The following is a 57671-nucleotide window of genomic DNA, read 5'->3' as shown; positions in this document are numbered from 1 at the left end:
TCGAATATGACGAAATTCTTTACAGTGAAAAGTACCTCTATTTTCACATTAAAAATAAAGTTACAATAAAACAATGTGTTATGTGAAAATGCAAACAATTTGCTAATCTAGTCAATTTTCTATTATAGGATAAAAAAAAGCGATATCTCATGAGATATCGCCTAAATATAGGAAGGTCGATTAGGTATTTAAATTAACGATTGGAATTCCCTTTCTTAGGAAGCCACCTAATTTGCGTTGATAAAAAGGTGATACGTGATGGATCATAAAATGACTCACCCCTTTTTCCTCTTTATTTACAAAACAAAAATCAAGAGATTGACCTTCTTCTAGATATTCAAAAGTAGCGCCTGCAGCTTGTGGGAGTATCTGCGCAATGACGTCTTCTTCTCCAGTTATCTCTAACCCAATAAGATAAAACGATTCTTCATTATCTTGCTCCTGAGCATTAACAATAAAAGCTCGGCGAATAGGTTTATGTTCACCAAAAAATTCGCTTAATGCCATTGTCAGTTTTTCAGGCTGTGGCTCTAGTATACTTAATGTTAGAGAAGAACCTTCAACAGAAACAATTTCTTGTGTCTCAAATTGTTCAGATACACCCATTACGAACTCCAAATCCAATAACGTTTATTATTTTGCTTTTGCTAATAACAGATTTGCGATAGAACGCACACCATAACCTGTCGCACCTGCTGCCCATTGTTCGACAGAAGATTTTCTGTAAGTTGCTGAACAATCGATATGTACCCAACCTTTTTTATAGTCAGTGACAAAGTGCGATAAGAAAGCGGCGGCTGTACTTGCTCCCGCAGTATGCGAAGGTGCGGCAATATTATTCAGATCAGCAAAACTTGAAGGCAATTGGCTACGGTGAAAATCAGCTAATGGTAAACGCCAGAATAATTCATTTTCTTGTTCAGCACTTGCCAATAATTCATTCGCTAATTGGTCATCGAAACTTAATACTGAATGATAGTCATTACCCACAGCGACTTTAGCTGCACCTGTTAATGTTGCAGCATCAATAATCAATTCTGGTGCAATATTGCTTGCATCAATTAAGCCATCCGCTAATACTAAACGGCCTTCCGCATCCGTATTCATAATTTCAACTGATTTACCATTACGGTAACGAATAATATCACCTAATTTAAAGGCATTACCACTGACCATGTTATCTGCAATACACAGCAACAATTTCACGCGTTTATTCAAACCACGAGTAATCGCTAATGCTAAAGCGCCCGCTAACGTTGCAGCTCCCCCCATATCGGCTTTCATTGAATTCATTGATGATGAAGGTTTGATGCTATAACCACCAGAGTCAAAAGTAATACCTTTACCGACTAAACAAGCAAATACAGGAGCATCGCTATCTTTGGTTGGGTTAAAATCTAATGCTAAATAGACAGGATCACGAGAAGAGCCACGGCCTACAGTATAAATACCAGCATAGTTTTGTTCGCGCAGATCTGCGCCTTTAGTGATCTTATAGCTGATATCGTCTTTATCCAGACCACAGAAAAGATCCACCGTACGTTGTGCCAGTTGCTCTGGGCCTAATTCTTCAGCTGGTGTATTAATCGTGTCTCTAACCCAATCAACGATACGAATACGTGATTCTAATTCGTGTTTATCCGCTTCGCTCAATTGTGGCCATTCGATAGAACGGGCGCCTTTAGGTGCTCTAAAGCCTAACCAAAAAGCCCAGCTACGCTCTATATCCCAACCTTCGCCAACAAGAGCAACATTACGAATACCTTGGCTATCAACTTTACGTCCACCACGCTGAATAGCGCCTAAACGGTTTTCTTCCGTTAAATGGATTGTCATGCCTGTTTCGCTAGTGCTAATTAGTGCTTTTTCTCCCCAACATGCTGCTGCAGGTTCATTTGACAGCATGATAGGCATAATTTGTTTATTCATTTATTATCTCACTTATTATTACTGGTGGCAGTTAACCTATTCAGACTACCAGATATTTATCGTTTAGCGTGATCAATTTACTGCAAAAACCAAGAGGTCACCATTCCCCCTCAGTGTTCTTCTACATTTACATGATATTCCTCGAAGAAGATCTCACAATAAAATATCTGAACTTCCCTCTTTATGGTTATTTTTAAATCACTGACAACGTAAAAGGTGAAAGTTCATAATGCAAAAAGACCGGCAATAAGCCAGTCTTTTCAATTTACAATGTCATCATTTATTCAAATTCATCAAGCCAAACAAGCAAAATAGCTTCAAGAATTTTTTCATTTGATTTTTGTGGATCGTCATCAAAACCGTCTAAATCACAGATCCACTGATGCATATCAGTAAAGCGTACCGTTTTAGGATCGGTGTCAGGGTAAAGATCATATAATGCTTCCCCTATTTCACGCGTATCACTCCATTTCATACTTGGCTCCTAAAATTAGTGCTCTCTTGCATGGTTAATCGAATATTTAGGGATCTCAACGACTAAATCTTCGTCAGTCACTTTAGCTTGGCAACTTAAACGACTTTCCGGCTCTAAACCCCATGCTTTATCTAGCATATCGTCTTCAAGCTCTGAGCTCTCTTCTAGTGAATCAAAACCTTCACGTACCACACAGTGGCAAGTTGTACATGCACAAGACATTTCACAAGCATGCTCGATTTCAATACCATTGCGTAATGCAACATCAAGAATTGACTCACCTTCTGTTGCATCAACAACAGCACCTTCAGGGCACAGTGTGCTATGGGGTAAAAATACAATTTTAGGCATAGTTATATCTCGTCCACAGAATGACCTGCCAACGCTTGACGAATAGAGGAATCCATTCGACGCGCTGCAAAATCCTGAGTTTGCTTATCCAGTAGTTTAATCGCGTTTTCAATGGCAACAGGATCTGTCCCTTCAACGCTCTCTATTAAGGTATCTACAACTTTGTCGATAGCGATTTTCTCATCTTCATTTAACAGATGAGCATCTTCTTCTAATGCTGCGGTTAAACTTTCTAACACACGCGCTGCTTCGACTTTTTGCTCGGCTAGACGACGAGCTTGTAAATCTTCTTGGGCATTTTCCATCGAAGATTGGATCATCTTAGCGATGTCAGTATCACTAAGACCATAAGAGGGTTTGACTTGTACTGAGGCTTCAACACCCGTTGATTTTTCCATAGCACTGACACTCAATAAGCCATCAGCATCAACTTGGAATGTCACACGAATATGAGCACCACCCGCCGCCATCGGTGGAATACCACGTAATGTAAAACGAGCTAGAGAACGACAATCGCTAACCAATTCACGCTCACCTTGAACAACATGAACACTCATGGCTGTTTGGCCATCTTTAAATGTTGTAAATTCTTGTGCTCTAGCAACAGGAATGGTGGTATTGCGAGGAATAACCTTCTCAACTAATCCGCCCATCGTTTCAAGGCCAAGAGAAAGCGGAATAACATCCAGCAACAACATTTCACTATCAGGTTTATTACCCACCAAAATGTCAGCTTGGATGGAAGCACCTATGGCAACCACTTTATCTGGATCGATAGAGGTTAAAGGTTCACGTTTAAAATAATCACCCACCATTTGGCGAACTAATGGCACACGCGTCGAACCACCAACCATAACCACTTCGAGGATCTCATCTATTTCAACACCGGCATCTTTTAATGCGCGACGAACAGATAAAAGAGTACGTTTTACTAAAGATTGAATTAATGACTCAAACTCTGCACGAGTAATTTCACCTTTCCAACCATTAATACTGATATCAGCAACATCACTATTACTTAATGCAATTTTAGTTTCTGATGCAACATCAAGCAATTGACGTTGTAATACAGCATCTTTTTGATGGCCAAAACCTGCGCGTTCTCTTATCCAATCCGCCAGCATCGTATCAAAATCATCGCCACCTAAAGCGGTATCACCACCGGTTGCCAAAACTTCAAAAACACCTTTAGTTAAACGTAAAACAGAAATATCAAAAGTCCCACCACCTAAGTCATAAACAACAATGGTGCCCTCTTTTCCTGAATCTAAACCATAAGCGATAGCCGCTGCTGTTGGTTCGTTTAATAAACGTAAAACATGCAACCCCGCACGACGAGCCGCTTCTTTTGTACCTTGGCGTTGAGCATCATCAAAATACGCAGGTACTGTGACCACAACACCATCAAGCTCACCACCTAATGATTGTGTTGCACGATCTGCCAATGCTTTTAAGATGTCAGCAGAGACTTGGATTGGATCGACAATGCCCGCCACTGTTTTAATTAACGGTAATCCATTGTCATTTTCATGAAAATGATAAGGAAGATTTGGATAACGGCTTGTCACATCACTTAGTGAGCGACCCACCATTCTTTTAATTGAACTTATCGTGTTAGCAGGATCTTTTTCTGCTTCTTTTTTAGCATTCCAACCAACGTTAATATTATCAACTTGATACTGCACAACAGATGGCAATAAATAGCGACCTTCGTTGTCTGAAAGCGCTTCGGCTTGCCCACTACGTACAGTGGCAACTAATGAGTGTGTCGTTCCTAAATCAATACCTGCTGCAAGTCTGCGCTGATGCGGTGCAGGCGTTTGACCTGGTTCACTAATTTGTAATAATGACATAACAGTTTCCCTTAAAAACCATCAAACAAGCGTTCTTCAAGTTGCTCTACTTGCTCTTTTAATTTTGCGAGAAAACGTAATTTTCTCACATTATCAGCAGCAATATCCCAAGTTTGGCTATCTAGCGTTTTGACCATTTCGTCATAGCGTACTGTGTACATTTTTTCTAAACGCATAGAAAAATCAGCTAACAAACTTTCGGCATCAGCACTGTGCTCAATGTTATCCAGCTCTTCGCGTAATGAGAGTTGCTCCATTAAAAATGCAGTATCGTGCATTGTTTGTTGCTCATTGGCAATATCGATACCGTGTAATGAGAGTATGTATTCAGCTCTAGAGAGTGGATTTTTTAAGGTTTGATAAGCCTGATTGATAGTTGAAGCAAACGAGATAGCTTGAACCTGCTCTTTATCAGATTTACCCGCAAAACGGTCTGGATGATACTGACGTTGCATATCTTGATAACGTGTAACAAGTTGCTGTTTATCAATATCAAAACAATTAGGCATGCCTAATAGTGTGAAATAGTCCATACATCTACTCTTGGATTAATTAACGTTAATACCGTGTTTTAACATAAATTACACGGTGAAGCTTTCACCACAACCACACTCATTTGATACATTGGGGTTGTTAAATTTAAAGCCTTCGTTTAATCCTTCTTTGACGAAATCAAGCTCAGTTCCATCTAAATAGACCATGCTTTTACCATCAATGATAACTTTCACACCTTTGTCTTCAAAAACAGTATCTTCGTCATTGATGACATCAGCAAATTCAAGAACATAAGCCATTCCAGAACAACCGGATGTTCTTACGCCTAAACGCAAACCTTCACCTTTACCACGATTAGACAGGAAAGAGCGAACACGATTAGCGGCGGATTCTGTAAGGGAAATTGACATGGCACACCTCACTCATAAAGAACGAAAGCGGATACTGAAAAAAAGCTTCAGCATCCGCCAATATTTTATTTTTTTATTATAAAAGACAATTACTTGCCTTGGCGTTTGCTTTTATAGTCTGCAATCGCTGCTTTTATTGCATCTTCAGCAAGAATTGAACAGTGAATTTTCACGGGTGGCAATTCTAACTCTTCGGCAATGGCGGTATTCTTGATGGATTCGGCTTCATCTAGTGTTTTGCCTTTCATCCATTCTGTCACCAATGAACTTGATGCAATCGCTGAACCACAACCATAAGTTTTAAAACGTGCATCTTCAATTACACCGTTATCATCAACTTTGATTTGTAATTTCATGACGTCACCACAAGCGGGTGCACCTACCATACCACTTCCTACAGAAGGGTCGTTGTTATCAAATGAGCCCACGTTACGAGGGTTTTCATAATGATCAATTACTTTATCGCTATAAGCCATGATTTAACTCCTGAAAACGTCTGATTAATGGTGAGACCATTCGATACTGTTGATATCAACACCTTGTTTATGCATATCCCAAAGTGGCGAAAGATCACGTAGGCGACCGATAGCACTGTGGATTTGTTTAATTGCATAATCTATTTCTTCTTCTGTGGTGAAACGCCCCAGAGAGAAGCGAATAGAACTGTGTGCAAGTTCATCAGTTAACCCTAAAGCACGCAGTACATAAGAAGGTTCTAAACTTGCTGAAGTACAGGCTGAACCTGAAGAAACAGCAAGATCTTTCAGTGCCATCATTAATGATTCACCTTCAACATAGTTGAAACTTACATTAAGAATATTTGGCGCAGTGTGTTCTAAAGAACCGTTGATATAAACTTCTTCAATATCTTTAATGCCATTCCACAAACGCAAACGTAATTCGTTTAAACGTTTAGTTTCATCAGCCATTTCTTCTTTCAAAATACGGTAAGCTTCGCCCATACCCACAATTTGGTGAACAGCTAATGTACCTGAACGCATACCACGCTCATGTCCGCCACCATGCATTTGTGCTTCTAAACGAATGCGAGGTTTACGACGAACATAAAGCGCACCAATTCCCATAGGGCCGTAAACTTTATGCGCAGAAAGAGAAAGTAAATCAACTTTTAACTTAGAAAGATCAATAGGTAGTTTACCAACGCTTTGTGTTGCATCTACGTGGTAAATAATTCCTTTGCTACGGCATAATTCACCGATAGCAGCAATATCTTGAACAACACCAATTTCGTTGTTTACATGCATGATAGAAACTAAAATTGTATCTTCACGCATCGCGTCTTCAAGTTCTTTAAGGTCTATCAGACCATCACTTTTTGGTGCTAAATAAGTGACTTCAAAACCTTCACGCTCAAGTTGGCGACAAGTATCTAAAATCGCTTTATGTTCAGTTTTTGAAGTGATGATGTGCTTACCTTTTTTCTGGTAAAAGTTAGCAACACCTTTTAGTGCAAGATTGTCAGCTTCAGTTGCACCTGATGTGAATACAATTTCACGAGGATCAGCACCGATTAAATCAGCAATCTGATTACGTGCGATATCAATAGCTTCTTCTGCTTGCCAACCAAAACGGTGTGAACGAGAGGCTGGGTTACCAAAAATGCCATCAATAGTTAGGCATTGCATCATTTTTTCAGCAACTCGTGGATCAACAGGAGTGGTTGCCGAATAGTCTAGATAAATGGGTAATTTCATTGCTCACTAACTCCAAAGACGACGGATCTTCTTTAATAATTTTGTTTTTGCCTACCTAGAGATCGCCGTTAAACTCGCATATTAACAATGGTTTCTTGTAAACGACCATTGATAGCATGGCGTTTTTCATTGTCTTGACGATCGGCGACATCCATAACCTCTTCGTTATTCACTAACTCTTCAAGGCTGATACTGCTTAGGAAACTGGTTATACGATCACTTAAATCACGCCACAAAGTATGAGTCAGGCAACGATCGCCACCTTGACAACCTTCTTTGTTACCCTGACAACGGGTAGCATCGACAGATTCATCAACCGCAGAAATAACTTGAGCAACAAAAATTTGCCCAGCATCACGGCCTAATAAATAGCCACCACCAGGACCACGAACACTTGCGACTAATTCATTTTTACGCAAACGCGAGAAAAGCTGCTCAAGATAAGAAAGGGAAATCCCTTGACGCTCTGAAATATCAGCGAGGGGGACAGGACCTTGCTGTGAATGCAATGCAACATCAAGCATTGCAGTAACTGCGTAACGCCCTTTTGATGTCAGTCTCATAACAAATACTCCGTGGTGAACAATAATCAAATTGTGTCATTCCCGAGTAATTTAGTCAACTATTTATCCGAGTGTTTTAGTCAAGTATTATACTCAGACAAACGTTGACTTAAGTTAATCAACTTTGCCCTCTATTTCTTAGCCCATTTCTCAACTGATGTTAGAATACCACGTAAGATATGAAGCTCTTGTGTTTCTGGACGTGCACGCGTAAATAGACGGCGTAAACGGCTCATCACTTGCCCTGGATGTTTAGGGCGAATAAAGCCAGACTCATTAAGTACCTGCTCTAGGTGAACATAAAAACGTTCAATATCCTCTGCGGGTGGATAATCAATCTCTGATAGGTTATTTTCCTCTTGTTTTTCTTCTTGAGCAAGTGCTGCCATTCGAATTTCATAACAAACAAGCTGAACAGCCATCGCTAAATTTAAAGAGCCATATTCTGGATTAGTCGGAACATACAGATGAAAATCACATTTTTGTAATTCTTCATTAGTTAACCCCGTACGTTCACGACCAAAAATTACTGCAACGGGTTTATTTTGAGCTTCCATAACACAGCGTTCACCACATTCACGTGGTGCAAGCATTGGCCAAGAAAGTGTACGGCTACGGGCACTTGTTCCTATGACTAAACCACAGCCTTCAATCGCTTCATCGATACTATTAACAATATGTGCATTGCCAATAACATCACTTGCACCTGCTGATAGGGCAATAGAATGTGAATCTGGTTTTTCTTTTGGATTAACAAAATAAAGATTAGTTAATCCCATAGTTTTCATAGCTCGAGCTGTGGAGCCCATATTGCCTGTATGCGAGGTTTCTACAAGGATGATGCGAATATTTTCTAACATTGATTTCTTGTTAATTGCTTTGTGATCCATCTATTTTATCACAATTGTAGCCAGAAACACGAATGCCTGTTATACTCTCGCACGTTTTTTTATCCCCGTTCTTTAACATCTTGTGGAAGATAACCATGCATCCGATGCTGAATATTGCCATACGTGCCGCACGTAAGGCTGGTAATTTAATCGCCAAAAATTACGAAAATCCTGAATCTGTAGAAACTAATCAGAAAGGTACCAATGATTTTGTCACTAATGTTGACCGTGACGCAGAACAAGCAATCATTGAAATCATCCGTAAATCTTATCCAAAACACACCATTATTACGGAAGAAAGTGGCGAGTTACTCGGTGAAGATCACGACATACAATGGGTTATTGATCCACTTGATGGCACGACTAACTTCATTAAACGTCTTCCACACTTCTCTGTTTCTATCGCTGTACGCATTAAAGGCCGTACTGAAGTGGCTGTTGTTTATGATCCTATGCGCAATGAATTATTCTCAGCCGTTCGTGGTCAAGGCGCTCAATTAAATGGTTATCGTCTACGTGGCTCTAATGCTCGTGATTTAGATGGTGCTGTTCTTGCAACTGGTTTCCCATTCAAAAGTAAACAACATTCAGCTGCTTATATGAACATGTTAGGTAAACTGTTTGTTCCTTGTGCTGATTTCCGTCGTACAGGTTCAGCAGCTTTAGATTTAGCTTATGTTGCCGCTGGCCGTGTTGATGGTTTTTTTGAGATTGGCTTAAAACCTTGGGATTTCTTAGGCGGTGAGTTAATTGCTCGTGAAGCAGGTGCTATCGTTTCTGACTTTACTGGTAACCACGGCTACCTACAAACAGGTAATATTGTTGCTGGTAACCCACGTGTCGTTAGAGCATTATTAGCTGAAATTCGTAGCGAATTAACAGATGCGTTAAAACGTTAATTTGTCGGTAAAAATAACGATAAAAACATAAAGAAAAAGGCCATTACAGTAAAATGTAATGGCCTTTTTTCTTACCTATTTATTCGCTTCTCATTATATTAATAGCTCACTCACTGACAATCTGCTGATGTCTAGTGCTATTTTGTCCAATAATGGTGATGTCATTTCTTGCTTATCAATAAATAGAAAAACTTTTCGGATTATCACAACCTCTAGTATTTGCCTAATAACCACATGAGTTCGAATAATAGAGGAATTAGGTATTTTGAGGCTGTACTTTGGGTCTGATCAACATCGCAGGGATCGTTAGAGCTGCCATTAACCAGAAAATTAATGATTCTTGATTTGGGAGTTTTTCATATAGCCAACCCGATATAATCGTCATAATGGCAATACTGCCGCCCATTGCTAAAGCGGAATATACAGCTTGCAGACGAATAATTTCGTGTTCTTGGCGGGCGCTAATAAAACGCATTGCAGCTAAATGGCATACTGTAAACGTACCACTATGTAAGATTTGAACGACAATAAGTGCGGGTAATGCGGTAAAACTTCCCATTAATCCCCAACGTAAAAGCCCTGCAAAAGCAGAAAGTAGCAGTAAATCCCTTGCACTCCACCGGCGGAATAAACGGTGACTGAGCATAAAAACGATAACTTCAGATACCACACCTAATGACCAAAGATAACCAATTGTTGCAGTGTCGTACCCTGCCTTTTCCCAATAAAGCGCGCTAAAGCCATAATAGGCGGCATGCGCCCCTTGCAGTAGAGAAACACATAACAAAAAGCGCCAAACAGGCCCATCAGAAATGAGTTTCATAAAAGACACATTACTGTGTTTTGCTTTTTTCACCTTACCTTGAGGCATGACTTTAGGGCGAAGCATCGATGTAAGAAATAATGCAAGGGTACTGGCAATCAATCCATAAAGAATGATGGGATGCCCAAAAGCGTCAATTAAGATCCCCAACAATGATGAGCTAATAATAAAAGCAATTGAGCCCCAAACGCGGATTTTTCCATAATCAAAGGGGAATTGTTTTTGCCAAGTACCAGCCAGAGAGTCTCCTAAAGGCACCATAGGTGAAAAGAATACGTTAAACCCAGTCATCACAAAGAATAACCATGCCCAATGGTTGCCCATCATAAATGCAACAGTAAAGAGTAATGAGAGAAAGGCGAATAATCGTAATGCGGTGATAAGTTTTGATGGATCTTTTACCGCGGGCGTTAAAATTAGGCTACCGACAAAACGTGCAGTTAAACCTACACCTAATAACAGACCTATCATTGCAGGATCGACACCTTCTCCTTTTAACCATATTGACCAAAATGGTAAAAAGATACCGTATGAGAAGAAATACGTAAAATAATCTAAGGCAAGCCACAATGTTGATGGAATAACCATCCAATCCCCCATTTTTAAGATGCAAAAAAACCCGCCAAGAACAAGTTCTCGAAGCGGGCTTGTACAACGGGTTTTATTATATCGTTACAAACTTATGCGTAAACTGGAAATTTAGCGCAGATATCCAAGACTTTTTGTTTCACTTTCTCAATGTTCGCTTCATCATTGATATTATCAAGGACATCACACATCCAACCGGCTAATTCACGAGCTTCCGCTTCTTTAAAACCACGACGTGTAATTGCTGGAGAACCGATACGAACACCTGAAGTCACAAATGGGCTACGTGGATCATTGGGTACACTGTTTTTGTTAACAGTGATGTTTGCACGACCGAGCGCCGCATCTGCATCTTTACCTGTAATATCTTTATCGACTAAGTCTAATAAAAATAGGTGGTTTTCAGTTCCGCCAGACACTACTTTATAACCGCGTTCTAAGAAAACGTCTACCATTGCTTTCGCGTTTTTAGCAACTTGTTGCTGATAAACTTTAAATTCTGGTTCCATCGCTTCTTTTAATGCAACCGCTTTACCTGCAATAACGTGCATTAAAGGCCCGCCTTGAGAGCCTGGGAACACCGCTGAGTTCAGTTTTTTATAGAACTCTTCATCGCCACCTTTAGCAAGGATCAGACCACCACGTGGTCCAGCTAATGTTTTATGCGTTGTTGTAGTAACAACGTGAGCATGAGGAACTGGGTTAGGATAAACACCCGCAGCAATCATACCCGCAACGTGTGCCATATCAACAAACAGATAAGCACCAATGCTATCTGCGATTTCACGCATCTTAGCCCAATCAACCAAACCAGAATAAGCAGAGAATCCACCAATGATCATTTTTGGTTGATGTTTTTTAGCTTGGACCGCGATATCGTCGTAATCAATTTTACCTGATTCATCAATACCATAAGGTACGATGTTATATAGTTTACCAGAGAAGTTAACTGGTGAACCATGAGTTAAGTGACCGCCTTGTGCTAAATTCATACCTAATACAGTATCACCCGGTTTTAACAATGCCATGTAAACAGCCGCATTCGCTTGTGAACCGGAGTGAGGTTGTACGTTAGCATAGTCAGCACCAAATAATGCTTTTGCACGATCGATTGCCAGTTGCTCTACAACATCCACATACTCACAACCACCGTAGTAACGTTTACCCGGATAGCCTTCAGCATATTTATTTGTCAGCTGAGATCCCTGCGCCTGCATAACACGAGGACTAGTATAGTTTTCAGAAGCAATAAGTTCGATGTGCTCTTCTTGACGAGTCACTTCACCTTCCATTGCATTCCATAATTCTGGATCGTAATCAGCAATATTCATTTCACGTTTTAACATTCAGATCTCCTGACTCAGCTAACTTCACTAAAGACAAACTCCCATACGGGAGAAAGAATGGCATACAGTGTAAACTCTTTTTCTTCATTGAGATAGCCCCTAATGAAAAAATACGCAATCGTTTGCCATTCAATTATAACAGCATCTTATTACTTTTTAACAACCTCATTTTATCCTGTGCTTATTTCCCTTTTTGAGGCACATCTCGCCTTATTTTGCAAACACCCCGCATCATTCGCTAAGAATTGAGATTTTTTGTTAAAAAATAAAATCAGGGATTTACAAAATAATCAAAAAGAGATAAGTTGCATATAAAATACAATTTATAAAAATTCACAATAAACTGAAAATTTTTCAGGAGCAATTATGTTAGATGCACAAACTATCGCGACAATTAAATCAACTATTCCTCTTATAGCTAAAACAGGCCCAGCATTAACCGCACATTTTTATGATCGAATGTTCTCTCGTCATCCTGAATTAAAAGATATCTTCACCATGAGCCATCAAAATAGTGGTGCTCAACGTGAAGCCTTATTTAATGCGATATGTGCTTATGCAACAAATATTGAAAATTTACCTGCCATTTTACCCGCCGTTGAAAAAATCGCACAAAAACACGTCAGTTTAAATATTCTTCCTGAGCACTATCCCATCGTAGGTGAAAATTTATTAGCCACTATTGATGAAATGTTTAGCCCTGGGCAAGAAGTGTTAGACGCTTGGGGAGCCGCTTATCAAGTATTAGCTGATGTCTTTATCAATCGCGAAGAACAAATTTATCAACAAAAAGAACAAACAAGCGGTGGTTGGAGGGGGTTGCGAGCCTTTAAAGTCATACATAAAGTAAAACAGAGTGATGTCATTACTAGCTTTGAATTAGCACCTGAAGACGGCCTTGATATTACGCCTTATCAAGCAGGGCAGTATTTAAGCATTTATATCCGTGATGAGCGTCTTGAAAATCAAGAAATACGTCAATATTCATTAACTCAATCTTCAAATAATAAAACATACCGCATCGCAGTAAAACGCGAAGAGAAAGGTATTTTATCGAATTTTCTTCATGACTATGTTCAAGAAGGGGATATTTTACAAGTCGCCGCACCAGGGGGCGATTTTTATTTAGAGGTATCGCCAACAACTCCAGTCACCTTAATTTCAGCGGGAGTGGGTTTAACACCTATGTTATCAATGCTACACACACTTTCTGCCCATCAAGCCAATGTCAATTGGTTACATGCAGCTGAACACGGTGGTGTTCATGCCTTTAAAGATGAAGTTCATCGAGTCGGCAGTCAACTTCCACATTATCAGCAAGCGGTTTGGTATCGCACCCCACGACCTGAAGATCTCCAAAATAAAGAATATCAATTTGAAGGCCTAATGACATTAAAACAGGTTGAAGATTGGATAAGCATTCCGGATATGCATTTCTATTTTTGTGGACCATTACCTTTTATGCAGTCTGTTGCAAAACAACTTATTGAATTAGGTATTAATCGTGAAAAACTTCATTATGAATGTTTTGGTCCTCATGCTGTTATTATGCAAGATTTATAGTCAAAAAATAATCAAACCATTAATTAATACTAAACTTTAAAATAGAATAAATAAAAGCGCTGGTAGTGTTATATTTATCAGCGCTTTTGTTATTTATATCATGCTGTTTTTATGATCTATATTTATTTTCAATAGTCACGGGAGCGACATGTTTTTTCGCAGAAAATCCATACCAAATAACACTTATTAAACAGAGCGTATAACCAAATAATTCACAGCCCTCTTCCACCATATTTTTCACGGTACGGTTATAATCTTCACCTAATAATTTGTGCCATAATATTCCCATGCCAAAGAGACGAGAAAATAGCAAAATACATAATAAACCAGAAACTAACATTCCATGGCTAGGATGAGTAATAAAGTGAATTAACCCGTTTAAGGTTTTTTGACCTTCTCTAATCGCAATTGCAATACAGACAAATGCCACAGTTAATGCAAACCAAACCCAAGAACCATGTGCGATTTGATCAAATACACCATCTAACTCACGTATTAGGATGCATAAGAAGAAGCCCATAATAAGAGTAAATGCACCTCGCTGTTCACTATTTTTACAAGCTTTAATAAAAAAGAATAAGCTAATCATTGCGACAATAATTTCTTGGCCTAATTCAGTTACTGACGTTTCTGATATCCCATTATTCAGCACCAAAATATCAATAAAAATAAATCCTGTCGTGATCGCAAGTAGCCCTGCTGCGCATAAAAATAAAGCAAGACGCTTTAATAAATAATTAAACATTATGTTGCCCACACCTTAATGATTTTTTAATGTCGATGATAATAGCTTTACTTAAAAGTTATTGAATAACATTTTGTGCCTTAAAATTTATCAAAAATAGTAAAATAAATTGTTCGTTATCATCAATAGACTTATACAAAGCAGAAATAGCACTATGGGCAAAACATAAAAAAATTAATTATGTACAAAGAAAAGAAAAAGCCGGATGTTTTGATTAAAAAAACATCCGGCTTTTTTTATAAAATAAATAACACAAGTAGCTCGATTACACTATTTGATAACTAAATAGCTTCTTCGTCTTGCTCGCCAGTACGAATACGAATAACACGATTCACATCAAAAACAAAAATCTTACCATCCCCTATTTTACCTGTCTGTGCTGTTGCCATAATTGTATCAACACAAGTTTCAACAATTTCATCAGCAACAACGATTTCAATTTTCACTTTAGGTAAAAAATCGACCATGTATTCAGCACCGCGGTAAAGTTCAGTATGTCCTTTTTGACGACCAAAACCTTTCACTTCAGTGACAGTCATTCCCGTGATACCCACTTCACCAAGCGCTTCTCTTACATCATCTAACTTAAACGGCTTAATTATCGCTTCAATTTTTTTCATCGTATTATCCTGCTATTACCAGTTGTGGCGACCAAAACCGCTTGTTATTGGGTATCTGCGATCTCTACCAAAATTACGACTTGTAATACGAGGCCCTACAGGGGCTTGACGTCGCTTGTATTCATTAATATCGACTAACTTTATCACTTTACGGACCGTTACTTCATCAAATCCAGCGGCAACTAAATCAGAAACAGATTTATCTTGTTCAACATAACCTTCAAGAATAGCATCCAGAATGTCATAAGGCGGTAAATTATCTTGGTCAGTTTGCCCTGGTGCTAGCTCGGCTGATGGGGGTCTCTCAATCACACGCTGAGGAATAGCCGGTGAAAGTGTATTACGGTATTTAGAAAGTTCAAAAACCAGTGTTTTAGGGACATCTTTTAATACATCGAAGCCTCCCGCCATATCACCATACAATGTCGAGTACCCCACTGCTGATTCACTTTTATTACTTGTAGTAAGTACTAAGCGACGGCGTTTATTCGACATGGCCATCAAGATCACGGCACGACAGCGAGCCTGTAAGTTTTCTTCAGTGGTATCAGCCACAGTATCTTTAAACATGGGGGCCAGCTGTGCCATAAAGGCATCAAACATCGGTTCAATAGATACCGTATCGAATTCAACACCTAATAAATCTGCTTGTTCTTTGGCATCATGAATACTCATTTCAGAAGTATAACGAAATGGCATCATGACGGCTTGAACACACTCTTTTCCTAATGCGTCAACAGCAATAGCAACTGTTAAGCCAGAATCAATCCCACCAGATAACCCTAAAATGGCTCCATTAAAACCGTTTTTAGTGACATAATCACGCGTTGCAAGCACTAATGCTTGATAAACCTGCGCTAAAGGTGAAAGTTCCGGAGCAGGATCTGCCATTGGAATAATGTTTAACTCGTCGAATTCAACAATAGCGGTCTGTTCATCAAATGCAGCTAAACGATGTGTAATAGCACCCCGTTCATCAAATACTTTTGAGCAACCATCAAATACCAACTCATCCTGACCACCAATTTGGTTAAGATAGATCACTGGAAGGTGTGTTCTTTGGCAATGTTCTTTAATGAGTTGTGTACGGACATGCGGTTTTTCACGATTATAAGGAGAAGCATTAATAGATAAAACGAGATCAGCACCTGCTTGTTTTAATGCATCAATAGGTTCATTGATCCAGATATCTTCACAAATTAACAAACCTAAGTGATAGCCTTTAAATGGTACAACACAACGCTCATTTCCTTGTTGGAAATAACGTTTTTCGTCAAACACGCCGTAATTAGGCAATTGTTGTTTGAAATAGCGTGCTTGTAACTCACCTTTATAGAAAAATGAAAGTGCGTTATAAATTTTGCCGTTTTGCCACCAAGGATGTCCAACAACAATCGCTGTTTTTTTACTTGCTTGTTCTAAACGTGTAAGTTGTGTTTCACAACGCTGTTGAAAATCAGGGCGAAATAGCAGATCTTCAGGAGAGTAACCGCATAAAGCCAGCTCAGAAAACATGACCAAATCAGCATCTTCTTGCGCTTTAACGCTAGATAACATACGTTCACAGTTACCTTCAATATCGCCAACAACCCAATTGAGTTGAGCCATTGCGAGTTTTAATTTACGACTCATAAAAATTAGTCTCTCCGCTATCTTTCGCATTAAAGGAAAGCTAGTTTAAAAATATATTCGTTATCTGAAAAGATTATTCTTTGAAATCATTCGCATCTAACTCATGACGAGATAACAATTTATAAAACTCAGTTCGATTGCGCCCAGCCATACGTGCTGCTTGAGTCACATTGCCTTTCGTCATTTGCAGTAACTTTCTCAAATAAGTCATTTCAAAATGCCCTCTTGCCTCAGCAAATGTGGGTAACGCGGTGTTTTCTCCCTGCAAGGCTTGTGTCACTAAAGCTTCACTAATCACTGGAGCCGTCGTTAAAGCAACACATTGTTCAATCACGTTAACTAATTGACGCACATTTCCGGGCCAACTTGCTGTCATTAAACATTTCATAGCATCAGTAGAAAAACTTCGGACAAAAGGCTTATGCCGTTTAGCTGATTCACGTAATAGATGATTTGCAAGAACCGGAATATCTTCAGCTCGCTCACTTAATGTCGGAATTCGTAAATTCACCACATTTAAACGATAGAACAAATCTTCACGAAATTCATTACGCTCCATCGCTTTAGGTAAATCGCGATGTGTAGCAGAAAGGATACGGACATCAATATCAATATCACGGTTGCTTCCTAATGGGCGAACTTTTCGCTCTTGCAAAACACGTAATAGTTTAACTTGTAACGCCATTGGCATATCGCCAATTTCATCTAAAAACAGCGTACCGCCTTCAGCAGCTTGAAATAGACCTTCACGACTACTCACAGCCCCTGTAAAAGCACCTTTAGCATGACCAAATAGTTCAGATTCTAGAAGTTGCTCCGGTAAGGCACCACAGTTAATAGCAATAAAAGGTTTTTTGGCTCTAGGGCTTGCACGATGAATAGCTTGAGCAAGCACTTCTTTACCAGTACCACTTTGTCCGTTAATAAGCACACTGACATCAGATTGTGCGACTAACTTTGCCTGCTCTAATAAACGTAGCATTTGTGGGCTACGTGTCACGATATCTTTTGACCACTCTTCATCTGAAACCGTGGTGACTAATTCCAACGCTTCATCAATCGCTTTGTAAAGCGCGTCACGATCCACGGGTTTCGTTAAAAAGCTAAATACTCCTTGTTGTGTTGCTGCGACTGCATCAGGAATTGAGCCATGAGCAGTCAGAATGATCACTGGCATTCCTGGTTGCTGACGCTGTATTTCAGCAAACAATGCCATACCATCCATTTCATCCATGCGTAGATCGCTAATAACAAGGTCGATTTTTTCTTTTAAGAGAAGTTTTAGTGCTTCTTGCCCACTTTCAGCGGTGAAGATATGAAAACCTTCACTTGTTAATCGCATACCAAGTAACTTTAATAACCCAGGATCGTCATCGACAAGTAAAAGATTTGCTGATTTATGGCCAGCCATGCACATTCTCCTTATTTAGATCCTGCTTCAGTCGGTTTTGAGCTTTGTGTGTCAGTGTTAGTTTTGACTGGCTCTGGTTTTACCGCCTCGGGTTTCGTAGATTCTGGTTTTGAAGGCTCTGGTTTAACCGCTGTTGCAGAAGGTTGTTTTTCCTCACCCTTTGGCTTCTCTGTTATCGATTGCGTCGAAACGGGTTTTTCAGCTGGCTTTTCACCGGCAGGCTTTTCTATTTCAGTAGATGTACTCTCCGTTAAATCGTCATTTTGTGATAACGAATCAACAGAGCCACTTTGCTTTCTATTCGATAACTGTCGTTCGATTTGGGTCAGGCTTTCAAGCTTTTTCAGTGTGAGATTTAGCTCATGTCCTAACGCATTATTCTCTTTTCTTAGAGCATCAATTCGATTATCTGTTTCGGTCGTTAAACGACGAAAACGATTCTTTTCTTCGGCTAAAGAGAGAATGAGTGTTTGATTTTCAATCCATGTCGATAATAAAACACGCATAGAGCTTGGAAATTGTAGTTTATAGCTTTCTAGTAACACGAGTTGTGTTCGACGATCAGCAACCGTCATACCTGCACGTTCTAATAAAATACTTTTATAAAACGCATCATCCCATCCCGTGACCACAACACTATTTGCTTGACGCTGTGCTTCTGTAGTCATAAGACGATTTGTACATTCAATTGTGCGTAACCAATAAAGTGCATTATTAATGCCTTCATCATAAAAAGCGCTTAATGTTTTACATTCAGCCCAGCGGTAATCAATCGTTTGTTGTTTAACGACGGGCACTTCAGGCTCAGGTTCTAACGATGCTGTGAGTGACTTTGGCGTACATCCTGAAAGAACCAGTGGAAGCATAATAAACAAGACATATTGTTTCCAATTTAATGCGATTTTTCTAGTTGATGCAGGAGCCATAGATAACGGTTCAGTACCAAGCATCTTTTTATTTATTTTTTTATACTCATGGTGAGGAGATGCTTGTATTTGTGACCTGATTTGCATTATTTATTCTCAGAAAGTAGCGGTAATTCAATACGAAAACAGACATCGGCATAGTCAGAAGGAACGACACTTAATTCACCTTCCATTCTTTTGATACAGTCATGAGCAATACTTAAACCTAAACCACTTCCTTTTACAGCCCCTTTGCGCAGTAAAGAACCTTGAAAAAAGGGCTCAAAAATCATTTTTTGTTCAGATTCAGGGATAGGCGTTCCTTTATTGGCTATATCAATCACTATCTTCTGTTCAACTTGATAACTAGAGATCCAGATATTACCTGATTCAGCACCATAGTGCACCGCATTCGAGTAGAGATTGTCGATAACTCGTGATAATAATGTCGCTTCTGCTCGACATTTTGTTAGGTTAAGTGAAATTATCGTTTTGATCTCTTTTGCTCGAGCGGGTAAGCTGTGCGCTAATACCACATCATTCACTAAATGAGTTAAATCGACTTCTTCAATTTGCTGAGGAACCTCAGAAAGTTTACGATTATAATCAAGCAGTTGTTCAATCAGTAACTGTAACTGCTTACTACTATTATCAAGAATAGAAACCACTTCTTTTTGATCAAGCGTTAAAGGCCCCGCAACTTCATCAGCTAATAATTCTGTACCTTCTCGCATACTCGCAAGCGGTGTTTTTAACTCATGAGAAATATGACGTAAAAACTCATGACGTTGTGATTCAAGCCATGCTAATCGTTCACTTAACCAAATAATACGTTGAGCTAACGATCGAAGTTCCCGAGGGCCTTGAAAAGCATCTAAATTATTACTCAGCGTTCTCCCTTCTCCCAATCGATTGATCATCTTCTCTATCCCTTTAACGGGGCCGATAATCATTCGAGTAAATAGTGCGATGAGGATCAAACTGAAAACGAACACAATAAGACTTTGCCAGCCGAAATAGCGTCCTTTCTCGGCAATTGCCATCTGGAGTTGTTCGCCACGGCTAAAAATAATCTCTTTTGTTAGTACCACAATACGGTTATTGGCATAAGAGAACTGCTCTAGGGCTTGTTGCATCTCTTTCGTGGGCTCACTACTTTCACATTGAATAGACTTTAGCGTTTCAAGCGAAGTATTAAGCACATCGGCTTCTTTAGATGCAGAAAGAGGAATAATGGTTTGCTTTAATGTTGAGAAAAGTTTGGTATATTGCTGATAACGTTGTTGATACATATCGTCATCGGTCTTATCTCGTAAAACACAATAACGACGATAGTTTCCTTCCATCTCAATAGCTAAATTTCGCATGACTTCACTGCGTTCAGTGTCGGCCAAAGCATTTTTATTCGTGATGGCAGCTTGATTACTTAATTGATCGAGACTTTGATAAGCTTGATAAGCAAGTACCAGTAAAGGTAATAGCACCATCCAAAATGCCATGATTACGAGCTGTCTTAAAGAACGAGGAAAAATACGCCACTTTTTCAATGAAATCATCTCAACACCTATTAGAGTAATGCGATGCTACATGACTTGATAACAAGAAAAAAGTCCGACATTAGAAAATCAGGTAAGGATAACAAACACAAGCGAGAAAATATGACAGGCTCTAGAAGTGGGAGAGCGGAATATCTTACTGAGATATTCCGCTCGTCAATATTTCATCTCTTTTTTCTCTAAAAGAGAATGAAGGTGGTGCCTCACTCCACGTGTCGCCCTATGTTTGATAAGGTCCGAAGACGAGTATCATGATGTTGGACGGTAGGCACCTTACTCTGGCGTCATTCCTGGCTTATGTGGTATGTTCCCACCCATATTGTGGACCGACATAAAAAGTTGAATGAGCAACTGATTTATATAATGCACAAGCCGTGCCAACATTTAATTATTTTTAACAACTAATTGAAAAATAATAAAAAATAAAACCACCCCTATTATATTTTATTTATATCTCTCTTTTATCTAGTTATAAAACAACCAAGCTGTCTCCATATCCAGACAAAGTTACCTTAAATTTTATAATTATTTATAATTCAATACGTTAAGTGTCGCCAAAAAGAGACAATCAAAACAGAGAATGTCGTCATTTTTACACAACAAAAAATAATACCTTTATTATCAATAAAATAAAGCCTCTCACAACGTAGAGGCTTTATGTGTTTACTACTAAGATAAATTTACTGCTAATTAATCAAACTGCTTCCTTGCATTGCGGAATAATCGCATCCAAGGACTGTCTTCACCCCAATTATCAGGATGCCAAGAGTTACTGACTGTTCTAAATACACGCTCAGGGTGAGGCATCATAATCGTTGAGCGTCCATCTCTTGTGGTGACTGCAGTGATCCCTTTTACTGAACCATTAGGGTTTAATGGATATTGTTCTGTTGGCTGACCATAATTATCAACAAAACGTAATCCCACTAAATTTTGTGCCTCTAATTGTGCTAATTGTTCAGCATGACGAAACTCTGCAAAACCTTCACCATGAGAAACAGCAATAGGCATTTGTGAGCCCACCATGTCTTGTAACAGTAATGATGGGCTTTCAGTCACTTTTACCAAGCTAAAGCGGGCTTCAAAACGTTCTGAACGATTGCGAACAAAGCGAGGCCATAAATCAGCTCCTGGAATAAGCTCTGATAACGTTGACATCATCTGACAACCATTACAGACACCAAGCGATAAAGTGTCTTGGCGTTCAAAGAATTGAGCAAACTCATCACGTAAACGAGAATTAAATAAAATAGATTTAGCCCAACCTTCTCCCGCACCTAATACATCACCGTATGAGAACCCACCACACGCCACCAGCACATCAAAATCACTTAATGAACGTCGTGACGAATGTAGATCACTCATATGAACATCAATAGCATCAAAACCAGCTCTATAAAAAGCAGCCGCCATTTCAACATGAGAATTAACACCTTGCTCTCTTAAGACTGCAATGCGAGGACGACTTCCTGTTGCAATATAAGGAGCCGCAATGTCTTCACTTGGGTCGAAAGTTAAATGTACGTTTAACCCTGGATCATTGATATCCTGTTTTGCCTGATGTTCTTCATCAGCACACTCAGGATTATCGCGTAAACGTTGCATTTGCCATGTTGTTTCTGCCCACCAAAGACGCAATGTACTGCGTTTTTCATTGTAAACTTCTGTTTCACGGCTTTGGATAATAATGGCATCATCTTGTGTTGCTTGACCTAAATAATGCAGACAATCGGCTAAACCGTATTGCATAAATAAAGCTTCAACTGCTTCTTGATACTCAGCGCTAATTTGGATCACGCCACCTAGCTCTTCATTAAAGAGCCCCGCTAAGATATCTTCATCATAAGCACTAATATCAACGTTTAAACCACAATGACCTGCAAACGCCATTTCTGCAAGCGTGACAAATAAACCACCATCAGAGCGATCATGATAAGCCAACAATTTGCCTTCATTAACCAATTGTTGCATCACATTAAAGAATTGTTTTAGTTGCTCAACATCACGAAGATCTGCCGCTTTTTGACCTAATTGCCGATAAACTTGCGCCAAGGCAGTCGCACCTAATGCGTTATGGCCATTACCCAGATCAATCAGGTATAAACGGTTACCAGCTTGTGTCGATAATTCAGGCGTCACCGTTTTACGCACATCCTCAACACGAGAGAATGCCGTAATGACTAAAGAAAGAGGAGAGGTTACTTCTTTGGTTTTTCCCTCTTTATCCTGCCAACGTGTTTTCATTGACATAGAGTCTTTACCAACAGGAATTGTGATACCTAACTCTGGGCACAACTCCTCACCAATAGCTTTCACTGCATCATATAAACCAGCATCTTCACCGGGATGCCCTGCAGCTGACATCCAGTTAGCCGAAAGTTTAATACGATTGAGTGATTGTACATCACTGCCCGCCATATTCGTTAAGGCTTCACCAACTGCCATACGTGCAGATGCGGCAAAATCTAATAGTGCAATTGGCGCGCGTTCACCAATCGACATTGCTTCGCCATAATAGCTATCTAATGTTGCAGTGGTAACAGCACAGTTGGCAACAGGGATTTGCCAAGGACCGACCATTTGATCACGAGCAACCATACCCGTTACAGAACGATCACCGATAGTAATTAAGAAGGTTTTTTCAGCAACGACGGGTAAGTGAAGCACTCGATAAACGGCATCTTTTAAATCAATATCTTTACGATCTAGATACTCACCTTCTGTTTTTTGCGATTTCACATCACGTAACATTTTAGGTGCTTTACCTAATAATATGTCCAATGGCATATCAATAGGTTTATTATCAAAGTGTGTATCGTTTAATACTAATTCACGCTCTTGTGTTGCTTCACCAATTACGGCATAAGGTGCTCTTTCACGTTGGCATAACGCATCAAACAGAGGCATGTTTTCTGGAGATACCGCTAACACATAACGTTCTTGAGATTCATTGCACCAGATTTCAAGTGGGCTCATTCCCGGCTCATCATTTAGAACGTCACGTAGTTCAAAACGACCACCACGACCACCATCATTCACTAACTCAGGCATTGCATTAGAAAGGCCACCAGCCCCTACATCATGAATAAATAAGATAGGGTTATCGTCACCTAACTGCCAACAACGATCGATAACTTCTTGGCAACGTCGCTCCATTTCTGGATTGTCACGTTGAACAGACGCAAAATCTAAATCCGCATCAGATTGCCCCGAAGTCATAGAAGAAGCCGCACCGCCACCAAGACCGATATTCATAGACGGACCACCTAATACGATCAACTTAGCGCCAACCGTAATATCCCCTTTTTGAACATGATCTTCACGAATATTACCAATACCACCAGCTAGCATAATTGGCTTATGATAACCACGAATTTCAACACCATTATGGCTATTGACTTGCTCTTCATAGGTTCTGAAATAACCTAATAAGGCGGGGCGACCAAACTCATTATTAAATGCGGCTCCCCCTAATGGTCCTTCAGTCATAATATCTAGCGCATTAACAATACGTTCTGGTTTACCAAAGTCTTCTTCCCAAGGTTGTTCAAACCCAGGAATACGTAAGTTAGAAACCGAAAATCCAACTAAACCCGCTTTAGGTTTGGCGCCACGCCCCGTTGCGCCTTCATCTCGAATTTCACCGCCAGAACCTGTTGCAGCACCTGGCCATGGTGATATTGCGGTTGGGTGGTTATGTGTTTCCACTTTCATCAAGATATGTACTGGCTCTTGATGATAGTGATAATGCCCTTTTTCTATATCCGGATAAAAACGCCCTGCCACAGAGCCTTCCATCACAGCTGCATTATCTTTATAAGCTGACATGACATAATCAGGTGTTTGCTCAAACGTATTTTTAATCATTTTAAATAATGATTTATCTTGAGCTTTACCATCAATAATCCAATCTGCATTAAATATTTTGTGGCGACAGTGTTCAGAGTTAGCTTGTGCAAACATGTAAAGCTCAACATCTGTTGGATTACGTTGCAAACGGTTAAAAGCATCGACTAAATAATCAACTTCATCATCTGCCAGTGCTAATCCCATTTCAATATTTGCTTTCACTAATGCATCTTTGCCTTTAGTAAGCACATCTATCGTTTTTAATGGTGCTGGCGTTTGCTCTGCAAAAAGTGCATTCACATCGTGATAATTTAAGAAGATGGCTTCCATCATTCGGTCATGAATCAAACCATAAAACTGTTGCCACTGAGTCTCTGTCATCGTACCGCATTCAATAAAATAAGCGATACCACGTTCAATTCTGACTACCTTGGCTAAACCGCAGTTATGTGCAATATCTGTTGCTTTAGAAGACCAAGGTGAAATAGTTCCTGGGCGAGGTGTCACTACTCGCATTTCCCCAACAGGCTCATGCTCTGTTAATGAAGGCCCATAATGCAGTAATTGGCTTAATTTAATGTGGTCATCTTCAGATAACTGCCCTTCCACTTTTGCGAAATGAACAAATTCCGCATATATACCTTGTACAGGAAGGTCATTTTCCTGACATTGAGTGAGTAATTTATTAATACGAAACGCGGATAAAGCGGGGGAGCCACGCAGGATTTCCATAGTATTGAGTTCTCTCTTTTAGCAGCTAGCCTGATCAATCATTCAGGGGAAACGCACCTAGTATAATAGAATAACCGCCCAGACGAAACCGTTTGCGTGAACAAAATAACGGCATTTAACTTAGTGTGTTTTAATGATTAATTGGTGTAATCAAGTTGCGTATTGCCAATATGTTAAGCAAAATGCTCGATTACTGGAAATTTATCCATGTTAAGATAAGAACTTTACACACAACAATAAACAACGTTAACGAGAAATAACCTATTGAATAATATAAGGATAAACTATTTCGTTATCGTTATCATAGCGCTCTTTTCAGCGGCAATTATTGCGTTGAATATCTCATGGCCTGATAGGCAAAAAGCGCAGATAAATAAGATTTTATCTCGTGGTGAGTTAAGAATTAGTACAATGTCTTCACCATTGATAACGATGAACGATAAAAAGGACCCCGTAGGTTTCGATTATGAATTAGTGAAACGCTTTGCTGATTACCTAGGCGTGAAGCTTGTCGTTAATATGCGGACAAATATCAACCAAATGTTTGATGATCTGGAGAACAATAAAGCAGACTTTATCGCAGCAGGATTACTCTATAACAAAGAAAGATTAGAGACGACACGCAGTGGGCCAGCTTACTTTTCAGTATCCCAACAATTAATTTACCGTAAAGGGACATTAAGACCACGTAGCTTTGATGCACTAGATGGGCGCCTTGTTGTCACAGCAGGTTCAGCTCATGCAAGTTTATTGCGTACACTAAAAGAAACGCAATACCCCGAGCTTGAATGGGAAGAATCAGACAATCAAACAACCTTACAGTTACTAGAAGAGTTATCAGAAGGCAAGATAACCTATGTTTTAGCAGACTCTATCAGTGTTGCAGTACAACAACGTATTCATCCTAATGTTGCTATAGGGTTTGAAGTGACTGAAAGCCGTCCTCTGACATGGTATTTACCTGATAGCGAAGATAATAGTTTATATGCAGCCATGCTAGATTACTTCAATCAATTATCTCAAGAAGATGTATTAGCACGATTAGAAGAAAAGTATTTTGGTCATGTTGGTTCATTTGATTACTTTGATACTATCTCTTTTATTACTGCAATTGATTCTATTTTACCAAACTATCAGCCTCTTTTTGAAAAATACGCGGATACCTTTGATTGGCGATTATTAGCAGCAATGGCATGGCAAGAATCGCATTGGGATCCTCATGCAACATCACCAACTGGTGTTAGAGGTCTCATGATGCTAACACGTCCTACTGCATCAAGTATGGGCGTCGCAGATAGGCTTGATCCCGAGGAAAGTGTTCGTGGCGGTGCTCAATATCTTAAACATCTTCTTTCTCGTTTACCTGATTCTATTCCTGAAGATGAGAAAATTTGGTTTGCATTAGCCGCCTACAATATGGGTTTTGGTCATATGCTTGATGCCAGAAGACTGACTGAACAACAAGGTGCAGATCCTGACAGTTGGTTAGATGTAAAATCAAGATTACCGCTACTGAGCCAAAAGAAATATTATGTTGACCTCCCCTATGGCTACGCAAGAGGACATGAAGCCTATCGCTATGTTGAAAATATTCGTCGATATCAACTCAGTCTTGTAGGCTACCTTCAAGCTAAAGAGAGTAAAAACAAAATTCTATCTAAAGACAAAGAAAATAATGAAGATACAGAACAAGAGAAATCATCATTAACATTAACTCAATAACCACTTTGTCATTACCCCTTCAATTTAAAGAATGACGCATCTCACAACTGTTCAGCCTCTTTTATAGAGGCTTACTCTGACTTAACATTTTTATCGTTTAATTTCTAATATTCGATGATGGTTTTCCCTCACCAATATGCTCTTAATATTTTCTTAATCTTAGCAATTGTTACATTCTCTCTTACCTTTTTTTAACCAAAATTAGAAAAAAACCGTGTTAAAAAATGTAACACTTATTAGTTAAAAAAACTCATTATGTGAGTGAAATGTATTTAAAATAGCCTAATACGTCTTTTTTTGATTATCAGAATAGGGAAAATATAAGAAAAAATTAACTTAAATACGTAGGAATTATCTCATTAGTTATTATTCGTTTTATGATTATTCTTGTTATAAAAACTTTATTCGTAATAAAAATTAACCTAATACCCACATTATTAGCATATAAACCTTTGAATTATATATATTATGATATTCTATAATTGATTTTATTAATTTTCTTAAAGTAATGTTAATAACATTACTTTTTATAAAGTTAAAATAATGTTAATTGTATTGTCTATTAAATTTATCTGCCTGATGAAATTTTTCACCCGTAAAGTGAGTAATAAAAAGAATAAACCTATATAAAACTCTATTAATGTGGAATAGGCCAGATTAAATCTGAAATTTGAGCAAACTAACAAAACGTTATATCAAATAGAATGCCTTTGTTGATATCATATAAACCAGCCATTATTCGAAACAACTCGAAATATAATGCAAATCAAATTTTATATTCCGACATTAATATTATTTTTTCATAAATAATAATACGCACGATCTTCAAGGGATTATCTATAATGAAACTGAGTAAAATTGCTTTAGCCGCTGCTTTAGTCTTTGGTATTAATTCTGTTGCAACTGCTGAAACTCCTGCACCAAAAATTGGTGCAACTAAAGGCGAAATTCAATTAAAAGGTGAAATTGTTAATTCAGCTTGTGGATTAGCCGCTTCTTCAAGTCCAGTTATTGTTGATTTCAGCGAAATCCCAACATCTGCATTAGCAAATATGCAAAAAGCGGGTAACGTTAAAAAAGATATCGAATTACAAGACTGTGATACTACAGTAGCAAAAACAGCTACAGTTAGCTATACACCAAGTGTTGTTAATGCCACAAACAAAGACTTAGCATCTTTCGTTTCTGGCTCCGCGTCTGGTGCAGGTATCGGCTTAATGGATGCAGGTAGCAAATCAGTTAAATGGAATACAGCAACAACACCAGTACAATTAGTTAATGGTGTTTCAAAAATTCCATTTGTTGCTTACGTTCAAGCTGAATCAGCAGACGCGACTGTAACGCCAGGTGAATTCCAAGCCGTTATCAACTTCCAAGTTGATTATCAGTAATCGTTTTATTTATTTAAATTAATTAAATAATAAATTACTGCATTAACGCAGGGGATTTCCTCTGCGTTAAATTTGATAAAACACTTCAAATTAATAAAAAATAAAAATAAAAAGTAATTAAATAAATATTCATTATTTAATTAATTAGTTTCTATTTAATTAATAACTAGGCGTTTATTCATGTTAATTTCTTATTTTCACAGCACAAAATGGAAAAACATTTGTGCCATTTTGCTATTGTGCTTAGCGTTTTTCGCTCAAGCTGAGCAAGATGATTCTGTGGAATTTAATATTCACATGCTAGATGCAGAAGATAGAGATAATGTCGATCTTTCTCGCTTTGCCACTTCTAATTATATTATTCCAGGTATGTACTACCTGGATATCCGTATAAATGGACGAGATTTTCCTCGTCAAAACATTAATTACGTTGAAGTGAAGCCTAATTATTCTGTTGCTTGTATTGATCCATCTCTTCTAAAGAAATTAACGATTAATGAAGAAAATCAAAAATTTATTGAAGAGATCTCACCTAATTGTTTCAATATTAATCAACTCCCCGGTATCACCATCAAAAATGATGGCGGTATTCTTGATATTGTTATTCCTCGTTCATTAATGAAATACGAAGATGCCGACTGGACCCCACCCGAATTATGGGATCCGGGCATATCAGGGTTATTACTTGACTATACCTTAACAGGAACATCAATTCGTCCGAATAAAGGTCACAATAACAACTCACTGACAGGTTATGGGCAAACGGGTATTAATCTTGGTGAATGGCGTTTACGGGCTGAATACCAAGGAAATTATTCATCTGAATACGCCTCAAACAATAGTTTTGATTGGAATCAGATCTACGCTTATAAACCACTTCCTAACCAAGCAGCAAAATTAACGCTTGGTGAAACTTATTTAAACTCTCAAGTCTTTGATAGTTTCCGTTTTACTGGTGCCAATATACAAAGCGATGAAAGAATGTTGCCCCCCTCTTTACAAGGTTATGCGCCAGAAATTCATGGTATTGCAAATACCAATGCTAAAGTCACGGTAACCCAAAATGGCCGTTTAATTTATGAAACAACCGTACCTGCAGGCCCTTTTGCCATTAAACATCTTCAAAATACAGTACAAGGCCAACTCGATGTCAGAGTTGAGGAGCAAAATGGCAAAATAAACGAATTTCAAGTACAAACTGCGAATCTACCTTATATGACACGACCTGGCTCCGTGCGTTATAACACATCATTCGGTCAGTCATCGCTTAATAACCATAAAATGCAAGGCCCTGTTTTCTATCAGGGTGATTTTTCATGGGGAATGAATAACACCTGGTCTCTTTATGGTGGTGTTTTGTTAACAGCCAAAGATTACAATGCATGGTCATTGGGTTTAGGTCATGATATGGGGCGCTTAGGGACTCTTTCTGGGGATATTACTCAATCCTATAGCAAAACCTATAATAACGATAATATCAATGGTATGTCATTTAAACTTAACTATGCTAAAACCTTTGATGAGTATCACAGTACTATTACCTTTGCGGGTTACCGTTTTTCAGAGAAAACATTTCGCTCTTTTTCTCAATATATTGATGAACGTTATAACGATATCAATAACAATGGCTATGAAAAAGAAATGTATACCATCACTGGTAACAAAACCTTTTGGGCCGATGATATTGAAAAATCAACCACACTTTATCTCTCTTATCGTCATCAAAATTATTGGGATAGAAATACACAAGAGCAGTATGGTGCCACAATAAGTCGTAATTTTTCGATAATGGGTGTGGAGCAGATTAATACTAACCTCTCTGCATTCCGTACTCAGCATAAAGGGAATACTGATGACAGTATTTCTTTCAATATTTCAGTCCCATTAGGCAGTGGCCGAAATATAGGTTATAGCCTGCAAGACAGTAATGGGAAAGTAAACCAAATGGCTTCTTATTCGGACAATAGCAATTATAATAATTTGTGGCGTGTCCGTGCTGGTTTAAGTTCAGATAATAAAGCGAATACAGACGGTTATTACCAACATCGCTCGCAATATGCAGAAATAAATGCCAATGCAAGCTATCAACAAGATAATTATATTGCTGTAGGTGCAACAGTAAAAGGCGGATTTACAGCTACTCGTCATGGCGCTGCATTACATAGTAGCAGCATGACATCCAGTACAGCTCGAATGATGGTTGATACAGATGGCGTTTCAGGTGTGCCGTTTAATAACCAAAGTACGACAACAAATCTATTTGGTATTGGGGTACTTACTGACTTAACCAGCTATAACAACGTTGATGCGCGTATTGATGTTGATAAAATGGATTCAGATATTGAAACACGTAAAGCCATCACTTCAGCAACGTTAACTGAAGGTGCTATTGGTTACTATACATTCCCTGTTCGCCAAGGTGAACGTCTAATGGCTATCTTGCAAACCGCTGATCAAAAACATCCTCCTTTTGGTGCTGAAGTCACTAATAAAGATGGTGAAAATATGGGAATGGTGATGGAAGAAGGACTAGTCTATATCGCGGGTGTTCACCTCAATGAATCATTAAACGTGGTCTGGGCGGGGAAAACCCAATGCACAATTACAATTCCGACAGCAATTAACGATCCACTAAAACGTGAATTGTTATTATGTCAGGGATTTTAATGAACAAAATGAATTACTAGAGATAAATGTATGAACTCATTCAACACACTCAAAACACTTTTTTGCGGTTCATTACTTGCATTTAGCATGGTGAATACAACACAAGCTGGTGTGTCATTAGATAGAACACGTATTGTGTTAACTGGTAATGAAAATTCAGCCAGTGTGAATTTAAAAAATACGAGTCCTGATATTCCTTTTTTAGCTCAATCATGGGTTGAAAATGAACACGGCCAAAAAATTGCGTCACCTTTAGTGGCCCTTCCCCCTTTACAACGTCTTGATGGCGACCAAAAAGGGGTTGTGAGAATAACCAAAACCGCAGAAATTGGACTTTTACCACAAGATAGAGAGTCTCTATTTTATTTAAATGTCCGTGAAATTCCACCCGCACCAAAGCAAGCAAACGTGTTACAAATGGCAATGCAGTCACGGATAAAATTATTCTATCGCCCTACCGCTGTTATTCCTGAAAAACCCGGTATGATTTGGCAAGATCAATTAATATTTAAAAAACAAGAAAATAAATTTATTGCAGAAAATCCAACACCTTACTACATCACGATTATTGGTCTTTCGAATAAATTGAATGGTGAAGATAGTGATAAATTAACTACATTCCCTGGTTTAATGATTGCGCCTAAATCGTCACTGGAAATTCCTGTTAAAACCAGTAACGTCAATCAATTCTATATGATGTATGTAAATGATTACGGTGGGCATCCAGAATTAAAATTTGTTTGCCAACAAAACAGCTGTAAAGCAGCCCCGAAAGAACAACAACCCAAATATTAATTAACTTGACGCCGGTAGGAATAAAATGAATCCAACAACAGCAAATTTTTATTTCAATACGCTAAAATTATTTTTTACTGGCGCAATATTATGCACTCCAATTATTGCTTCTGCTTATATTCATGGAGAAGTTCGTACCGTCGGTGGCCCCAATGTTTTTAGAGTTGCGTTAAATAACGCAACATTCCCTAATAACCGACCAGGTGAAACCGCCACCGTCAATTTTTCATTGCCTGATAGATACTTGGCCACTGTTTATTGCCCAAAAGATCCCTTGGTACCCAATTCTCGTACCTATTATATGGCAAATTCTGATCTACGTTATTTAGGCAATAATTACTATGAACTTAATGAATACGTTGATGTTCAAATCAAGTTTTCTATTTGGGGGCCTGATTCGCTTCCTACTGTTCCTTTTATTGAAAAACCCAACAATCGAAATGGGCAACAAGGTTGCCGTGTTCCTGAATCCCCCAAACCGAACATGTCGTCAGGAAGTAGCGGTGTCTTAGTGTTTCGCTTGAAAAAACCGATTATTAATGGAATTTCATTAACAGGGCAAGCCGTAGCTCAAATGTATGCTCGTGTAGGTAATGGCTTATATCGAGAATATGGCCCTGAGCCTATTTCGAAATTAGTCATTAGTTCAGGCATATTAACCACTGAAGATAGATGTACATTTAATAACGGCTCTCCAATTACCTTTGATTTTGGCAATGTTGGTAATACTTCTGACTACTTAAATGGCCAGAACTACAAAATTACGCGTAATATTCCAATAAAATGTGAAGGTGGTAGTTTTACTAATCCTAACAGTCGAATTATGTTTAAAATTCAAACTGGAAGCTCAGGTATCGCTAGTTTTAATCCTAATTATCTTGGAACAACAGGACCTGTAGATCGAACCAATCTAGGTATTGTTTTAAGAGACAAATCAGGAGCAATTGTGCCTCCTAATCAATATTTTTCTGTGGGAAAACTGAATAACTTCAAAGGAAGCTGGGAAATCACCGCCGCCCCCATCGCAAAAACAGGGAGCAAAATTACAGAAGGTGAGTTTTCAGCACATGCTACATTAGTTGCAGAGTTTATGTAATGAATAACAAAATTAAAAAATCCGCTATTTCACTTTTGCTATTATTTTCATCTTCAGCTTTTGCAGCGACAGAACTTATTGGCGGTGATATGGAGTTTAAAGGTGTTGTTGTCGCACATGGTTGTACTATAGTTGCCGGTGATGAAAATAAGGTGATCGATTTCAAACAGATATCCGCAAAAGATCTCTATACTTTTCAAAAAAGTGAACCCGTTACGTTTAGTATTAGTTTAGAAAATTGCAGCCAAGATATTTATAAAAGTGTCACAATTACACTTGATGGGAAAGAGCATCCTACAATGCCTAATCATCTTGCTGTTGTTGGTACAGGATCTGAAGATCCTAAAAGTATCGGGATTGTATTTACTGATGTGCAACGCAATGTTATTCAATTAAAAAAGCCGAGCACAACTCGACTTCTTAATAATAAACGTATTCAGTTTAATTTTATGACGTATGTTGAGGCATCACCCTCTGCACTGAAAAATCAAACATTGCTAACAGGCCCTTTCCAAGCTCAAGCAACCTATACTCTTAATTATCAGTAAACAGATATTTATTCCTTTGTTGCTTGCTCTGTACTTACTAAAACAGGGCTATTTTTTTGCTTTTTAAGTTGTTTCTTTTCAGCCCTTCTCATCTTAAAAAATTGGCTTAAAAGTTGTGAACACTCTTCACCTAACACACCTGACGTTATCTCAACTTTATGATTCATTCCAGGGTGTTGCAAAATATCAATAAATGAACCCGCTGCACCTGTTTTTAGATCAGATGCACCATAAACCACGCGTTTTACACGACTATGTACAATCGCTCCAGCACACATCACACAAGGCTCGAGAGTAATATAGAGAGTAGCATCGAGGAGACGATAATTTTGTAAATGCTTTCCCCCTTTGCGTAATGCCATAATCTCTGCATGTGCTGTAGGATCGTTATCGATAATTGAATGATTCCATCCCTTAGCAATGATTTTATTATCGACGACTAATACAGCGCCCACCGGTATTTCACCGATCTCTTGTGCTTTATGCGCTTGCTCAATCGCTTTATACATCCAATAAATATCATCTTTCACTTTATTCACAAGGATATCTCTTCATTATCATATAGCGGGATATTGTACCCTGTTTTCTATTGATAACTAAAGAGATTACCTTGAATTGTTTATGATAGAAATAACAAGATAGAGCTTTAATTGATACGGGCTTCGGTTGCTAATTTAATCGCTAAAGCGCCTAAAATTGTCGCCATAAACCAACGTTGAATTAATGCCCAACGTGGTCTTTGTATAAAAAATCCAGCGATAGATCCCGCAGCAATAACAACCAAGCCATTCACCGCAATACTAATAACAATTTGGATACTACCAAGGACTAATGACTGATTTAATACGCTACCATTCCCAATAGTTATAAATTGAGGTAGAAGTGAAAGGTACATCAATGCAATTTTAGGATTGAGAAGATTAGTGACAAATCCCATTACAAAAAGCGTTGTCGTATTACCTGAAAGACATTTTTTAGGATGGAAGATAGAGCGACCACCGGGTTTAATCGACTGCCAAGCAATATAAAGCAGATAAATAGCACCACAAATTTTCAAGGTATCATAAGCATAAGGCACAGCCATAAAAATTGCGGTAATACCAAATGTAGCTAATAACATATAAAAAATATAGCCAACAGCTACACCAATGAGTGAAATAAATCCCGCTTTTTTCCCTTGAGAGATTGAGCGTGATATCAGGTAAATCATATTAGGGCCCGGTGTTAGCACCAACCCCAAGGACAAAAGTGCGAATGTCCACATATTGAATAGTGTTGGCATAGTATACCCCTTATTTATTTTATTATTTAACCTCAATAACAGAGTGTTAGGTGTGCGGGATACCACAAAAAATACTATTTTTTGTTATTCGTTTTACACCAAGCCTTTCTTGATATTGATGAAGATAGTGGGCAAGAAACTTTTCTTATGGCTTACGCCATGTCGTAGAAGCTCGGAGCGGTATAGCAAAAATAGCCAAAAAAGTAGGAGTATCTTGAGAAACGCTTTATCGAACATGATCACCAACAGGAAATCCAACATTAAAAACATTACGCAACGTTATTAGTGCAACTTGCTTTTATTTCTCTTCATTAGCAAATATTTAATATTTTATTTATACATTCTAATAAACCATTTGAGCGATGCCACTTTAGGAAATTCCCTATAAATGGTAACCTTACTTCCCTTACTTAGTGCCTATTAAGCAAAAAGATTGGGGTAATATTCCTATTTGAATGATAAAACACTACTTTATCGGATATAGCGACACAAAACTGATAGATGGTAACATATAAGTGCAAGATATAAGTTACTGAAATTTAATGATTTATATATTAAGTGACTGATATGGCTTTACTAATTACAAAGAAATGCATCAACTGCGATATGTGTGAACCCGAGTGTCCTAATGATGCGATTTCAATGGGGGATGATATTTATGAAATTAATCCTGATCTTTGCACTGAATGTGTAGGACATTACGATAAACCGACTTGCCAATCGGTTTGCCCAATTACCAACACGATCATTATCGATCCTGTTCATACTGAATCTCAGGATGAATTATGGGAAAAATTTGTGTTGATCCACCACGCAGATAAGATCTAAACTCCAATCACAAAATCTTTGTGGGTGATAAAACTAAAAACGTTATTTCTCTAAAATAACTGTCGCACAAGCATAGCGTTGCTCATCAGCAAGCGTCACGTGAATAGAATTTATCCCCGCTTTTTCTGCCATTTCTTTGGCAACCGCTAAAAAGTGCAGTGTTGGCTTACCCAATTCATCATTACGTACTTCAAAATGGTTAAAAGCCAATCCTAAACGAATGCCTGTACCTAATGCTTTTGCCGCGGCTTCTTTGACTGCAAATCGCTTGGCTAAAAAACGTATTGGCTGTTTATGTGATTGATAGATTCCCCATTCTGTTTCAGTAAGAATGCGACGAGCAAGGCGTTCACCAGAACGCCCTATAATTTCTTCGATACGCGATATTTCAACAATATCCATACCTAAACCAACAATGGCCATTAGCGACGCGCTTCTCGCATTAAACGTTTCATTTCTTCAACTGCAGGCGCTAATCCACTGAATACCGCTCTACCAATAATGGCGTGACCAATATTCAATTCATATAATTCAGGCAAGGCTGCAATGCGCTGCACGTTGTGATAATGCAAACCATGCCCAGCATTCACTTTTAAACCTTTAGATGCGGCATAAGTTACTGCATCACGAATACGAGCAAACTCTTTTTCTTGAGCCATTTCATCTTCAGCGTCAGCATAAGCACCAGTATGAATTTCAATAACAGGCGCACCAACACGATCTGCTGCGTTAATTTGTTCATGGTCAGGGTCAATAAATAGCGAAACTTTTATACCTGCTAAAGATAAGCGTTTAATTGCATCTACTATCTTTTCTTCATTCCCAACAACATCTAAACCGCCTTCTGTTGTTACTTCTTGGCGTTTTTCAGGTACTAAACAACAAAAATCAGGTTGCGTTTGACACGCAATCTCAATCATTTCTTCTGTAACTGCCATTTCTAGATTTAATCTTGTCTGAACTGTTTGGCTTATCAGCATTAAGTCACGGTCAGTGATATGACGTCTATCTTCACGTAAATGAATAGTGATGCCATCAGCGCCTGCTTGTTCTGCAACAAAAGCGGCTTGAACAGGATCGGGATACGTTGTGCCACGGGCATTACGAAGGGTGGCGATATGGTCAATATTAACGCCAAGTAGAATATCAGACATGCTCTTCTCCTGAAAAATAACGTTGCATTACCTTAGTTTACACATTCCATAGAGAAGAAAAAGACAATATTATTGATCAGTTATCAATGCCCTTTTTTTCGGGGCTTTTTTAATGGCAAATTGCCTGAAAAGTTCTCTACTTTTTAATGGTTTTCCACCTAAATAGGGCTTTAATGCCATTCTTGTAAACCTTTTCGCCGCTTTTAATGTTTCAGTTGTAGGAAACTCACGACTGGCTAATGATTTTAATTCAAGCCCAGTAAAACTATTATGATCAACCACTAAACTTGCGATAAAACCTTTTTCTTCACGATAACGGTATGTCATCGTATCAGAAACAGGCTCCCCACTTCCTGCACAATGCAGAAAATCTAAGCCATAACCAAGTTGTGTTAATAAAGCGAGTTCAAAGCGTCTTAAGGCTGCCTCTGGTGTAGTATCACTAGCAGCAAGAATTTGTAAACAAGAAAGGTATTCAAAAAAAAGCACACTATAAGAAGTGCCATTTTCTAAAACACGAGACAAAAGTTCATTAAGATACAAGCCACTATAAAGAACAGAGCCTGTCAGCGGTAAAGCTAAAGAGATAGGTTCAGCATCACGAAGGGTTTTAACTTCTCCTCGCCCACTCCAACGAATGAGCAAAGGCGTAAAAGGTTGAAGTGCCCCTTTTAAGGGTGAACGACGGCCCCGTGCACCTTTCGACAATATGCGTACTCGCCCTTCATTTTCAGTGAAAAAATCAAGCAATAGGCTTGTTTCACTATAGGGTCGAGCATGGATAACAAATGCACGTTGCCAGCCATCCACTTCAGTTACCTACTTTAAATCATCCACATAGCCAAGGCTACGTAAAGCACGTTCATCATCAGCCCAGCCAGCTTTAACCTTCACCCAAAGTTCTAAGTGAACTTTGTTTTCAAATAGGTCTTCCATATCCATACGGGCTTCGGTGCCAATTTTCTTGATTTTTACGCCTTTATTACCAATAACCATTTTTTTCTGGCCTTCACGTTCAACCAGAATTAATCCGTGGATATCGTAACCACCGCGCTCATTAGTCACAAATTGCTCAATTTCAACAGTGACAGAATAAGGTAATTCTTCACCTAAGAAACGCATCAATTTCTCACGAATAATTTCTGACGCCATAAAACGTTGAGAACGATCAGTAATATAATCTTCAGGGAAATGATGAATAGCTTCTGGTAGACATTTACGAACAATTTTTGCAATCGTATCAATATTCATGTCTTTTTCTGCACTAATTGGTACAACATCAAGAAAATCCATTTGTTGGCTTAAAAAGCCAATATGTGGAAGTAACTTGGTTTTATCAATGACGTTATCCACTTTATTAATTGCTAATAAAACAGGGCAACGCAATGATTTTAATTTGTTCAATACCATTTCGTCATCAGGCGTCCAGTTGGTGCCTTCAACAACAAAAATCACCAGTTCAACATCACCAATCGAGCTACTTGCTGCGCGGTTCATTAGTCTGTTGATAGCTCGCTTTTCTTCAATATGCAAGCCCGGTGTATCAACATAAATCGCTTGGTAAGCACCGTCAGTATCAATACCCATGATACGATGACGCGTTGTTTGCGGTTTACGTGATGTAATAGAAACTTTCTGCCCCAATAATTGGTTCAGTAGTGTTGATTTTCCCACATTTGGGCGACCGACTATCGCAATAAATCCGCAATAGGTTTGTTCTTCGCTCATTCAAGCTCCAGTTGTATTAATGCCTGTTCAGCAGCGGCTTGTTCAGCTTTTCGACGGCTTGTACCCATCCCTTTGACAGGTTGATCGATACCGCTTATCTGACAATGGATCGTAAACTCTTGGTCATGGGCTTCACCACGAACCTGTACCACAATATAAGAAGGTAGTGGAAGATGGCGCCCTTGCAGATACTCTTGCAGACGAGTTTTAGGATCTTTTTGCTTATCGCCTGGACTGATTTCAGCCAAACGATTCTCATACCATTTTAAAATAATTTTTTCGATATTTTGAATATTACTATCAAGGAAAATAGCACCAATTAAAGCTTCCACCGTATCTGCTAAAATTGATTCTCGGCGAAAACCGCCACTTTTTAATTCTCCAGGCCCTAAACGCAGACATTCGCCTAGTTCAAATTCACGCGCTAATTCTGCGAGTGTATTACCACGAACAAGCGTTGCTCTCATTCGGCTCATATCCCCTTCATCAACACGAGGGAAACGATGATAGAGCGCATTAGCAATAACATAGCTTAGAATTGAATCACCTAAAAATTCTAAACGTTCATTGTGTTTACTACTTGCACTACGATGCGTTAAAGCCTGAAGTAATAATTCATTTTGCGTGAAAGTATATCCCAGTTTCTTTTGTAACTGGTTTACTAATAAAGTATTCATGTGCGATCAAGTTCCATAACTTAATTTGGAGCACACGCAACAAATCTGTTTAAGACAACGAGAGATTATCGGGTTGGATAACAGAACTGTTGCGTTTGCACTGGCTCCTGTGAATAACAGGAGCCAATCATATTTAAAGAAGTGGCATATTCTACACTGAGATAGAAAGGAATGCTGTAGCTATTTTGTCAATAGTTACTTAATGCCACCGATACGACTGAGACGAACACCTGTAGGCCATTCATTCTCTTGTTTTTCAAAGCTCATCCAAATGGTTGTCGCTTTACCCACTAAATTTTTCTCTGGCACAAAGCCCCAGAAGCGACTGTCAGAACTTCCATCACGGTTATCGCCCATCATAAAATAATGATCTTCTGGGACAATCCAAGTACCAACGGGTAATCCAGGTTGGATAAACTCAGGCATCGTCATATCACCAGGTATTGTCATTATACGGTGAGAGACTTTTCCTATCGTTTCTACTCGTTCTTCTTCACGTAATTGAGTTGCTGTTGAAATCGGCTCTTCAATTGGAATTGATTTCATGCCATTTATACGCTGACCACCCGGTACATTTTGCAATAACAGCGTCCATTCGCTTGGATAAGCGGTACCATAAGTTACCGAAATCTCATCATTACAAATCGCTTTATTACAATTTGGGTAGATGTGTATTTTTTTCGACATCATATCATAAACAATTTTATCACCCGGTAACCCAATAACACGTTTAATAAAATCAGTAGAAGGATCCCGAGGATATTTAAAGACGGCAATATCACCCCGTTTGGGTTTTCCTGTATTTATTAACGTTGTTTGTGTTATTGGATCCTTTAATCCATAAGCAAACTTTTCAACCAAGATAAAATCGCCAACCAATAAGGTTGGCATCATGGAACGAGAAGGTATTTGAAACGGCTCATACACAAATGAACGCAGAACCAAAACAATAATCAATACTGGAAAGAGAGAACCTAAGGTTTCAGCCCAGCTTGGTTTATTAATTGATTTTGCTAACTCTTGCTGATCCTCAGTACCTTGCGTCATTTCTTGAAGACGCTTTAGTTTTGCTTTTCGGGCTGGTTTGAGCTTAAAGCGCTCAATACACCAAAAAACGCCCGTTATTAGCGTTGCCAGCGTTAGGATCAAGGCAAACGTGTTAGCCATGTTTTCTCCTTAAATTATTTATCTTTACCAACATGAAGGATGGCTAAAAACGCTTCTTGTGGTAGCTCTACGTTACCAATTTGCTTCATACGTTTTTTACCATCTTTCTGTTTCTGTAACAGTTTTTTCTTACGGCTAACGTCACCACCATAACATTTGGCTAATACGTTTTTACGTAACTGTTTAACAGTTGAACGAGCAATAATATGGTTACCAATTGCCGCTTGAATAGCGATATCAAACTGTTGACGTGGAATAAATTCTTTCATTTTTTCCACCAACTCGCGTCCACGATAAGGTGCATTATCGTTATGTGTTATCAACGCTAAAGCATCAACACGATCACCATTAATCAAGACATCGACACGTACCATGTTTGAGCCTTGGAAACGGATAAAGTTATAGTCTAAAGAAGCATAACCACGTGATGTTGATTTTAAGCGGTCAAAGAAATCCAAGACCACTTCCGCCATTGGTATTTCATAAGTCAATGAAACCTGATTACCATGATAGACCATATTGGTTTGAACACCGCGTTTTTCGACACATAAAGTAATTACATTACCTAAGTATTCTTGCGGTAATAACATATGACATTCAGCAATAGGCTCTCTGATTTCTTCGATATTATTCAGTGCAGGTAATTTAGACGGGCTATCTACTGATATTATATCACCGTTAGTCATTTCAACTTCATAAACTACCGTTGGTGCTGTTGTGATCAGGTCGAGGTCATATTCACGTTCTAAACGTTCTTGAATAATCTCCATATGAAGAAGACCTAAGAAACCACAACGGAAACCGAAACCTAATGCAGATGAACTTTCTGGTTCATAGAACAATGATGCATCATTAAGACTTAATTTACCTAATGCATCACGAAATGATTCATAGTCGTCGGAACTAATTGGGAATAACCCCGCATACACCTGTGGTTTCACTTTCTTAAAACCTGGTAACGGTTTATCTGCTGGTTTTTGTGCTGCTGTTAAAGTATCTCCAACAGGGGCACCTAAAATATCTTTAATACCACAAACAACCCAACCCACTTCACCACAATTTAATGATGTTGTATCAATTTGTTTGGGCGTAAAAATACCAATACGGTCAATGTTATAAACTTGGCCAGTACTCATGACCTTGATTTTATCGCCTTTGTTCACTTTACCGTTTTTAACACGAATAAGTGAAACAACACCAAGATAGTTATCAAACCATGAATCAATGATCAGAGCTTGTAATGGCGCTTCAGGGTCGCCTTCGGGCGCTGGAATTTCTTTAACAAGACGTTCAATAACTTCTTTGACACCCACACCTGTTTTTGCAGAGCAACGTACTGCATCTGTGGCATCAATTCCTACAATATCTTCAATTTCTTCAGCAACGCGCTCAGGCTCGGCTGCAGGTAAATCTATTTTATTTAGAACCGGGACGACGGTGAGATCCATGTCCATCGCCGTATAGCAGTTTGCTAATGTTTGTGCTTCAACCCCTTGTCCTGCATCAACGACCAATAAGGCGCCTTCACAAGCGGCAAGTGAACGAGATACTTCATAAGAGAAGTCAACGTGTCCAGGGGTATCGATAAAGTTAAGCTGATAAACTTCACCGTCATCCGCGGTGTAATTCAAGGTTACGCTTTGCGCTTTGATTGTAATACCACGTTCACGCTCAAGATCCATAGAATCAAGAACCTGCGCAGCCATTTCACGATCTGATAAGCCACCACAAATTTGAATAATTCGATCTGATAACGTCGATTTACCGTGGTCAATATGTGCGATAATGGAAAAGTTACGTATGTTTTTCATTCTGAAATTATTTTTCTCTATTGCTTTGCTCTATAAATCTGGCTTTGGAGTCATTCATGGACACAAAGCGAAAACTCTATATTGCAGGAGTTATTATTGATGACGCATTCTACACACTAGAGACATTATACTCAAAGAAACGTTCATCAAACACAAACATTTATGCTAAGACTTGCATTTATTTGTGATTTTTTTGAGACAATTTCTAGATATCGAAACGCATTAATTTAAGATGAAAACAATAACGAAATTAGCCAAGCAAAAAATAATGGGGCTAACGCCCCTTCTTTTTTATCTGCTAACTACTCTTGGAATTGAACCTTAAGTTCATGAGGAGGAAGACCTATTTGTAATATAACCGGTTCAAAACCTTCATCTTTGCTCCACCATGTTGCCACTCTTTTTGCTAATAAAAAGCCAAGAAGGCCACCAGCAAGACCACTACAAAAAATAGCAAATTCACTGGAAAACCAAAGGCTCGCAATGCCCGCAACAATAAATAGGCCAATAAGTGGCGTTAAATACACCAACATCGCAGAAAGAAGTAGATTATTTTCAGGGATCCCAACTTCCACTTTTTGTCCTTCGACTAAAGGTTGTGCTACTGGAAGTTCGAGTTGATGAACAGTTTCGGGTCCTATTTTATTCAATAAATAAGAACCACACGCGGCACGAGCTTGACAACTACCACAGCCAGAAGAAGAACCATAGCGCAATAACGCTCTTCCTTCATGCCAATGTATAACTGTTGCCCACTCTTTAACCATAACTTATACCTTTTACTTTTTCGTAAATACAATACTATTCACTATCTTCTGTGCTGTAGAAAATGGTAGTTGACCAATGAAGGTAATTTCATTGCCTTCCTTGTCATAAGTATAAATTGTATTACGGCCATACCTTAACATTTTATCGCGTTCGGGCGAATTGGTATGCTGACCACTTTTATTAACATAAATAGAGAAGTCAAATAGACCATCACTAAATAAAATAGACTGACTAAACTCAGTTTCAGAAATTTGATGATTACTACGTTTTACTTCTTTAAAGCCATCAGGTAACTCGCTGACTGACCAGTGATAGACTAAAGGTTTAGACTTAGGGATAAGTAACACCGGTGGCATATTCACGGTACGTAATGAATTCAATTTAGTCTCAACCTCATTGCCTTCATTTACTGTAATCACTCTAAACTGCTCAATTATTTCATTATTTTTATCTAAAAGATCAACTCTTAAAGGAAGATACCTTTCTTCATCAATAAATAAGACATAATCATAACGGTCATTATTTTTTGATAACACACGAACAACGCGACTTGGAATATCACCAATATGAGTTCTACCCGCATCAATAAAATTATAATAGTTTGATAACTCATTGAAATCTTGATAGATAATAGCAGGAATATAATCAACAATATGATCATTTCTCAAGCTAAAGGCATCTAATCCTGGTTCAAAATAACTGATTTCATTACCACGTTGAACAATTTCACGACGTGTACTATCCATTTGCATTAATTGTGCAAGAGGTTTGCCATCAATAAGAGTATGACGATAGCGAATAGGAACAATACCTTGAGAGTTGATATTGATAAAAGATAATTCATAGGTAGAGCTTTGACTTGTCTGACCCATCTTTTGCAACAAAGCCTCGACACTACCTGTTTGAGGTTGCGCCAAGGCTTGTATCGGCATTGACAGGCTGCCCGCCACCAATAAGACGGATAACCATGATTTTTTCATTACGACTGTTTCATTCCCACACGTTATTTATACATTCACGTCGTTATTATTACTGTGCTGTTACCGGTTGAGTTACACCTTGCTCATTCGCTGGTGCTTCATTTTGTGGTGCATTATAAATACGACGATCTAACTCATACTGTTGCAACATTAATCCAAGGCGCTGATTGCGCTCTTGTAAACGTGTTTGCTGATCTTTACCTAAAGTATCATTTTGAAAATTTAAACTTACTGGTGCACCAGACCCCATGATAGGTTGGGTATTAAACACAGGTGTATCTACTTGGAAATCTTCAGAACCATTCTTTCCATTATATTGCTGAACACCAACAATAACAGCTAATGAAACACAAGCCGCGACACCAATTTGAGTTAACTGACTCGCCCAAGGGCGTAACGTTTGTAAAAAAGAGTGCTGACGCCATTGTGATGGCGCAGGTTGTTGCTCTCGTTGTTGTTCAGGACTTATGCGGACAGGTTCGTTCTCTAAAGCGAGCGCAACGCGACTTGCGATATCAAAGTGGACTACTTCACCTACATCACCACGCATTGTGTCACGAATTAAATGGTAACGTTGCCATGTTTCTTTCATTGAGTCATCACGTGCAATTGTTCCCATTAATTCTTTATCAAGAACTTCGCCATCCATAAATGCAGAAAGTTTTTCTTTTTGCATGTAAAAGTACCCTTCAGTCAGTGATGGTTCACCCACAATCAAAATTCTTGTATTAATGGTTGAACCTTATTATCAATAGCTTCTCGTGCCCTAAAAATACGTGAACGTACTGTTCCAACAGGGCAATCCATAATGACGGCTATCTCTTCATAGCTCAGTCCATCAAGTTCCCGAAGTGTTATAGCAACTCGCAAATCTTCAGGTAATGACTCTATGGTGTGAAAAACTACTCTCCGTAACTCTTCAGACAACATTAAATTCTCAGGGTTCGAAATTTCTTTCAATGCATTAGGTGATTCAAAATTTTCGACATCACTCGCATCTAAATCATTTGAAGGCGGACGTCGCCCTTGTGCAACCAGATAGTTTTTTGCGGTATTCACCGCAATACGGTAAAGCCATGTATAAAAAGCACTATCACCACGAAAAGAACCTATGGCTCGATAAGCTTTAATAAAGGCTTCCTGCGAAACATCTGGCACATCACCCTGTGGTACATAACGGGAAATCAGGCTTGCTACCTTATGTTGATAGCGGATAACCAGCAAATTAAACGCATTCTGGTCACCATTTTGTACCTTTTCAACCAACATTTGATCCGTTAACTGCTCGCTCATTAGAGATGGACTCTCCCGAAGTCTAGCTTCGCACTATTTTTAAATGACTCCGTCATATTTACTCTCGTTATTCCTTCTCGTTTTTATGAGCTACATGAGTTAGAGCGTAAAAATAGAGTGAAGTTCAATTCAATCATTATTTTAAGAGATGAATCACAAAAAAATCATCATGGTGATCACCAACCAAAATGCAATTTGCCAATAAAACAACGATAACACAATGATATCATTTAGATATATACGATTACTTACAACAATATATATAATCTTAAACAATGTATTATTAAATATAGATTTAATAATATAAATAAAAGTCAGTTACCCAAGATTGAAACTTATCGGTGTAATGGCCTTCGTTATGTCGAATAATAAGCTCTTCTATATTACATTCAATGCAACTTTCACTTTGTCTTTGAAACGCTAACAAAATTCGATGATAAGGTTTGTCTGCACTGTCTTTGATATTAACCCGTTTAGCTACACACCACTCTTTTTTTTCTGCTATTTCAATAAATTGCTTTCCAATAGTATAAGGCAACACAACACAAAATAAACCCTCTTCTGTAATAAGCGATTGCGCACAGTCTAATAATCCTTCATGCGTTAACGTTTTGGTATAACGCGCTTGTTCGCGTACATCATTGCGACAGGCGATCGCAGGCTCAAAATAAGGAGGATTACTGACAATTAAATCATATTTATTTTGTGTTTGTTCTGCATAATGATGAATATCACAATGATAAATATGAATTAATGAACACCATTGTGATGCTTGGGCATTGTCTATGGCTTGTAATGCCGCATGCTCATCAAGTTCAATGCCATCAATACACTCAATTTGGTTAGCCCGTTGAGCCAACATTAAAGCAACTAATCCACTTCCCGTACCAATATCAAGAGCTCTTTTTACATTCTCGATGGGTGCCCAAGCTCCTAATAAGACGCCATCTGTCCCGACTTTCATTTCACACTTATCATGAGCAACAAAAAATTGTTTAAATGTAAAACCGCCTTTGCGTAATCCAGCTTTTTTCACTTTCTTTTGATTCATCTATTGGCTCTATTGATTCGTCTTACTATCTCTTTTTTATTACTTATCATTCATGTCGTTGAAAAAGAGATATATGGTATGATAACGCTTCTGCAACCCCTATCTTAACATTAAACTATTTGTATACGATGCGCGCTTATTTAGATTAAGCCTAAAAAACAACGAATACCTTCGTCTATCGGTAATATATAATGTGATAGCGGTAAATCCGCTGGCTTTTAACAGGGGATAATGTCAAAATCCGCGCCCTAAACAGAGGTATACAATGACAGCCACGACATTTTCCAGTCTTGAACTTGATGAAAGTTTATTGACCGCATTAGAAGAAAAAGGATATCAACGTCCTACTGCTATTCAAGCAGATGCCATTCCAGCAGCAATGGATGGGCGTGATATTTTAGGCTCTGCGCCAACAGGCACGGGGAAAACTGCGGCCTTTTTGCTTCCGGCAATTCAACACTTGCTTGATTATCCACGTAAAAAATCAGGCCCGCCACGTATTCTTATCCTGACACCAACACGCGAACTTGCCATGCAAGTTGCCGAGCAGGCAAAAGAATTATGTGCGCACACACACTTAGATATCGCCACTATCACGGGCGGTGTTGCTTATATGAATCACGCTGAAGTTTTCAGCGAGAACCAAGATATCGTAGTTGCTACAACAGGCCGTTTATTACAGTACATCAAAGAAGAAAACTTTGACTGTCGTGCGGTAGAAATGCTGATTTTAGATGAAGCAGACCGTATGTTAGATATGGGTTTTGCTAATGATATTGAAACCATTGCGGGCGAAACTCGCTGGCGCAAACAGACATTACTATTTTCTGCAACACTTGAAGGTAATGCCGTTATTGATTTTGCACAACGTATCCTTAATGAACCCGTTGAACTGAATGCAGACCCTTCACGTCGTGAACGTAAAAAAATTCAGCAGTTCTATTATCATGCTGATAATCTTGAACATAAAACAGCATTACTGACCGCATTACTAAAGCAAGACGATGTTAAAAAATCAATTGTCTTTGTGCGTAAAAGAGAACGAGTAAGAGAACTTGTCTCTGCATTAGAAAAGCAAGGTATTAAATGTAGCTACCTTGAAGGTGAGATGGCGCAAACACAACGTAATGATGCGATAAAACGTTTAGAATCAGGACAAATGAATGTATTGGTCGCAACAGACGTTGCTTCTCGAGGTCTTGATTTAGATGATATCACTCACGTATTTAACTTTGATTTACCCCGCACCGCCGACGTTTATTTGCACCGTATTGGTCGAACAGGGCGTGCAGGGCGTAAAGGTATCGCCATTTCATTAGTTGAAGCGCACGATCACCCATTACTAGGTAAGATTGGCCGTTACGTTCAAGAGCCAATTAAATACCGTGTCGTCGCTGAGTTACGCCCAACCACTAAAGCACCGAGTCAAAAAGCAACGTTTAAACCATCTAAAAAAGTGCTGGCTAAACGTAAAGCGAAAAAAGACGAAGAGAAAAAAGCAGTTAAAGAAAAAGTGCGCGCCCGCGATCGTAAAAATATTGGTAAGCGCCGCAAAACGGCAACCAATAGCGCGACAAAAAGTGCAGCACCAGTAAACTCAGCAAAAGAAATGCCGACTGATAGCGAATAATCTGCATTATTTCTTTATTTATTTAGAACCGTAGCGAATTAATATTGCTACGGTTTTTTATTATTGAATAACACTGCTCGAGCATAAAAAAAGCCCGATATTTTCATATCGGGCTTTATCATTAACTTATTACTTTAGTAAAAAATTACAGACTTTCAGTGAAAGTACGAGTAATAACATCACGTTGTTGTTCTGGCGTCAGTGAGTTAAAGCGCACAGCATAACCAGAAACACGGATCGTTAACTGAGGATATTTCTCAGGATTATTAACTGCATCTTCCAATGTTTCACGGCTTAATACGTTAACATTAAGATGTTGACCGCCTTCTACACGAACAACCGGTTTAGATTCTACAGGCACTTCACGGTATTCGATATTGCCTAATTCTTTACGGTCAATCACTTGGCCTTCTTCAAAGCCTTTTTTAGCGCAAATGCAACGTGCTTCACCGTTTTCATCATCTAATAACCAGAAAGAGTGTAATAAATCATCGTTATCAGCTTTAGTAATTTGGATACCAGTAATCATTTCGACCTCCAATGTGGGCACAAAATCAAATTCTAATCTCGTATCAGAACTTGGGTATTTGGTCTAACCAATGTTTCTGTCTACTTATATACCAGTATAAATGGCCTCATTCTTTGATTAATATCAATAAAATTCATAAGCATTTTGTTCAACGAGATGCAAAGTGTTGTTTTAAATCAATAATCACGCCCTGCTAATTTGCAATTTTTTTTGTAAATTTTAAAAGAAAATTTGAGTTTCCAATTAATTCTAGTTTTTAAACCGTTATATTTTCATTCATTCAATGAAATCTGTAAGCTTAGATACTATAAGATATCAACAAGGATTTTATGTTATGACTACACCATTAACCTGGCATGATGTAATAGGCGTTGAAAAAGAAAAGCCTTATTTTCATCAAATTATGTCTCAAGTTGCACAACAGAGGAATGCAGGCAAAATTATTTATCCTCCTCAGGAAGACGTTTTTAATGCTTTTCGTTTTACACCTTTTGAAAATGTGAAGGTTGTTATTTTAGGGCAAGATCCTTATCACGGTCCAAACCAAGCACATGGGCTCTCTTTTTCAGTCCGCCCAGGAGTACCGGCTCCCCCTTCACTAGTTAACATGTATAAAGAGCTTGAAAAAGAATACCCTGATTTTAAGCGACCTAACCATGGCTATTTAGAAAGTTGGGCCAAACAAGGAGTTTTATTACTTAATACCGTATTGACCGTAGAGAAAGGCCAAGCACATTCTCACGCTAATTATGGTTGGGAAATATTTACAGATGCTGTTATTGAGCAAATTAATCAGCGTAGAGAAGGGGTTATTTTCCTACTTTGGGGAGCGCATGCTCAGAAAAAAGGTCGTTTTATTGATACAAATAAACACGTTATCTTAAAAGCCCCTCACCCATCACCACTTTCTGCACATAGAGGCTTTTTAGGCTGTGGTCATTTTAAACAGGCTAATGATATTTTACAGCAACAAGGCCGAACACCTATCAATTGGTATCTTGACGCGATTGAGTAAGACCTGCCTTTAAAAATATAAAACCGCACAATAACTTGAAGATTTATAAACTTCGTATTGTGCGGTTTACTTTATCTACACTAAATAAAACGTGTGATAACGAATACTTTTATTAATGCTATTTAGAAACGATAACCATAGCTGGACGTAATAAACGACCATTTAAGGTATATCCTTTTTGCATAACATCAACAACATGATTAGATTCATGTTCAGGACTATCAATCAATGTCATCGCTTGGTGAACATCAGGGTTGAAAGCCACATTTTTTTCTTCAACCACTTCAATGCCAAATTTACGAACGGCATCTAAGAATGATTTCAACGTTAACTCTAACCCTTCAATCATTGGTTTTTGCGATTCATTTTCATGATCAGCCGCAGATAAAGCGCGTTCTAAATTATCAAGTACAGGCAATAACTCATTAGAGAATTTTTCAAGTGCAAATTTATGTGCTTTCTCAATATCTTGTTGAGTACGGCGACGCACGTTTTCAACTTCAGCTAAAGCACGAGCCATAGCTTCACGCTCTGTTTTTTGTGATTGCTCCAGTTGTTTTTCAAGAGAATCAATACGCGCTAATGCCTCAACTAATTCAGCTTGGGCATTAAAATCTGCTTGCGCTTCTTCGGTCATAACCTGCTCTTGAGAATCATCCATTACCGATCCCATTCCTTCTTTTTCTTTTGAGACTTGCTCTTCATGTACATTTTGTTCTTTACTACTCATGAACATCTCCGCGTAGTTTTGGTATTCATCTTCATATTTAGTTTATTATGGGGATCAATAAACGGGTTTCAAGGAATTGGCGCAAAACGAGGGTAAAAAAATGCCAGATAATACCGTAACGGAAAAAAAACACTTTAAATGTATTGGCATTGTCGGCCATCCCCGCCATCCTGAGGCACTTTCAACACATGAAATGCTCTATCATTGGCTACAGGCTCAAGGCTATGATGTTATTATCGATACACAAGTCGCTCAAGAGCTAAAACTTGGAAATGCACAAACAGGTGATTTAACACAGGTGGGAAAAGCCGCTGATCTGGTTATTGTCGTCGGAGGTGATGGCAACATGCTTGGAGCAGCTCGTGTTTTATCGCGCTATAACATCAAAGTGATTGGTGTTAACCGCGGTAATTTAGGTTTTCTTACAGATCTTGATCCTGATAATGCCTTACAACAATTAACCAATGTTTTAGCTGGACACTATCGTGAAGAAAAACGGTTCTTACTTGAAGCTCGAGTCTGCGCTGAAGGTGAAAGAACACGTATTGGCACAGCAATAAATGAAGTCGTGCTTCATCCCGGTAAAGTGGCTCATATGATTGAGTTTGAAGTTTACATTGATGATCGCTTTGCCTTTTCACAACGTTCTGATGGCTTAATTATAGCCACCCCCACGGGTTCAACCGCCTATTCATTATCTGCTGGTGGCCCTATTTTAACGCCCAATCTTGATGCTATTGCACTAGTACCAATGTTTCCACATACCTTGTCAGCACGACCTTTAGTTATCAGTAGTGATAGTCAAATTCGCCTAAAATTCTCACAAACAAATATTGATTACGAAGTAAGTTGTGATAGTCAATTAGTGTTGCCTATTAAAGAAGGCGATGAAGTCATCATTAAACGTAGCCGTCAAAAACTCAATTTAGTTCATCCGACTGATTACAATTATTTTAATACACTCAGCTCAAAATTAGGCTGGTCGAAAAAAATGTTCTAATTTTTGTGCCTCACTACTTTACTGTATAAAAAACCAGTTTATACTGTATGTAATTACAGATATGTTTTTATACACAGGAGAGGCACTATGCTGACTCAATTAACTATTAGTCATTTTGCCATAGTCCGTGAACTTGAAATCGATTTTTCTGGTGGCATGACGACCATTACGGGTGAAACTGGTGCTGGTAAATCTATAGCCATTGATGCACTAGGTTTATGCTTAGGTAACCGTGGTGATGCCAATATGGTGCGCCCAGGTGCAGCCAGAGCTGATTTATGCGCACGATTCTCACTCTCTGACACGCCATCGGCACAGCGTTGGCTTGAAGAACATCATCTTGATGATCATAACGAATGCTTATTAAGAAGAACCATCTCTACTGATGGGCGTTCTCGTGGTTTTATCAACGGTACTTCCGTCCCCCTTTCTCAATTAAGGGAGCTTGGCTCTTTGTTGATCCAAATTCATGGGCAACATGCTCACCAACAACTTTTAGAGCCTCGCTATCAAAAACAACTGCTTGATATTTATGCCCATGAACCAACTCTATTAAAAAGCATGAAATCAGCCTATCAAACATGGCATCAAAGTTGTCAGACATTGGCAGCGTTTCAACAACTCTCTCTAGAAAGAGAAGCAAGGCAACAACTGGTTGATTATCATTTAAAAGAGCTTAATGAATTTCAACCGGTACAAGGCGAGTATCCTGAATTAGATCAAGAATATAAACGTCTGTCTAACTGCGGGCAATTTTTGACCTTAAGCCAAAATAGCTTACAACTCTTAAGTGACAATGAAGAGCAAAATATTTTAAGTATGCTCAATGTCGCTAAACATGAAATTACAGAGCTCACCTCTATGGAGAGCCAATTTAATTCATTATTAGAGATGCTAGAAGAAGCCTCAATTCAAATTAGTGAAGTCAGTGACGAACTTCGCCATTATAGCGATCGTTTAGAAATGGATCCCAATCGCTTATTTGAAGTTGAAAAGCGCATGTCCAAATACATTAGTTTATCACGCAAGCATCGCGTAGCACCTGAAGAATTATACGATCTGCATCAGCAACTCATGGAAGAAAAAAATGCCTTACTACGCCAAAATGATGACTGTAAAACTTTAATCGAAAAAGTAAAAACCGATCATTTAATTGCGTTAGACATTGCTAAACAATTACATCAAGTTCGCCAACAATATGCTAATGAGTTAAGCCAACTTATCACTAACAGTATGCATCAGTTATCAATGCCTCATGGTTATTTCACTGTTGATACTTACTTCGATGACAGCTCACTACAAATCGATGGTGCCACAAAAGTTGAGTTTAATGTCACCACAAACCCTGGACAACCTCACCAAGCCCTTTCTAAAGTCGCTTCTGGTGGTGAGTTATCCCGTATTGCACTCGCAATTCAAGTGATCACAGCGAAAAAAATGGATACACCAGCCCTGATTTTTGATGAAGTGGATGTGGGGATCAGTGGTCCTACAGCGGCTATTGTCGGTAAATTATTACGAGAATTGGGTGAGTCAACCCAAGTAATGTGCGTCACTCACTTACCTCAAGTGGCAGGTTGTGGACATCAACACTATTTTGTTAATAAAGAGACAAACGGTGAAGAGACAGAAACCACAATGAAATTATTATCGAAAAAAGAGCGTTTACAAGAGATTGCTCGCTTATTAGCAGGTAGTGAAGTCACCAAAAATACGTTAGCAAATGCGAAAGATTTGTTGGCAGCATAACGATTAACAAACTTTTATTGATATTTAAGGTCATAGGCAGAGCGTGAAAGGTTTTCAATTGCTGCGTTGTCGATTATCATCGTCACTATGACCCTAAAAGGAATGTAATAACCATGCGTTTTAAACTGTTAAAAGTTGCCGCTTTATCTTTAGTCGTAATGACTTCAGGTTGCTCTATGTTCGAGAGACTGGTTTATCACCCAGATATTAATCAGGGAAATTACTTAACACCGGCTGAAGTCGCGAAAGTTCAGCAAGGAATGACACAGCAGCAAGTTCAATTTGCCCTTGGTACGCCAATGCTTAAAGATCCTTTCGGAAGCCAAACTTGGTATTATGTTTTCCGTGAAGAGCCAGGCCATCAGAAAGTACGTCAAGAAACCCTGACACTGACTTTTGATAGCAATGGCATACTGACTAAGATTGACAAACAAGGCAATATGCCTAATTTCTCAGCGCCTGCAACCAAAGCATAATGCTGTCATTGTGCTAAGAAAGCTTAGTTTTGTATAAGATTGGCAAAAACGAATTGCACCCCATACGTTAAATTTGACGTTGGGGTGTGTTTTTATAGAGAGAAATGACTTTATAGTCGTGTTGTCTTTTATTGTATCTGTCTGTAATCAATCTGCCTATCAATGCAGTATATAGCGCCCTGTATTTAGAGGCAAAAAACATAATATTAATCCGCTTTTTGTCGGGCTTTTTCAGCACGTTTACGACGCATTTCTTTCGGATCGGCAATTAACGGTCGATAAATTTCAACTCGGTCTCCGTCTCGCACATTATCACTTAACTTTGCTGGTCGACTATAAATACCCACTTTATTCTTAGTTAAATCAATATCATTACAAATCGTTAATATATTCGAAGCAATAATGGCTTGTTCAACAGTCTCCCCTAACGTTAACTCTACAGGGATTAGGTACTGTTTATCGGGTAACGCGTAAGTTACCTCTACCCATATTTTAGTCACGATAAATCTCTTTCGCTCTGTGAGTAAACGCCTGAACCATATTGTTCGTTAAATCTTTAAAAATACGGCCAAAAGCCAACTCAATTAATTTATTAGTAAACTCAAAGTCTAGCTGAAATTCTATCTTACACGCATTATCATCAAGTGCGGTAAACACCCATCCTCCCGTTAATTTACGAAAGGGACCATCAACAAGACGCATATCAACACGTTCATTGGTCTTTAAAAAGTTATGGGTAGTAAATGTTTTACTAATTCCCGCTTTAGAGACATTTATTGATGCAATCATTTCTTCTGGTGTGCTTTTGATCAGTTTACTTCCAACGCATCCTGGTAGAAAATCGGGATAAGTAAGAACATCATTAACCAGTTTAAACATTTGCTCTGTGCTAAAAGGCACGAGAGCAGATCGACTAATCTGAGGCATAGTTATTCCTGTACGACAACACTGTGTGGATCATATCATTGAACAGTGACTAATTAAAAATCTAATGGAATATAGCTTAAGTTTTATGCAATTGAAAAGAAAACAGTCGGTTAAATGATTTCTTTCTATTGCTCATACAGTATAATGTGGACATTATGACAAAGAAAAAATCACACAAACCTGGTTCTGCGACCATTGCGTTAAACAAACGCGCTCGCCATGAATATTTCATCGAAGATGAGATAGAAGCGGGTCTGTCGTTACAAGGCTGGGAAGTTAAATCACTGCGTGCCGGTAAAGCAAACATCAGTGATAGCTATGTTATCATGCGTGATGGCGAAGCTTATCTTTTTGGTGCAACCATTACTCCTTTAAATGTTGCATCAAGCCATGTCGTTTGTGACCCGACTCGTACCCGTAAACTATTATTAAAACAACGCGAATTAGATTCACTTTACGGTCAAATCAATCGTGATGGATACACCGTCGTTGCCCTTTCTCTTTATTGGAAAAATGCGTGGTGTAAAATTAAAGTTGGCGTTGCCAAAGGTAAAAAAGATCACGATAAACGCGATACCATTAAAGATCGTGAGTGGAAATTAGACAAAGCACGTATCATGAAAAATGCTAACCGCTAAATTGTGTTAAGTACTAGCAATTACAAGTATTTTTCTGATATACTCGCTTTCAACAACTTGGGGCTGATTCTGGATTCGACGGGATTTGCGAAACCCAAGGTGCATGCCGAGGGGCGGTTGGCCTCGTAAAAAGCCGCAAAAAAGATAGTCGCAAACGACAATCAGTACGAAGCACTAGCAGCTTAATAACCTGCGTAGAGCCCTCTCTCCCTAGCTTCCGCTCTTAAGACGGGGATCAAGAGAGGTCAAACCCAAAAGAGATCGCGTGGAGACCTAGCTTGGGGTTAAAGCGTTAAACTTAATCAAGCTAGCTTATTCATGGCGCGTCTGTCCGCAGTGGGTAAGTGAAATTAAAGATAGACTAAGCATGTAGTACCGAGGACGTAGAAATTTCGGACGCGGGTTCAACTCCCGCCAGCTCCACCAAATTTGGTGGGTCAGTGATAGGACAACGGTTTCAAAAACAAGAAGTTAGCGAAATCATCAAGACTACACACGAACAACAAAAGGACTTGAAAGTGCACGCGAAATGCACGTGCATTTGAAAACAAAACCCTGAGGGTCATTCCTCGGGGTTTTCTATTTGTAACAAAGTGTAATAAATTATTTCTTTCAATCCCACATTAAGAAGAATTCCAGAGCAATATTAATTCATTAAATACGAAATAATATGCATATCACCTAATCCTCTTGCTTAACACGTCAGGATGATAAACCCTTTTATTTGTATGTCTTATTGGTTCCTTATTGTAGGATAGATGTAACCTACAATAAGTGATTGCACAAATGAGAATGTCTCAGCAAAACAAGTGAAATTATCTAGAATTAAAACCTTAAACCGCATTGAAAATAAGAATCATTAACATTAATGTAGTATGCTATAAAATAGAACTAATTGCCCATTAGGAGCTGAATATGAATAAAAAATATTATGTTAATAATATGTTCTGGGGATTTTTCATTCTTGCAATTCATGTGATTCTTTCGTGGGAAGAACTCCGTTTAGGAGATGGATTTCTCTGGTTATTTATGAGTATTATCAACGCTATTTTATATCCATTTGCTAAATGGGCTGTTGAATGCTTCTTCTTAAAATTTACCACTAGAGAATTTTGGAATAAAGGTTGGTTTATAGATACTCCTGGGAAAAAAGGTATATTAGCACTATATTCCATAATGGTTTTTATATTTGCCATCCCTATTTCTATACTTTGTATAATAACTATTCTAGTAAAAAGCCACTTATATAATATATAAATGGCCTTTAATATCTATGTAATTAAATTCCTATTAGCTTATTTGCTTTTTCGATTAGTTTATCATCGATTAAAGCTCCAACAGTTGCAATGATTAATCCATAGCCTAATATCCCAACTGGGCCACCTAATAGCATACTAAATGCAAATCCCACGACAACAGGAGCGGCATATCCAACAGCTATTGTTTCAGCTTTAACAAAAAATGGCCTCCAGTTATCAGTTTTTATAGCTTTTTTATACTCATCGTATAGTTCATAGGTATAAATAGCTTTGTTAATATATCCCATTCCTTTACTGAATTGTTGTAATCTTTTTGCAAGCTCCTCGACTTTGATTGACTCTATATATTTTACGATAGCAGCTCTATCTGCTGCATTGATCCGCTTTTTAGTATTAGCTCTATATTTTTCATAAGCCTTAGCTGCATCATCAGCATTACGAATAGTTTTTCCCTTTGCTTGTTCTGCTAACTCCCTAGATAGTTGTTCGGCTTTTACCCCATATTCTTTAGCTATTTGTTCATAAAATGATGCTGTAAACTTCACCCCATCTTTGATGTCATTAAATTCTTTTTCCTGCTGAGGGCGCGGATCTTTATCCTTAAGTGCAATTGCAGGGAAGCCCGAATAAGCATACAAAGGCGGTAAGTTTGAATTTCTAGGAAATACAATAATTGCATCATTAAATTGATGTGGATATGGTACTTCTATCCTTTTGTTTTCTACCTTATTAGGTAATTCTACTTTTTCTGGATATGAGAACTTTTTATTTTCATTTGAATATTTTTGAATAATATTCCCTTGCAAACCAAGTCCACTATAAGAATCTGCTGGTAAAAGCGCATATTCTATTCCCAAATTTTTAATATCCATATGATAGCCATTGCCAATATAATTGGCGGGATACACAGGCACTTCTTTCGTCACCAATACACCATCGGTTCTAACTAACGCTGCACTCGCTTTATTATTTTCTTTAATTACAGCCATTCTTGCATTAACATTAACTGTACCGTTGTTTTTTGCAATTTCATTAAGTGTGCCAGACATTAAGTCAGGGTTATTAATTAAGTTTTCTGCAGGAATCGTAGACATAAGATCTAACTCATCAAATGAATTATTATCAAATTCACTAAATTCCATAAATTTTACTGAGTTTACATTATTATCATCAATACTATTTTCTTTACTGTATAAACTAATAACAGACTCTACCAATTTATCTTGACTAAATTAACGGCTTCTTTTGTAAGAAAATATTTCTTTTTAAATGTTTCGAGTTGCTCAATAACAACACCATTAAAATGCATTACACCTTTATTGGTAGCTAATTCTCTATTGTTTGAGCTATTAGTTAGTTTATTATTATTACTAGAAATAATAACAGGCTTTTGTGGCTTATTTACTGTGA

Annotated in this window: 56 protein-coding genes, 1 other RNA gene and 1 pseudogene; 18 read left to right on the top strand and 40 right to left on the bottom strand. The window is 38.4% G+C overall.

The genetic code is table 11. The annotated features are described in order from the left end of the window. Window positions 1-180 precede the first annotated feature (180 nt). The 11 genes from GWJ05_RS11325 to trmJ form a co-directional block, all read right to left on the bottom strand. Entirely contained in the window at window positions 181-606 is a 426-nt protein-coding gene (locus GWJ05_RS11325; protein WP_036935410.1) for an enhanced serine sensitivity protein SseB C-terminal domain-containing protein, read from the bottom strand. A 27-nt stretch (window positions 607-633) separates the two neighbouring features. Further along, a complete protein-coding gene (pepB, locus tag GWJ05_RS11320) occupies window positions 634-1929 on the bottom strand; it encodes an aminopeptidase PepB (RefSeq protein WP_036935407.1) in 1296 nt (431 codons plus the stop codon). Window positions 1930-2209: 280 nt separating this feature from the next. After that, on the bottom strand, window positions 2210-2404 hold the full coding sequence (gene iscX, locus GWJ05_RS11315) for a Fe-S cluster assembly protein IscX (RefSeq protein ID WP_036935405.1): 195 nt from the start codon (window positions 2402-2404) through the stop codon (window positions 2210-2212). Window positions 2405-2419: 15 nt separating this feature from the next. Continuing rightward, window positions 2420-2755 (bottom strand): ISC system 2Fe-2S type ferredoxin, encoded by a 336-nt coding sequence (gene fdx, locus GWJ05_RS11310; RefSeq protein ID WP_006533442.1) that lies wholly within the window; start codon window positions 2753-2755, stop codon window positions 2420-2422. A 2-nt stretch (window positions 2756-2757) separates the two neighbouring features. Then, window positions 2758-4608 (bottom strand): Fe-S protein assembly chaperone HscA, encoded by a 1851-nt coding sequence (gene hscA / locus GWJ05_RS11305; protein WP_036935402.1) that lies wholly within the window; start codon window positions 4606-4608, stop codon window positions 2758-2760. An 11-nt stretch (window positions 4609-4619) separates the two neighbouring features. Continuing rightward, window positions 4620-5141, bottom strand: coding sequence for a co-chaperone HscB (gene hscB, locus GWJ05_RS11300; protein WP_036935399.1), 522 nt, complete (start codon window positions 5139-5141; stop codon window positions 4620-4622). Between the two features lie 48 nt (window positions 5142-5189). Then, entirely contained in the window at window positions 5190-5513 is a 324-nt protein-coding gene (gene iscA, locus GWJ05_RS11295) for an iron-sulfur cluster assembly protein IscA (protein WP_036935396.1), read from the bottom strand. 89 nt (window positions 5514-5602) lie between these two features. Continuing rightward, window positions 5603-5989: a Fe-S cluster assembly scaffold IscU gene (iscU, locus tag GWJ05_RS11290; protein ID WP_036935393.1), complete on the bottom strand. Its 387-nt coding sequence runs from the start codon at window positions 5987-5989 to the stop codon at window positions 5603-5605. Between the two features lie 24 nt (window positions 5990-6013). Next, on the bottom strand, window positions 6014-7228 hold the full coding sequence (locus GWJ05_RS11285) for an IscS subfamily cysteine desulfurase (RefSeq protein WP_036935390.1): 1215 nt from the start codon (window positions 7226-7228) through the stop codon (window positions 6014-6016). Between the two features lie 68 nt (window positions 7229-7296). Next, window positions 7297-7791 carry a Fe-S cluster assembly transcriptional regulator IscR gene (gene iscR, locus GWJ05_RS11280; protein ID WP_006533450.1) on the bottom strand — a complete coding sequence of 165 codons (495 nt, stop codon included), beginning with the start codon at window positions 7789-7791 and terminating at the stop codon, window positions 7297-7299. Between the two features lie 131 nt (window positions 7792-7922). Beyond that, window positions 7923-8651, bottom strand: a complete 729-nt coding sequence (trmJ, locus tag GWJ05_RS11275; RefSeq protein ID WP_036935388.1) for a tRNA (cytosine(32)/uridine(32)-2'-O)-methyltransferase TrmJ — start codon at window positions 8649-8651, stop codon at window positions 7923-7925. 125 nt (window positions 8652-8776) lie between these two features. On the opposite strand from trmJ, the gene suhB reads away from it, so the two are divergent. Then, the gene (gene suhB / locus GWJ05_RS11270; RefSeq protein WP_023581619.1) at window positions 8777-9580 is read left to right on the top strand and encodes an inositol-1-monophosphatase; all 804 of its coding nucleotides are present in this window, start codon (window positions 8777-8779) and stop codon (window positions 9578-9580) included. A gap of 256 nt (window positions 9581-9836) precedes the next feature. Here suhB and GWJ05_RS11265 read toward each other — a convergent pair whose 3' ends face one another. Then, a complete protein-coding gene (locus tag GWJ05_RS11265; protein WP_036935384.1) occupies window positions 9837-10991 on the bottom strand; it encodes a 3-phenylpropionate MFS transporter in 1155 nt (384 codons plus the stop codon). Window positions 10992-11083: 92 nt separating this feature from the next. Further along, complete coding sequence (gene glyA, locus GWJ05_RS11260; RefSeq protein WP_036935382.1) at window positions 11084-12337, bottom strand: serine hydroxymethyltransferase; 1254 nt, start codon at window positions 12335-12337, stop codon at window positions 11084-11086. A 366-nt stretch (window positions 12338-12703) separates the two neighbouring features. Between glyA and hmpA the strand changes: the two genes are divergently transcribed. Further along, complete coding sequence (gene hmpA, locus GWJ05_RS11255) at window positions 12704-13900, top strand: NO-inducible flavohemoprotein (RefSeq protein ID WP_036935379.1); 1197 nt, start codon at window positions 12704-12706, stop codon at window positions 13898-13900. 109 nt (window positions 13901-14009) lie between these two features. Here the strand turns inward: hmpA and GWJ05_RS11250 are convergent, their stop codons facing one another. From GWJ05_RS11250 to purL, 7 genes are all read right to left on the bottom strand, one after another. Further along, the gene (locus GWJ05_RS11250) at window positions 14010-14657 is read right to left on the bottom strand and encodes a hypothetical protein (RefSeq protein WP_036935377.1); all 648 of its coding nucleotides are present in this window, start codon (window positions 14655-14657) and stop codon (window positions 14010-14012) included. A 269-nt stretch (window positions 14658-14926) separates the two neighbouring features. After that, entirely contained in the window at window positions 14927-15265 is a 339-nt protein-coding gene (glnB, locus tag GWJ05_RS11245) for a nitrogen regulatory protein P-II (RefSeq protein WP_036935374.1), read from the bottom strand. Between the two features lie 15 nt (window positions 15266-15280). Further along, entirely contained in the window at window positions 15281-16897 is a 1617-nt protein-coding gene (locus GWJ05_RS11240; RefSeq protein WP_036935372.1) for an NAD+ synthase, read from the bottom strand. 73 nt (window positions 16898-16970) lie between these two features. Beyond that, window positions 16971-18308, bottom strand: a complete 1338-nt coding sequence (gene glrR, locus GWJ05_RS11235) for a two-component system response regulator GlrR (protein WP_087803278.1) — start codon at window positions 18306-18308, stop codon at window positions 16971-16973. 11 nt (window positions 18309-18319) lie between these two features. Then, entirely contained in the window at window positions 18320-19321 is a 1002-nt protein-coding gene (gene qseG, locus GWJ05_RS11230) for a two-component system QseEF-associated lipoprotein QseG (protein ID WP_231135590.1), read from the bottom strand. Then, window positions 19321-20769 (bottom strand): sensor histidine kinase, encoded by a 1449-nt coding sequence (locus GWJ05_RS11225; protein ID WP_036935367.1) that lies wholly within the window; start codon window positions 20767-20769, stop codon window positions 19321-19323. The genes qseG and GWJ05_RS11225 overlap by 1 nt, the downstream gene beginning before the upstream one ends. A gap of 690 nt (window positions 20770-21459) precedes the next feature. After that, complete coding sequence (gene purL, locus GWJ05_RS11220) at window positions 21460-25350, bottom strand: phosphoribosylformylglycinamidine synthase (RefSeq protein ID WP_161681412.1); 3891 nt, start codon at window positions 25348-25350, stop codon at window positions 21460-21462. A 264-nt stretch (window positions 25351-25614) separates the two neighbouring features. On the opposite strand from purL, the gene mltF reads away from it, so the two are divergent. The 6 genes from mltF to GWJ05_RS11190 all read left to right on the top strand — a co-directional run bounded on the left by mltF (window position 25615) and on the right by GWJ05_RS11190 (window position 33569). Continuing rightward, window positions 25615-27072, top strand: coding sequence for a membrane-bound lytic murein transglycosylase MltF (mltF, locus tag GWJ05_RS11215; RefSeq protein WP_161681411.1), 1458 nt, complete (start codon window positions 25615-25617; stop codon window positions 27070-27072). Between the two features lie 842 nt (window positions 27073-27914). Beyond that, window positions 27915-28463 (top strand): fimbrial protein, encoded by a 549-nt coding sequence (locus GWJ05_RS11210; RefSeq protein ID WP_006533475.1) that lies wholly within the window; start codon window positions 27915-27917, stop codon window positions 28461-28463. 180 nt (window positions 28464-28643) lie between these two features. Beyond that, window positions 28644-31130, top strand: coding sequence for a fimbria/pilus outer membrane usher protein (locus GWJ05_RS11205; RefSeq protein ID WP_036935360.1), 2487 nt, complete (start codon window positions 28644-28646; stop codon window positions 31128-31130). A gap of 30 nt (window positions 31131-31160) precedes the next feature. Beyond that, the gene (locus tag GWJ05_RS11200; protein WP_036935358.1) at window positions 31161-31925 is read left to right on the top strand and encodes a fimbrial biogenesis chaperone; all 765 of its coding nucleotides are present in this window, start codon (window positions 31161-31163) and stop codon (window positions 31923-31925) included. A 25-nt stretch (window positions 31926-31950) separates the two neighbouring features. Beyond that, the gene (locus GWJ05_RS11195) at window positions 31951-33021 is read left to right on the top strand and encodes a fimbrial protein (protein WP_087803274.1); all 1071 of its coding nucleotides are present in this window, start codon (window positions 31951-31953) and stop codon (window positions 33019-33021) included. Continuing rightward, the gene (locus GWJ05_RS11190; protein WP_036935354.1) at window positions 33021-33569 is read left to right on the top strand and encodes a fimbrial protein; all 549 of its coding nucleotides are present in this window, start codon (window positions 33021-33023) and stop codon (window positions 33567-33569) included. Before GWJ05_RS11195 ends, GWJ05_RS11190 begins: the two co-directional genes overlap by 1 nt. Before the next feature lie 8 nt (window positions 33570-33577). On the opposite strand, the gene tadA is transcribed toward GWJ05_RS11190, so the two are convergent. Together tadA and GWJ05_RS11180 are read right to left on the bottom strand one after the other, a co-directional pair. Then, window positions 33578-34108 carry a tRNA adenosine(34) deaminase TadA gene (tadA, locus tag GWJ05_RS11185; RefSeq protein ID WP_036935351.1) on the bottom strand — a complete coding sequence of 177 codons (531 nt, stop codon included), beginning with the start codon at window positions 34106-34108 and terminating at the stop codon, window positions 33578-33580. Between the two features lie 107 nt (window positions 34109-34215). Further along, entirely contained in the window at window positions 34216-34851 is a 636-nt protein-coding gene (locus tag GWJ05_RS11180) for a LysE family translocator (RefSeq protein WP_036935348.1), read from the bottom strand. Window positions 34852-34932: 81 nt separating this feature from the next. Between GWJ05_RS11180 and GWJ05_RS11175 the strand changes: the two are divergent. Beyond that, a pseudogene (locus GWJ05_RS11175) lies at window positions 34933-35177 on the top strand (helix-turn-helix domain-containing transcriptional regulator). Between the two features lie 241 nt (window positions 35178-35418). Further along, window positions 35419-35679, top strand: a complete 261-nt coding sequence (locus tag GWJ05_RS11170) for a YfhL family 4Fe-4S dicluster ferredoxin (protein WP_036935345.1) — start codon at window positions 35419-35421, stop codon at window positions 35677-35679. Between the two features lie 42 nt (window positions 35680-35721). Here GWJ05_RS11170 and acpS read toward each other — a convergent pair whose 3' ends face one another. The 12 genes from acpS to trmN form a co-directional block, all read right to left on the bottom strand. Further along, on the bottom strand, window positions 35722-36102 hold the full coding sequence (acpS, locus tag GWJ05_RS11165) for a holo-ACP synthase (RefSeq protein WP_161681410.1): 381 nt from the start codon (window positions 36100-36102) through the stop codon (window positions 35722-35724). Beyond that, window positions 36102-36833, bottom strand: a complete 732-nt coding sequence (pdxJ, locus tag GWJ05_RS11160; RefSeq protein WP_161681409.1) for a pyridoxine 5'-phosphate synthase — start codon at window positions 36831-36833, stop codon at window positions 36102-36104. The genes acpS and pdxJ overlap by 1 nt, the downstream gene beginning before the upstream one ends. A gap of 69 nt (window positions 36834-36902) precedes the next feature. Continuing rightward, entirely contained in the window at window positions 36903-37643 is a 741-nt protein-coding gene (gene recO, locus GWJ05_RS11155; protein ID WP_036935336.1) for a DNA repair protein RecO, read from the bottom strand. A gap of 9 nt (window positions 37644-37652) precedes the next feature. Next, window positions 37653-38561: a GTPase Era gene (gene era / locus GWJ05_RS11150; protein WP_036935334.1), complete on the bottom strand. Its 909-nt coding sequence runs from the start codon at window positions 38559-38561 to the stop codon at window positions 37653-37655. Beyond that, window positions 38558-39238, bottom strand: coding sequence for a ribonuclease III (rnc, locus tag GWJ05_RS11145; protein WP_036935330.1), 681 nt, complete (start codon window positions 39236-39238; stop codon window positions 38558-38560). The genes era and rnc overlap by 4 nt, the downstream gene beginning before the upstream one ends. 195 nt (window positions 39239-39433) lie before the next feature. After that, complete coding sequence (lepB, locus tag GWJ05_RS11140; RefSeq protein ID WP_036935327.1) at window positions 39434-40405, bottom strand: signal peptidase I; 972 nt, start codon at window positions 40403-40405, stop codon at window positions 39434-39436. Window positions 40406-40419: 14 nt separating this feature from the next. Then, window positions 40420-42216 (bottom strand): translation elongation factor 4, encoded by a 1797-nt coding sequence (lepA, locus tag GWJ05_RS11135; protein ID WP_036935324.1) that lies wholly within the window; start codon window positions 42214-42216, stop codon window positions 40420-40422. A gap of 302 nt (window positions 42217-42518) precedes the next feature. Next, window positions 42519-42983, bottom strand: a complete 465-nt coding sequence (gene rseC / locus GWJ05_RS11130; protein WP_036935321.1) for a SoxR-reducing system protein RseC — start codon at window positions 42981-42983, stop codon at window positions 42519-42521. 12 nt (window positions 42984-42995) lie between these two features. Beyond that, window positions 42996-43964, bottom strand: a complete 969-nt coding sequence (gene rseB / locus GWJ05_RS11125) for a sigma-E factor regulatory protein RseB (RefSeq protein ID WP_103004897.1) — start codon at window positions 43962-43964, stop codon at window positions 42996-42998. 49 nt (window positions 43965-44013) lie between these two features. Next, window positions 44014-44640, bottom strand: coding sequence for an anti-sigma-E factor RseA (gene rseA, locus GWJ05_RS11120; protein WP_036938924.1), 627 nt, complete (start codon window positions 44638-44640; stop codon window positions 44014-44016). Window positions 44641-44678: 38 nt separating this feature from the next. Further along, a complete protein-coding gene (gene rpoE, locus GWJ05_RS11115) occupies window positions 44679-45257 on the bottom strand; it encodes an RNA polymerase sigma factor RpoE (RefSeq protein ID WP_023581594.1) in 579 nt (192 codons plus the stop codon). 295 nt (window positions 45258-45552) lie between these two features. Continuing rightward, window positions 45553-46308 (bottom strand): tRNA(1)(Val) (adenine(37)-N(6))-methyltransferase TrmN, encoded by a 756-nt coding sequence (gene trmN, locus GWJ05_RS11110; protein WP_036935315.1) that lies wholly within the window; start codon window positions 46306-46308, stop codon window positions 45553-45555. A gap of 265 nt (window positions 46309-46573) precedes the next feature. Here trmN and srmB point away from each other — a divergent pair, with 265 nt between their 5' ends. Beyond that, the gene (gene srmB / locus GWJ05_RS11105; protein ID WP_036935312.1) at window positions 46574-47938 is read left to right on the top strand and encodes an ATP-dependent RNA helicase SrmB; all 1365 of its coding nucleotides are present in this window, start codon (window positions 46574-46576) and stop codon (window positions 47936-47938) included. A gap of 145 nt (window positions 47939-48083) precedes the next feature. Here srmB and grcA read toward each other — a convergent pair whose 3' ends face one another. Then, window positions 48084-48467, bottom strand: a complete 384-nt coding sequence (grcA, locus tag GWJ05_RS11100) for an autonomous glycyl radical cofactor GrcA (protein WP_036935309.1) — start codon at window positions 48465-48467, stop codon at window positions 48084-48086. 334 nt (window positions 48468-48801) lie between these two features. On the opposite strand from grcA, the gene ung reads away from it, so the two are divergent. Next, a complete protein-coding gene (gene ung, locus GWJ05_RS11095; RefSeq protein ID WP_036935306.1) occupies window positions 48802-49482 on the top strand; it encodes a uracil-DNA glycosylase in 681 nt (226 codons plus the stop codon). Window positions 49483-49600: 118 nt separating this feature from the next. On the opposite strand, the gene grpE is transcribed toward ung, so the two are convergent. Then, the gene (gene grpE / locus GWJ05_RS11090) at window positions 49601-50212 is read right to left on the bottom strand and encodes a nucleotide exchange factor GrpE (protein WP_087803270.1); all 612 of its coding nucleotides are present in this window, start codon (window positions 50210-50212) and stop codon (window positions 49601-49603) included. 100 nt (window positions 50213-50312) lie between these two features. Between grpE and nadK the strand changes: the two genes are divergently transcribed. The 3 genes from nadK (at window position 50313) to bamE (ending at window position 53437) form a co-directional block, all read left to right on the top strand. Further along, window positions 50313-51212: an NAD(+) kinase gene (gene nadK / locus GWJ05_RS11085; protein WP_036935301.1), complete on the top strand. Its 900-nt coding sequence runs from the start codon at window positions 50313-50315 to the stop codon at window positions 51210-51212. Window positions 51213-51299: 87 nt separating this feature from the next. Further along, window positions 51300-52961: a DNA repair protein RecN gene (gene recN / locus GWJ05_RS11080; protein ID WP_036935298.1), complete on the top strand. Its 1662-nt coding sequence runs from the start codon at window positions 51300-51302 to the stop codon at window positions 52959-52961. A gap of 113 nt (window positions 52962-53074) precedes the next feature. After that, window positions 53075-53437: an outer membrane protein assembly factor BamE gene (gene bamE / locus GWJ05_RS11075; protein WP_036935295.1), complete on the top strand. Its 363-nt coding sequence runs from the start codon at window positions 53075-53077 to the stop codon at window positions 53435-53437. Between the two features lie 206 nt (window positions 53438-53643). On the opposite strand, the gene GWJ05_RS11070 is transcribed toward bamE, so the two are convergent. Together GWJ05_RS11070 and GWJ05_RS11065 are read right to left on the bottom strand one after the other, a co-directional pair. Next, window positions 53644-53940 (bottom strand): RnfH family protein, encoded by a 297-nt coding sequence (locus GWJ05_RS11070; RefSeq protein ID WP_373364692.1) that lies wholly within the window; start codon window positions 53938-53940, stop codon window positions 53644-53646. Continuing rightward, complete coding sequence (locus GWJ05_RS11065; protein WP_006533588.1) at window positions 53930-54364, bottom strand: SRPBCC family protein; 435 nt, start codon at window positions 54362-54364, stop codon at window positions 53930-53932. The genes GWJ05_RS11070 and GWJ05_RS11065 overlap by 11 nt, the downstream gene beginning before the upstream one ends. A 155-nt stretch (window positions 54365-54519) precedes the next feature. Here GWJ05_RS11065 and smpB point away from each other — a divergent pair, with 155 nt between their 5' ends. From smpB to GWJ05_RS11050, 3 genes are all read left to right on the top strand, one after another. Beyond that, a complete protein-coding gene (smpB, locus tag GWJ05_RS11060) occupies window positions 54520-55002 on the top strand; it encodes an SsrA-binding protein SmpB (protein ID WP_036935288.1) in 483 nt (160 codons plus the stop codon). Window positions 55003-55061: 59 nt separating this feature from the next. Continuing rightward, window positions 55062-55428, top strand: a transfer-messenger RNA (tmRNA) gene (gene ssrA / locus GWJ05_RS11055). A 489-nt stretch (window positions 55429-55917) separates the two neighbouring features. Then, window positions 55918-56259 (top strand): colicin E1 immunity protein, encoded by a 342-nt coding sequence (locus GWJ05_RS11050; RefSeq protein WP_237585125.1) that lies wholly within the window; start codon window positions 55918-55920, stop codon window positions 56257-56259. 22 nt (window positions 56260-56281) lie between these two features. Here GWJ05_RS11050 and GWJ05_RS11045 read toward each other — a convergent pair whose 3' ends face one another. Both GWJ05_RS11045 and GWJ05_RS18590 read right to left on the bottom strand, forming a co-directional pair. Then, on the bottom strand, window positions 56282-57403 hold the full coding sequence (locus GWJ05_RS11045) for a colicin-like pore-forming protein (RefSeq protein WP_161681408.1): 1122 nt from the start codon (window positions 57401-57403) through the stop codon (window positions 56282-56284). A gap of 68 nt (window positions 57404-57471) precedes the next feature. Beyond that, on the bottom strand, window positions 57472-57671 hold a 200-nt coding region (locus GWJ05_RS18590; protein WP_237585113.1), incomplete at its 5' end, for a hypothetical protein.

Origin of the sequence: Proteus sp. G2626, assembly GCF_009915985.1 — a bacterium.
GTDB lineage: Bacteria > Pseudomonadota > Gammaproteobacteria > Enterobacterales > Enterobacteriaceae > Proteus > Proteus vulgaris.
Note: the sequence above shows the minus strand (reverse complement) of the source record. Positions and strands in the feature narration are given on the sequence as shown.

Bases quoted from the DNA above. Each gene is read 5' to 3' on its own strand.
- GWJ05_RS11325 (WP_036935410.1), bottom strand. From the start codon at position 606: ATGGGTGTATCTGAACAATTTGAGACACAAGAAATTGTTTCTGTTGAA.
- pepB (WP_036935407.1), bottom strand. From the start codon at position 1,929: ATGAATAAACAAATTATGCCTATCATGCTGTCAAATGAACCTGCAGCA.
- iscX (WP_036935405.1), bottom strand. From the start codon at position 2,404: ATGAAATGGAGTGATACGCGTGAAATAGGGGAAGCATTATATGATCTT.
- fdx (WP_006533442.1), bottom strand. From the start codon at position 2,755: ATGCCTAAAATTGTATTTTTACCCCATAGCACACTGTGCCCTGAAGGT.
- hscA (WP_036935402.1), bottom strand. From the start codon at position 4,608: ATGTCATTATTACAAATTAGTGAACCAGGTCAAACGCCTGCACCGCAT.
- hscB (WP_036935399.1), bottom strand. From the start codon at position 5,141: ATGGACTATTTCACACTATTAGGCATGCCTAATTGTTTTGATATTGAT.
- iscA (WP_036935396.1), bottom strand. From the start codon at position 5,513: ATGTCAATTTCCCTTACAGAATCCGCCGCTAATCGTGTTCGCTCTTTC.
- iscU (WP_036935393.1), bottom strand. From the start codon at position 5,989: ATGGCTTATAGCGATAAAGTAATTGATCATTATGAAAACCCTCGTAAC.
- GWJ05_RS11285 (WP_036935390.1), bottom strand. From the start codon at position 7,228: ATGAAATTACCCATTTATCTAGACTATTCGGCAACCACTCCTGTTGAT.
- iscR (WP_006533450.1), bottom strand. From the start codon at position 7,791: ATGAGACTGACATCAAAAGGGCGTTACGCAGTTACTGCAATGCTTGAT.
- trmJ (WP_036935388.1), bottom strand. From the start codon at position 8,651: ATGTTAGAAAATATTCGCATCATCCTTGTAGAAACCTCGCATACAGGC.
- suhB (WP_023581619.1), top strand. From the start codon at position 8,777: ATGCATCCGATGCTGAATATTGCCATACGTGCCGCACGTAAGGCTGGT.
- GWJ05_RS11265 (WP_036935384.1), bottom strand. From the start codon at position 10,991: ATGGTTATTCCATCAACATTGTGGCTTGCCTTAGATTATTTTACGTAT.
- glyA (WP_036935382.1), bottom strand. From the start codon at position 12,337: ATGTTAAAACGTGAAATGAATATTGCTGATTACGATCCAGAATTATGG.
- hmpA (WP_036935379.1), top strand. From the start codon at position 12,704: ATGTTAGATGCACAAACTATCGCGACAATTAAATCAACTATTCCTCTT.
- glnB (WP_036935374.1), bottom strand. From the start codon at position 15,265: ATGAAAAAAATTGAAGCGATAATTAAGCCGTTTAAGTTAGATGATGTA.
- GWJ05_RS11240 (WP_036935372.1), bottom strand. From the start codon at position 16,897: ATGAGTCGTAAATTAAAACTCGCAATGGCTCAACTCAATTGGGTTGTT.
- glrR (WP_087803278.1), bottom strand. From the start codon at position 18,308: ATGGCTGGCCATAAATCAGCAAATCTTTTACTTGTCGATGACGATCCT.
- qseG (WP_231135590.1), bottom strand. From the start codon at position 19,321: ATGCAAATCAGGTCACAAATACAAGCATCTCCTCACCATGAGTATAAA.
- GWJ05_RS11225 (WP_036935367.1), bottom strand. From the start codon at position 20,769: ATGATTTCATTGAAAAAGTGGCGTATTTTTCCTCGTTCTTTAAGACAG.
- purL (WP_161681412.1), bottom strand. From the start codon at position 25,350: ATGGAAATCCTGCGTGGCTCCCCCGCTTTATCCGCGTTTCGTATTAAT.
- GWJ05_RS11210 (WP_006533475.1), top strand. From the start codon at position 27,915: ATGAAACTGAGTAAAATTGCTTTAGCCGCTGCTTTAGTCTTTGGTATT.
- GWJ05_RS11205 (WP_036935360.1), top strand. From the start codon at position 28,644: ATGTTAATTTCTTATTTTCACAGCACAAAATGGAAAAACATTTGTGCC.
- GWJ05_RS11200 (WP_036935358.1), top strand. From the start codon at position 31,161: ATGAACTCATTCAACACACTCAAAACACTTTTTTGCGGTTCATTACTT.
- GWJ05_RS11195 (WP_087803274.1), top strand. From the start codon at position 31,951: ATGAATCCAACAACAGCAAATTTTTATTTCAATACGCTAAAATTATTT.
- GWJ05_RS11190 (WP_036935354.1), top strand. From the start codon at position 33,021: ATGAATAACAAAATTAAAAAATCCGCTATTTCACTTTTGCTATTATTT.
- GWJ05_RS11180 (WP_036935348.1), bottom strand. From the start codon at position 34,851: ATGCCAACACTATTCAATATGTGGACATTCGCACTTTTGTCCTTGGGG.
- GWJ05_RS11170 (WP_036935345.1), top strand. From the start codon at position 35,419: ATGGCTTTACTAATTACAAAGAAATGCATCAACTGCGATATGTGTGAA.
- acpS (WP_161681410.1), bottom strand. From the start codon at position 36,102: ATGGCCATTGTTGGTTTAGGTATGGATATTGTTGAAATATCGCGTATC.
- pdxJ (WP_161681409.1), bottom strand. From the start codon at position 36,833: ATGTCTGATATTCTACTTGGCGTTAATATTGACCATATCGCCACCCTT.
- era (WP_036935334.1), bottom strand. From the start codon at position 38,561: ATGAGCGAAGAACAAACCTATTGCGGATTTATTGCGATAGTCGGTCGC.
- rnc (WP_036935330.1), bottom strand. From the start codon at position 39,238: ATGAATACTTTATTAGTAAACCAGTTACAAAAGAAACTGGGATATACT.
- lepB (WP_036935327.1), bottom strand. From the start codon at position 40,405: ATGGCTAACACGTTTGCCTTGATCCTAACGCTGGCAACGCTAATAACG.
- lepA (WP_036935324.1), bottom strand. From the start codon at position 42,216: ATGAAAAACATACGTAACTTTTCCATTATCGCACATATTGACCACGGT.
- rseC (WP_036935321.1), bottom strand. From the start codon at position 42,983: ATGGTTAAAGAGTGGGCAACAGTTATACATTGGCATGAAGGAAGAGCG.
- rseB (WP_103004897.1), bottom strand. From the start codon at position 43,964: ATGAAAAAATCATGGTTATCCGTCTTATTGGTGGCGGGCAGCCTGTCA.
- rseA (WP_036938924.1), bottom strand. From the start codon at position 44,640: ATGCAAAAAGAAAAACTTTCTGCATTTATGGATGGCGAAGTTCTTGAT.
- rpoE (WP_023581594.1), bottom strand. From the start codon at position 45,257: ATGAGCGAGCAGTTAACGGATCAAATGTTGGTTGAAAAGGTACAAAAT.
- trmN (WP_036935315.1), bottom strand. From the start codon at position 46,308: ATGAATCAAAAGAAAGTGAAAAAAGCTGGATTACGCAAAGGCGGTTTT.
- srmB (WP_036935312.1), top strand. From the start codon at position 46,574: ATGACAGCCACGACATTTTCCAGTCTTGAACTTGATGAAAGTTTATTG.
- grcA (WP_036935309.1), bottom strand. From the start codon at position 48,467: ATGATTACTGGTATCCAAATTACTAAAGCTGATAACGATGATTTATTA.
- ung (WP_036935306.1), top strand. From the start codon at position 48,802: ATGACTACACCATTAACCTGGCATGATGTAATAGGCGTTGAAAAAGAA.
- grpE (WP_087803270.1), bottom strand. From the start codon at position 50,212: ATGAGTAGTAAAGAACAAAATGTACATGAAGAGCAAGTCTCAAAAGAA.
- nadK (WP_036935301.1), top strand. From the start codon at position 50,313: ATGCCAGATAATACCGTAACGGAAAAAAAACACTTTAAATGTATTGGC.
- recN (WP_036935298.1), top strand. From the start codon at position 51,300: ATGCTGACTCAATTAACTATTAGTCATTTTGCCATAGTCCGTGAACTT.
- bamE (WP_036935295.1), top strand. From the start codon at position 53,075: ATGCGTTTTAAACTGTTAAAAGTTGCCGCTTTATCTTTAGTCGTAATG.
- GWJ05_RS11065 (WP_006533588.1), bottom strand. From the start codon at position 54,364: ATGCCTCAGATTAGTCGATCTGCTCTCGTGCCTTTTAGCACAGAGCAA.
- smpB (WP_036935288.1), top strand. From the start codon at position 54,520: ATGACAAAGAAAAAATCACACAAACCTGGTTCTGCGACCATTGCGTTA.
- GWJ05_RS11050 (WP_237585125.1), top strand. From the start codon at position 55,918: ATGAATAAAAAATATTATGTTAATAATATGTTCTGGGGATTTTTCATT.
- GWJ05_RS11045 (WP_161681408.1), bottom strand. From the start codon at position 57,403: ATGGAATTTAGTGAATTTGATAATAATTCATTTGATGAGTTAGATCTT.